We start from the raw sequence: 57,671 nt of genomic DNA on the forward strand, positions 1-57,671 counted from the left end.
ATCTTAAATATGTATAGGTCTGCAATTAATAGGGATATCATTACAGATCAGCTTCCGGATGAGTTGATTTACAGAGTTTTTTCTATGATGGTAATCTCTTTATATAGTTTGATCCGGATTGATAAAAAAGAAAAAGAAACATTGGAGGCCCTGGTTAAACTTAGAGGGAAATCTTAAACAGGACTCCTGTTTCTTGATTAAATAGTTTCTATCTTCTGATGGAAACGTCAATTATATTATATAATTCTTTAACATCATCTAATGATAAATTATTGAATCATAAACTACAAAAACTTGATAGTCTGATACAGGCAACATAATCATACCGGCGTCAAAACATTTCCAGAAGATTTTAGTTATATGATTATTCTACTATCTAAATCTAACTCGATTGGCTGCTGAACAACAACAAAATGTCGTTAAGGGATTTAACGTCGTCAAATTATTACTAATCTTCGGCCTGAGTTTGCTTTTGGCTGGTGAAGGCTATTTTGGTTATCGGCTGCACACACTTTCAAATCAGCAGGAAGAAATTAAAGAAGATTATTCTGATATCAATAATATTACTTTCGGGCTATTTTCAGTTGATCAGTGGCATGACAAGGTAGCGGGTATTATTAACCACCAGGTGCGCCATTTTACCATGACCCCAAAACAAAAGAAGCAACTTCAGGTGGAAGTTGAACAAATCATTCTTGCTTTGATCAATAAAGCAGAGGCAATGGTCAATAAACCACAAAAATCAATAGGTGGAAAATTGAAGAAACTGGCCATTAAAACGTTTGTAAATACCGATAAAATAAAAGCTCAGGTTCCTGAGTTTGCTAAAACTATAATTGCAAAGATAGATAACCCGAAAAGTAAGAAGCAGTTAAGTGCAATGGCTATGGGGAAATTCACAGCTATTGAGAAAACGGATAGTACTACAAAGGCAAATAACGAGGCGATTAGTAAAATGTACCGCAAGTATCATGTTTCTACCCGTGATGAATTTAATGATAGACTTACTGCATCACTGGACAGCATCAGGACAATTACCTATAATTATTCTTTTGGTATGCTGGGTTGCATCCTGATTGTGTTATCGCTGTGGTGGATATTCCGGAAAAAGGTAGAGTTTCATGCTATCCTTTTTGTCATGTCACTGATGTTTGCCTTTGTTCTCCTGGCAGTTGGTTTAACCGCATCAATGATCGAAGTTGACGCCCGTATCAAGTCACTCGATTGTGTATTGTTAGGAGAACATGTAATTTTCAAAAACCAGGTCTTATTCTTTCAAAGTAAAAGCATCCTTGATGTAGTAGAAGTTCTGGTGAAGCAACCTGCTATTGATTCCATACTTGTCGGCATTTTAATCCTTGTTTTCAGTATCCTGTTTCCGATCATGAAATTAAGCTCTACTGGTATTCATTTATTAAGCAAAAGGAAGCTGGCTGAGAATAAATTCATCAAATACTTTGCATTTCAATCGGGTAAATGGAGTATGGCAGACGTGATTGTTATTGCCATATTAATGACTTATATAGGCTTAAATGGTTTATTAGAGAGTCAATTGTCAAGTCTTAATATTCAAAGTGATTTTTTAACCATCCTGACAACAAATAATACGGCTTTGCAGCCAGGTTATATCATATTTATCAGCTTTGTGTTGTATGGTCTTATTTTGTCTACCATTCTGAAATTTATTACGCCGTATGACTCGCATTAAAAAAAATACAACGGTTAAAAAATTTGGCCTGCCCAATGTGATACTTATTATTGGATTAAGTATCCTGCTTTGTGGTGAGGCTTATTTCGGTTACCGCCTGCATACAGATTCAATGGAGCAGGAGCAGATTAAAGAGGATTACAGCATGTCGAATAATATCACATTCGGACTTTTTTCTGTTGATCAGTGGCGTGATAGGATGACAGAAGTTATCAATCACCAGGTGCATGATTTTACGATGACCAGTGAACAAAAAAAGGATTTGCAGGAACAAGTAGAGCAAGAGCTTCACGGTCTCATCACCAAGGCAGTTGCAGAGATCAATAAGCCGCAAAAAACTTTGGGTGGTAAACTGAAAAAACTCGCATTCAATAGCTTTGTGGATGCTGATGACCTGCAAAAACAAGTACCGTCTTTTGCAAAAACAATAATCGATAAAGTGAATAGCCCTGCAAGCCATAAAAGGCTAAAAAGTATTGCCACGAGTAAAGTTGAACAGCTTGCAAATGAAACTTATGATAGTACTGCTGTTGCCAATACTGCGGTTACAAAACACCTGTACAAAAAATATCACGTTTCTAATCCAACTGAATTTAATAAAGAGATTGATTCCCGGTTAGCTGCCATTCGTACTGTTACTTATAATTATGCTTATGCTATGCTGGGCTGCGTTTTGGTTGCTCTTGGCTTGTGGTGGCTGATGAGAAAACACGTACAGTTGCAGACTACACTTTTTGTGATGTCGCTATTATTTGCCTTTATCCTGTTAGCAGTAGGCGTAACTGCATCTATTATAGAAGTAGATGCACGAATCCAGACACTGGATTTTATGCTGCTGGGAGAGAAGGTTACATTTGAGAATCAAGTGTTGTTTTTCCAAAGTAAGAGTATATTGGACATCATAGAGGTGTTGGTGAAACAACCTAAGCCTGATGCCATTGTAGTAGGTGTGTTAATGCTTTTATTCATTATTATTCTTCCCGTTTTAAGAATAACTGCTAAGGGGATTCATCTGTTAAGTGGTAAAAAGCTGGCTGAAAATAAAGTAGTGAAATATTTGACTTTTGAGTCTGGTAAATGGGATATGGCCGATGTGATGGTCGTAGGTATTCTGATGACTTATATAGGCTTGAACGGAATTCTAAAAAGTCAGTTGTCTAATTTGAATATTCATAACAGTTTGTTAACTACTACAACTGTTAATGACACTTCTCTGCAACCCGGATATTTCATCTTTGTGGTTTACGTAGTCTTTGAAACTTTGTTGTCCTATATTCTTAAAAGAATAACAAATGATAATGTGACCGATCAGGAGAGTGATCCTCTGAGTTAAAACATTATCAATGGCAGGGTTCTTTTCTGCCATTGATAATGTTTTTATAATTATCCCTGATTATAAATCTCTTAAACCACCGTCTAATAGCAGCTCAGCGCCCAGCATAAATGCAGAGTCATCAGAAGCCAGGTAAAGTGCAGCGGCTGCTAATTCTTCAGCGCTACCGATACGTTTAACCGGAGTGAAATTACTAAACGATTCCTTCATCGCTTTTGCTTCCTCAGGATTAGTCGTAATTGTATTGAATACAGGCGTATCAACCGGGCCGGGAGTTAAGGCATTTACACGGATTTTACGTTCAAGCAGGTCAGCAGAGAAACTTCTTGCCAGTGAGCGTACAGCAGCTTTGGTTGCTGAGTAAGCTGCATGATTGGGAATACCTTTTCCGTTTACAGTTGAAGATACCAGTACAACTGAGGCTCCGTCTTTTAATACTGGAAGTGCTTTTTGAACAGAGAAGAATGCACCTTTGAAGTTAATGTCGCTTACTTTATCAAATTGCTCTTCAGTAAAGTCTGCCAATGGGCCAAGCACGTATACACCAGCATTAGCGATCAGTATATCTACTTTTCCAAATTTTTCTTCAACCGTCTGGTAGATCCTGGTCAGATCGTTTAAATTGGAAACGTCACCCTGGATACCCAGTCCGTTTGGACCAATTTCCACCAAGGCTTCGTTAATGGTCTGCTGATTACGGCCAGTGATAGCCACTTTAGCACCTTCTTCTGCAAAACGTTTAGCTATTCCTAATCCGATGCCGCTGCTACCCCCGGTAATAACGGCTACTTTATCTTTTAATTTTTGTGACATTTTTTGATATTTTTATATCACAAAGTTGCCGGGAACTCTCTGAAAAAAAGATGAACTATCTTATGAAATACAGGTGAACTAGTTCACTTTTTTTCTGACCTTATCGTTACGGATCCTGGATAAAAATTCCCTGGTCATGTTCAGGTATGATGCTAAAGCATATTGAGGGAGACGTTGCGCGACTTTAGGGAATTTTTCGACGAATTCATTATACCGCTGTTCTGCATTTTGTGTAAGATTGGCGGTGACACGGCGGGCATAGAAAGCAGCGGACTTTTCGGCCATTATACGGAATAACGTTTCCAGTTCATGACTGGATGTTTTCAACTGTTGTTCTGTGTCATAATCGATCTGTAACACAAAGCTATCTTCCAGGGCGACCACAAATTGCGTTGCTGGGGACTGATAGATATAGCTATTGTAATCTGAGATCCACCAATCTTCTATAGCAAACTGGATAGTGTGATCGTTCCCCTTTTCGTCAATTACGTAGGAACGAAATGCACCTTTTAATATATACATCCGATGTTTTGCAATAAAACCCGGCTGGATAACAAACTGTTTCTTACTTACCCTTATTAATTTAAAGGCAGCCAAAAGTCTTTCCAGGTTCTCAGGAGAAAGCTGAATTTTTTTAGATACATTTTCAATAAAGGGGGCGATGTCTTCCATTTTCGATTTTCTTGTGATTGCGATACAAATTACATCATATTGCTTTAAATAACCTTTGTTAACGGGTGAATTTTGACGACTAAATGAATAAGATGTTTAAAAAATAATTCCTTGATTTGCTTACAAGCTTCAGGGGTTTGCATACATGCACGAAATTTAGCTTACCGACCTTTGAATCATGGAAATAAAACAAATAGCATTGGGCAGCCAGGGTTTGGTTGTGCCGTTGATCGGGCTGGGCTGTATGGGCATGACTGGTTTTGAAGAGGCGCATATGTATGGTCCTGCGGATGAGCAGGAAGCCATTTCGACGATCCAACATTCACTTGAATTGGGTGGTAATTTCTTAGATACCGCCGATCTGTACGGACCGCTGAAGAATGAGCAGTTGATCGCTAAAGCGATCGGTGGTAAACGTGATCAGTATATTCTGGCGAGCAAGTTTGGCTGGGAGATCGATGATAACAATAAGGTAACCTGGGCCATCAATGGTAAGAAAGATTATGTGAAGAAATCTTTGGAGCGGTCGCTCAAAAATTTGAATACGGATTACATTGATCTGTATTACCTGCACCGCCTGGATAAAAATACACCGATCGAGGAAACGGTTGAGGCTATGGCTGAGCTGGTTCAAGAAGGTAAGATAGGTTATATCGGTTTGTCGGAAGTTTCTTCTGAAACAGTTAAGCGGGCGCATGCCGTGCACCCGATCACTGCCGTCCAAAGCGAGTATTCTTTATTCGAGCGGACCGTGGAAGAACGTGGGGTTTTGGCGACCTTAAAGGAATTGGGGATTGGTTTTGTAGCTTACTCACCGCTGGGCCGTGGATTTTTATCCGGACAGATCAAAAGCATCGATGACCTGCCTGAGAATGATTTCCGCAGGGCAATCCCGCGTTTCCAGGGTGTACAGTTCGACAAGAATATTGAATTGGTGAAAGCTATAGAAGTAATGGCAGAAGCCAAACACGTCACTTCTTCGCAACTGGCTTTGGCCTGGATCATGAGCAAAGGGATCCTGCCGATCCCGGGAACGAAGCGCCGGAAGTACCTGGAGCAAAACATTGCGGCAACAACTATTGTATTAACTCAGGCAGATCTATTACAATTGGAAAGTATCGTGCCTTTAGGTACTGATACCGGCGCGCCTTATGATGAGTTCAGTATGGGTTTAATTGATTAATTTTGTTTATGAACGCCATTAACACCATATCGGAATTTCACCGTTTGCTGTCCTTAACTGAACCTCGCCACCCGCTGGTGAGCGTAATCAATCTCGCGGAAAGTGTTTTTTTGAAAGATGAGATATGGAAAGGTTTCGTTAACCGTTTTTATTGTGTGGCGCTAAAACGCGAAGCCAAAGGCAAGATCAGGTACGGACAACAGCATTATGATTACGATAAAGGAGTATTGAGTTTTACCGCGCCTAACCAGGTACAACAACTGGAGCTGCAAAATATGGAATGCGGTTCCGGTTATCTTCTGATCTTTCACCCTGACTTCCTGTTACAGCATACGCTGGCGAACAGCATTCATCACTACGGTTTTTTCGATTACGCCGTTAATGAAGCGCTGCACCTGTCGGCTGGGGAAGAAGATGACCTGATCACGATCCTCCATAAAATTGATAAAGAGTGCCAGCATATCGATAAGTATACACAGGAGATCATTCTGACGCAGATCGAGAGCCTGCTAAAATACTCCAACCGCTTTTATGAGCGGCAGTTTTTGACACGCAAGAATAATAATTCAGCGCTGCTGACCAGGTTCGGGCAGTTGATTGATGACTACTTTAACGGCAACGTACAGGGTTTGCTCACTGTACAACATATTGCTGCGCAGATGAACCTGTCACCGAACTACCTGAGTGACCTGCTTCGGGTTCATACCGGGCAGAACACACAGCAGCATATTCATGAGAAACTGATCGCGAAAGCCAAAGAAAAACTTTCCACGACCAGTCTTTCGGTCAGTGAGATCGCCTATGCCCTTGGCTTTGAACACGCGCAATCCTTTAGCACACTTTTCAAAAAGAAGACGAACTTATCGCCATTGGAATTTCGTCAGGCTTTTAAATGATTGCCAGGGACAAACTTGGGTCCGGAAAATATTTATTTCAAAAACATCAAGTACCTATAATGAGAAAATATATAAGGGCTATTCTAATTTTCATCATTTTCTCTAGTCTATTTGGAGGAGCTTATGCTTTTACATCAAGAGATATAAATCCACTATTAAGAGACTATCTGTTTTTTGGAATACTTCCTGTATCAGGTATATCTGTACTTATATTGGGAGGCATGTTAATCTTTGATAATATCAAAGAAAGTTAGCGTAGAAGCAATGTAAAACGTATAAATAAATTATTATAAATAAAAAGGCTCCTGAGTTCATCTCAGGAGCAAAAAATGAGCATATTACTTTTTGTGCCTTACTGACAAAAGTAAATCAATTTTAAGGAGTTATTGTAGAATAAAAAAAAGTATATGGAAACTATAGAATCCCTAAAATGGCGTTATGCCGTTAAAAAATTCAATACGAATAGCGTCTCAACAGCAGACTTAAATCAAATTCTCGGCAGGATCAAAAAAAAATATTATTTTCATTTTTAAGTTGTTAAGCCGCAGTATCCTATTGCTGTTAATGCAGGTAGTGGACTTGTATACCAAGCTAAACACCCGATAAATCCATCGCAAATACTATCGTAAGCTTGATCAAAACATTTTCTAAAAGGTTTTTTGCCCTTATTTGAAATTTCTGGATTGTTTAAAAGAGGGTCATTGTTTTCACGCTCCACTACGGTAACTAATTTTCCTTTTTCGAATGTTTTTGTTGTTTCAAACCCCTCAGATGTTATTATTATTATTCCATTACCATCTGTATCTACTTGGTTTTCAACAATAGCCTGAAAATCGATAAAATTAGAAACAAACATTTTTTTGGCTTTTCTATCCTTAAATGGTATTGAGTACATATCCTTTTTCTCATAAGAGAATTTATATCCAGAATTCTCTATTTTCTCAGTTAGGGAAGAGTTTAACAATTTAAGATAATTTTCTTGCGTTTTGATGTTATTTTCAATACTCATTTTATAATGATTTTGGAGTATTTTAATAGCATCTTCGTCACTGATCTTGCTATTTACATTGGATTGTTTCATGTGATTTGTTTGAATCACACCACTTTCAGGAGAATTTTCATGTTTTCGACAAGAGCTAAGGCATGCTAATACAAGCATTGAACTTAAAAAGATAATTTTTTTCATAGATTTTAAATTTATAATTTGGTTAGATTTAAATATAGTATTAAAATACATTATTTCCTCATATTAGCTAAAAATTTTTATAATTACACTTAATTTAACCCTGGGTAGGTTCAATAGCTATAGTTGTTTTAGTTATATACCCTGTTATCTGTAGTTGTGAATGGTTTTAAATTCCTTGTATATGCCTCAAAATTTCAAGACCATATCTTTACCTAAGGGTTGCTGCTGATATGTTTGCTATGCTGGTTAAAATTGAGCTTGGTCTTGAAGTGTGGCCGGAATTTTTTTTCAGCACAGAGAGTCTGTACCGGTTCGATAATGCAATACCCGTAGCAATGGATGGTAAGGTACTGAAGATCGCAATAAAGCAAGAGGTAAGCATTCACATGAAAGGAAAAAGCTGGCATAGCTCAGGTACCGGAATACAGCGGTTTATGGATAAGAATAATCTGGCTTTGGCAAATGGCTGGGTGATCAACCGGAGAACTCCAGCGGATCTGTGCACCTCTGAAACAATCAACTTAATTAAAGCAATGATGAAACTATACGATATTAGTGTCCCTTAATTAACTTGGCCGGAGATATGGATACCATAGCATTGTCATTATCCCAGTAATAAAATATTCGCTGCTCATACTCGTTTTCGAATACATCAAAAAAACGGATTGAACATTCTTTTTCAACAGTAAGAGCCGGATCACCATTCTCATCATAATTAATTCTAATTGGTAGCATGGGAAGAAAAGAAATCAGTACTTCACCAGGATATGCGACATTAAAGCTATACTGAGTGGAAATAAATTCTTCACCAAATAAATAGCAGTTGAAGAAGTGACAATTACTATAATCCAGTCTGAAACTGTTCCCCATACATCTGCATTAAAAGCGACGAAATTAATTATTTCCATTAGCGTTTAGTATTTAACCAATATAGAGAAGTAAAATCTAAAATCAATATATTTGAATATGGGAATAACTACAATACAATATTTAGAAGCTGATATTATAAAAGTTAAGAAAGATATAACCGTAAATTTAAATCATCATCCGTCAAATAGGGAAGTTCTTGAAGTTTTAAAGCAGCTGTCAGAAGAACATAACTCACCGTTAAAAGTTATTGATATGAGAACTAAATATAATCCATTAGTAATAGAAGTCGATTTATCATGATGACATACGAAGAAATACCAAAATTAGGATCTATGAAGACAATGATTTCCGATGAGGATCGCCGAAAGTTTCAAAATCCCAGTCTTCCAATTTACACCGCATTAAAACCTTCCTCTTTACTCTGTCGTCAATTATATACTGTAGGAGTACTGAATGACATCCATCAGCATAAGTTTTCTGTTTATAAAAGTGGAGCTTTAGACTAGCCTGTATTGGTGTAAATGGTTGAAATAGTAGAAAATCAGTGTGGTGTAAATATAGACAATGTTTACTTGTGTTAGATAGTGGCTCAATTATTTTAAATAATGCCTTTAAAACAGAAAGGAGCGACATTTAGTCACTCCTAACTTTTAAACTCGTGGAGCCGAAGGGGTTCGAACCCTTGTCCAGTTGCGTGGCAAATTATGCCTTCTACATGCTTATTTTCCACTCTATTTTCGGGATCAGACGGGCCGGAAACCTACCTTGCCTTTCTCCTTAGGTATTTTATCTTACAACTGTACCATACCTTACAATTGCCAGCGTAATTATTTCGATGCCCCTGATTCCGGCCTAAAAACGCGGCAGCCAGAGGGACAAAAGCTATTTAATTCTAAATTAAGCAGCTAAGGCGTAGTTATTTTCGCCAATCAAAGTGTGAACGTTCACTTTAAAGTGCTCCCCGTACAACGCACTGCATGCTAACATACGTACCTCCGCCCTGTCAAATCCAAAACGGCCCCAATACTTACAAATATTTGTGGTTAACTACTCCTTTTCAAATATCCAGTACAAATTTACGAAATATTATGCCAATTTCTATATAAAAGAGTCATTTAGGCCATTATTCCGGAATCCGTTTAATAATCAGTAGCTTACATTATAGATTGTGACTATTAGCTATAGAGATAATTGATTGTGATTATTTCATCCAATATCATAAATTTATACTGCTCTGCAATTATCGGAGCGCAAGAACGTATTTGATATATAAACTTATAAACATATGGAAAACGAATCAAATGACATCAGTAAATGTCCGTTTCATAACGGCAGTATGAAGCATAACGTTGGGGGTGGAGGTACCCGAAATAACGATTGGTGGCCTAACCAGCTAAAGCTGAGTATTCTGCGTCAGCATTCTTCGTTATCAAATCCAATGGGTGAAGATTTTAATTACTCCGAAGCTTTCAAAAGCCTCGATCTTGCAGCAGTGAAAACAGACCTTCATGCGCTAATGACAGATTCGCAAGACTGGTGGCCGGCAGACTTCGGGCACTACGGTGGCTTATTTATTCGTATGGCATGGCACAGTGCAGGTACTTATCGTGTTGGCGACGGGCGCGGCGGTGCCGGTGCAGGCTTGCAACGTTTTGCACCCCTTAACAGCTGGCCTGATAATGTAAGTCTCGATAAAGCCCGCAGACTACTTTGGCCAATTAAACAAAAATATGGTAGCAAGATTTCATGGGCAGATCTGATGATCCTCACCGGTAATATAGCATTGGAATCAATGGGCTTTAAAACCTTTGGCTACGCAGGAGGCCGTGAAGACGTATGGGAAGCAGACGAATCCGTTTATTGGGGCTCTGAAACTACCTGGCTAGGTGGTGATCTGCGTTACGCACATGGTTCATCCGGAGTAGAAGAGGGGCATGGAGTACTGGTGTCTGACGATGATGCCGACGGTGATATCCACTCCCGCAACCTGGAAAAACCGCTTGCAGCAGTACAAATGGGATTGATCTATGTAAATCCTGAAGGCCCGGATGGTAACCCTGACCCGGTTGCTGCGGCTAAAGATATCCGTGATACATTTGGCAGGATGGCTATGAACGATGAAGAAACCGTCGCACTTATAGCTGGCGGCCATAGCTTCGGTAAAACCCATGGTGCGGCATCTGCTGATCATGTAGGCAAAGAACCCGAAGCTGTTGACACAGAAATGCAGGGCTTAGGCTGGAGCAACAGTTACGGTTCAGGTAAAGGCGCCGATACGATTACCAGCGGACTGGAAGTTACCTGGACTAAAACACCTACTCAGTGGAGCAATAACTTTTTTGAAAACCTGTTTGGCTTTGAATGGCAACTGTCTAAAAGTCCTGCCGGAGCGCACCAATGGGTTGCTAAAAATGCAGAAGCTATTATCCCCGATGCATTTGACGGCTCAAAAAAGCACCTGCCTACTATGCTGACTACAGATCTTGCCTTAAGGCTTGATCCGGCCTATGAAAAAATATCAAGACGCTTCTTTGAAAACCCAGATGAATTTGCAGATGCATTTTCACGTGCATGGTATAAATTAACACACCGTGATATGGGACCGATTGCACGTTATCTTGGCCCTGATGTGCCACAGGAAGAATTACTCTGGCAAGATCCTGTTCCAGCAGTTGACCACGTATTGATCAATGAAAGTGATATCGCAGCATTGAAAGTAAAAGTATTGCAATCAGGATTAAGTGTATCAGAACTTGTTTCTACGGCATGGGCATCGGCTTCCACTTTCCGTGGTTCTGATAAGCGCGGTGGTGCTAATGGAGGCCGTATCCGTCTGGCTCCACAAAAATACTGGCAAGTGAATAATCCGTCACAATTGCAAAAAGTATTAGACGTATTAGAAGGTATTCAAAAGGAATTCAATGGTGCACAGGGAGATGGTAAAAAAGTTTCACTGGCAGATTTGATCGTACTGGCCGGTTGTGCTGGTGTTGAAAAAGCAGCTTCAGGACATGGAATAACAGTTCCTTTTACACCTGGTCGTACAGATGCTTCACAAGAACAAACTGATGTGGAATCATTCGGCTACCTGGAACCTGCTGCTGACGGTTTCCGTAATTACCGGAAAACAAAAGTTCCTGTTTCTACTGAAGAACTGTTGATAGATAAAGCTCATTTGCTTACACTTACAGCACCTGAACTAACGGTGCTGGTAGGAGGTTTACGTGCTTTAAATGCCAATTTTGATGGATCAAATAATGGTGTTTTTACCTCACGTCCAGGACAGCTTACCAATGATTTCTTTGTCAATCTGCTCGATATGAGTACAGTTTGGAAAGCAGTATCAGGAGATAAGGAACTTTACGAAGGCAGCGATCGTACTACTGGTGAGACCAAATGGAAAGGTACCCGTGCAGACCTTGTTTTTGGTTCTAATTCGGAATTAAGGGCCGTTGCAGAAATATACGGAAGTGCGGATGCTCAGGAGAAATTTACAAAAGACTTTGTAGCCGCATGGATTAAAGTAATGAATCTGGACAGGTTCGATTTAAAGTAATCATCTGATATTCTAAAATAAAGGCACCAGATTACGGTGCCTTTATTTTATCGAAAAAATCTTATAAAAATTATGAATTAAAACACGTAATGACAACAAACAACAATATGATGCCGGATATTCGTTACTGCGAAGTTGATGGTATTATAATACATTACTATGAACAAGGCGAAGGGCTTGTAATCTTACTTTTACCAGGATGGCCTCAAACGGCTTATGCCTGGAGGAAGATGATTCCGCTGCTTTCAGTAAATTATCGTGTAATCGCATTGGAACTTCCAGGAATGGGAAATTCGAATCCCCTGCCCAAAGCAGATACCTTAACAGCAGCCAGGTATATCAGCAAATTCTGTCAGCAGTTGGAAATCAATAAATTTCACTTAGTCGGGCACGATGTAGGTGCCTGGGTAGCAGCAACATTCGCACTTGAATTTCAAGATCAGCTCAGCTCACTAACTATTATGGATGCAGGAATTCCCGGATTGATTCCTGATGAAATCTTCCAGCCGGAAAATGCCGCTAAAATATGGCAGTTTTATTTTCATGCAGTTACTGATATACCAGAGTTTTTGATCGAAGGAAAAGAAGAAGCTTACCTGGATTGGTATTTTACGACAAAATCTGGTGTTAAAGATGCGATCACAAAATCGGATCTGGCTTACTATGTGAAAGCTTACCAGGGCCGCGAAAGATTAGCTAATGGATTTGCCTACTACCGCGCATTTCCGATAAGTGCGGAGTTTAACCGTAATCACCCAACTGTACTGCAAATTCCTGTACTGGCTATAGGTGGCGCAAAAGCACAAGGGGAAAATGTTGGCAGAACCATGCAGAAAATCTCTGAAAAGAAAATTCGCTCCGTAGTCATGCCTGATACCGGACATTATATTCCGGAAGAACAACCGATCGCTGCCTCAGATCTGTTAATGACATTTATAAAAGAGATTTAATAAAAAATCAACAATACAATTAATGCCAGTTTATAAATTGGCATTAATTGTATCGATAACAAGTCCTTATCCAGCCTTTTCTACATATCCCTTCAAATTCTTGCCGATAATTTCATTCCATCCACCAGCAAAACTTTCCTTAGCAAAAGAAGGATTGTTTTGAGGAAATGTTTCTAATCCCTCATGCGTAAGTTTTAACCTGGTTTTCTCTCCTTCTGGAAACAGTTCAAAAGTAACCAGTGAATCACCCTCATAATCTTTATACCTCCAGCTATAGCTGAGTTTTTGATAAGGTATAACTTCCACTATTTTACAAATGTGAGTGTACATGATATTTTTATCACCCGCGTCAAATGTAAATTCAAAACCTTTTTCCGGACTAAACTCTTCCAGATCAAAATACCATTGCTTCATCTCATTTTTATCAGTAATGGCTTTCCAGACTTTTTCTACAGGTGCATTATAAGTCCTTTCAATTTCAAATGGTTGATTTTTCATACTATTGATTTTTAGATTTGGTTTTAATTTTAGCTGATTTAACAATAGGAGTGGAGGGACTTTGAGAAGTAATAGATTCTTCTACATCTTTCGCTAAGAATGTTTCCAGTGCGTCTAATTTTGATGTCCAGAATACTTTATACTGTTCAATCCATTCCGCAACTTCGTTCAATTTCTCTAACCTTGCCTCACATATCCTTTCCCTGCCTTGCTGTTTAATATTGATCAAACCACACTCCATTAGTATTTTTATATGCTTTGAAATTGCAGGGCGGCTAATTTCAAAGTTGCCAGCTACTGTATTCAGATTTAAAGATTGAGTTGCAATCATATTCAAAATCTCTCTGCGTGTAGGATCAGCAATCGCCTGAAAAACATCTCTTCTCATTTGGTCTGGCTAATTGTGTAGCCGTTCGGTTACAAATATAAATGAAACCTTTTGGTTACGGAAATTATTTAAAAGAAAATATATAGCTAGTAAATATATTAATATGTAAAAATGTCAAGATATCTCGGTATCAAACTATCAATGTATCATTATGTGGAAGGGTACTATCAATTAATAACTTATGGCAATATTTTAATGCTTATTTGATACTCAATCTCTATTTTTTTTCTTATGTTGCTACTACAACCAATGTATGAACCGACAAACTGACCTATCCGCAATCGAACAATCAACTGATGAAAACCGGGAGCCGTCCAGGATCTCCAAACAACGGCTTAAAGCTATTTTTGGAGGTTCAATAGGGAACCTGGTAGAATGGTACGACTGGTATGCCTACTCCGCATTTTCCATTTACTTTTCTTCCTCTTTTTTTCCCTCGGGTAATTTAACTGCCCAACTGATGAATACGACAGGGATTTTTGCGCTTGGCTTTTTGATGCGCCCAATCGGCGGATGGATGTTTGGCCGTATTGCTGATAAAGCAGGACGTAAACAAAGTATGACATTATCCGTGTTACTGATGTCTCTGGGGTCATTACTGATTGCATTAACACCAACTTACAAAACAATAGGATTGGTGGCCCCGTTACTGCTGCTGACCGCCAGATTATTACAAGGACTTAGCGTTGGGGGTGAATACGGAGTCTCTGCAACCTACTTAAGCGAAATGGCCTCTAAAAACCGCCGTGGATTTTATTCCAGCTTCCAGTATGTTACACTGATCGGAGGACAGCTGATTGCGTTAGGTATACAGATCATCCTTCAAAGAGTACTCACAGAAGATCAGTTAACTTCCTGGGGATGGCGCATCCCTTTCGTCGTTGGAGCTATACTTTCTGTTGTAGCCCTTTACCTTCGTAAAAATCTGCATGAAACAAAAGCTTTTGAAGCCCGCAAGAGTAAAAAAGATAGCGGAACGATCAGAGAATTACTCAAACACCCTAAAGCTATACTAACTGTGGTAGGAATGACACTGGGAGGAACCCTCGCATTTTATACCTACACCACCTATATGCAGAAATTCCTGGTCAATACCGTTCATCTTTCCAAAGGGGACGCCACACTTTTATCTTTCTTCTCCCTGCTCATCTTTGCCTTGTTACAACCGGTTTTCGGTACTCTTTCTGACCGTATTGGCCGTAAGCCACTTCTCATTGGCTTTGGCACACTGGGAACTATTTTTACCGTTCCTCTGCTCACCACATTGAGCAATACAACTTCACAATGGAGTGCTTTTTTCCTGTTACTGGCAGGTTTAATTATTGTGAGTGGATACACCAGTATTAATGCAATTGTAAAAGCAGAATTGTTTCCGGCACAAATCAGAGCATTGGGCGTTGGTTTACCTTATGGAATTACAGTAGCCATATTTGGAGGAACAGTTGAATATTTAGCCTTATGGTCCAAAAAAATAGGGCATGAACCCTATTTTTACTGGTATATCACCGCCTGTATATTTTTCTCTCTCGTGGTTTACGTGTTTATGAGAGATTCTAAAGAGACTTCAAAATTGAATGAAGATCCGGAAAACTAAAACAAACTAGAACTTGTAAGTTACCCCAGCTCCAAAAATCTGTTTGACCTGCAACGCTTTTTTATCTCTGTTTACCCCATTGTCAACATAAGGTATTTTAGTTTTATCATCATAGATCAACTGTACACCCGCATTTACGGTCACAAACTTGTTCACCTTCATGAAAAGATTTGCAGTATAATCCGTGTAAATGTTCCCTGGTTTATCCAGATAATCAGCATACAGCTTTAAAGTGTTTTCCAGACTAATATTCTCCACCAGGTTTACTTTATAATAAGCATCTAACGAAGCGCCAAACTGGAATTTGCTCTTTTTACCGGGATCAACACCAAAAGCGCCAGCATCAGAAAGTGTCTGGTCAGTGACCATAATAATACGCGCAGCAGCAGGCGAAATGTTAATCCTGAAATTATCTGAGCGCTTATAAGCAAAACCAGGCCCAAAGGTCAGGTAAGCCGGGGCAAAAATATTTGAAATCAAGGTTTGAGGCGTTGTCGAATAATTATAACCCTTTGCAAACTGCGTCTGGAAATTCGCATAGAAAGTATATAGCCAATATTGAGAAGCCTTGCGCCCCAATAAACTATTTAAAATAATCCTGTCATCATTTTTACGGGTACCAACATCTTGCTGTTTACTCAACCCATAGCCTAAAATAACTTTGTTATCCCAGCTCCAGACATCCTTTTTATAATTGAAATCATAATTGAACAGTATATTTCCTGCTATCGAGTTCACCCCGCCAGATGACCAGTTAGAAAAAGAACTTTGATTAATTAATAACGTGTTTTCCCCATGAATAGTCCACCTTTTTGTCGTGTCAACTTTTGGGGCAACCTGTGCATAGCCCATCAGGCTGATCACGGTCAATGCTAAGGAAAGGATAAGTATTTTCATAAGTGGATTTTATGTGTATAGATGTATTAAATATCACCATTTAATATTATTTATCCCAACCAACTCCTTTTCTGAACAAACTGCACAGCGAATTATCAAAGTTTCGTTAAAAAACGTTAAATTAACTGAAGCAAAGGCGCAGAACGATACAGTCAATCCAATTTTTGCTTATTTTTGTTATACTTTAAATTTAAGGTCATGAAAAGGAATTTAGTCATTATTTCAAGCCTGTTGTTCGGTGCTCTTTACGCTGGAACAGCAAGCGCGCAACAGTCAGGGTTAGCTCCGGATCAAAACCCGCGGTATAAAGAAAGCCAGGAAAAATATTTTAAGGTTGCAGACTCTCTGACGAGTAAACAGGGGACTACTGTTCAGAATACTTACAAAGCATATGACTGGTATGAAGCTAAACTGGAACGCCGTCGTCAGCGCCGTGAATGGAGACATGAAGAAAGAATGAATGGTTACTACGGTGACTTCTATCCTTCATTAAGCTTCGGCAGCAGCTATTATCCATATGGCGGTTATAACTATGGGGGCTATTACGGCGGACGTAGCAATTTCTGGTTCGGCTGGTAACAAAATCCAGAAAATACGATCTAACAATTATAAAAAAACAGAATAACACAGATGAAATTCAATAGATTATTAACGGTTACAGCGCTTGCCGCTTCAGGAATGATGATTGCATCATGCTCATCCAGACAAGTAACACGAGTGAGTACAGATCAAACTATAGACATTAGTGGATCATGGAATAACAGTGATTCCAGACTGGCAGCAGATGAACTGACTAAGAACATTCTGAATGCAAGCTGGATCGGCACGCATCTGGATGAACATCAAGGCAAAAAACCAGTAGTAATTGTTGGATTTGTTCAGAATAAAAGTCATGAGCATATTGATGCAGAAACTTTTGTAAAAGACATCGAAAGCTCTTTCATTCAAACACAAAGAGTACGTTTAGTACAAGGCGGTAAAAAACGTGAAGAATTACGTGCAGAAAAAGCGGATCAGCAAACGAACTCTTCTAACTCAACTATCAAAAAGTTTGGTTTAGAAAACGGTGCTGATTATATCCTTCAGGGATCGATTAACTCTATCGTAGATGCACACAAACGTCAGAAAGTAGTTTATTACCAGGTAAATCTTGAACTGACTAATATTCAGACTAATGAAGTGGTTTGGATCGGTGAGAAGAAAATAGCCAAATACGTTAAAAACTAATCCCGTAATTTCTCCTTGTCCTGAAGATCATTCCATGATGTTCAGGACAATTTATAACAAATATGACAACCATTCGTACGTATACTCTTCGGGCATCAGTTGTAGGATTGATGCTTTTTTTATTTGGTTGCGCAAGTTATAACGACCGTATTACCCCGTATTATAAAAACATTTCTACAGGGAATTACAAAGAGGCACAAATTGAACTCGACAAAAACAGCCTGATCCAAAAACCAAGAAATAAATTGCTTTTTTTAATGGAAAAGGGGAGAGTAAGCCACTTGCTTGGAGATTATGAAAACAGTAACCGGTACTTTAACGAAGCCGATCAAATGCTTGAAATAGGTTTGACTGGTACCCTGGATGCAACTGTCGGCGTATTGGTCAACCCAATGACACAACGTTATAAAGGAGAAGATTTCGAGAAATTCATGATCCATTACTATAAGGCACTTAACTATTTGTATCTGCATAACACAGATGAAGCAGTTGTAGAAGCCAGAAGGATCAGTTTGCAAGCACAGGAACAAGGAGATAAATTCAATAATAAAGACAAGCGTTACGCTCAGGATGCTTTTTCTTTAATGCTGCAAGGCATGATTTACGAGAGTAATAAAGACATCAATAATGCTTTTATCTCTTACCGGAATGCCGTTGAAATTTATCAGAAAAGCCCGGATAAGACCTATTACGGTACACAAATGCCTTTAGGACTACAACAAGATGTAATCAGAACAGCTTATTTGAACGGATTTACTTCAGAAGCTGTACAATTTGAAACCGCATTTGGCATTAAATATAAACCAGAGAAAGCACCAGAAGGCGGTGAACTGATCTTCTTTTGGGAGAATGGTTTAGCACCTGTTAAAAAACAAGAAGACTTATTCTTTACTTTAACCAGGGGTGATGGTGGTAATCTGTTTTTCAGCAATGCAGCGGGTGGTCTACTGATCCCATTTGTTTATAGTGGTGACCGTGATAAATTGAATATTAAGGCCGTAGAGAGTTTAAGAGCTTCCTTCCCTAAATATGTTGCACAACCTTCTTATTACGCTTCAGCAGTGCTTAAGAATACGCAGGGCGATGTAACGCTTGAAAAAGCAGAAGATATCAATGAACTCGCTTTCAGAACGCTTCAACAGCGTACACTGAATGAAATGAGTAAAGTACTTTCCAGATTAGCGGTTAAGAAAATAGCAGAATACGCTTTACGCGAAAGTGCAAAAAGAGAAGGCCAGAAAAACAATACCTTATTAGAAGGCCTTGGTTATGGTATGCAGCTTTATAGCTTACTTTCTGAGAAGGCAGATACCCGTAACTGGCAATCTCTGCCAGGTAGTATTTCTTATGCCCGTATCCCTTTAAAAACGGGCGAAAACGAAATTACGTTAACACTTAAAAACGCGCAGGGAGGAGATGAAACCAAAACCATTAAAATCAATGGCAATGGGGGAATTCAGTTCTATAATTATTCAACATTACGCTAAGTATTTGATCCACTGGTTGATTTGTGGATCAAATACTTATATTTGTAAGGTATGATGCATAGAACAACTTCAGCTTTGATGACGAAGGTATCCCGATGGATGCTCGTTGTTTTAATGCTGATCAGTGTATTTATCATCTCCGGCAGATCCGGACGCAGTCCAATAACTATCTCAAAAGTTACTACAAGTAAATTAGCAGGTCAACATACCCGTGCAATTCGCAGCAACGTAGTTTTTTACCGGAGCTTTATTCAAAAAATACGTACTGTAAATTTTCAGCGTATCTTTTTATCTTGTTCCAACAGCATGTTACTATTCCTCAAAGACAGGCTGATACAAATACAAATCAATACAAATCTCATTGTCTTGTTGCATATCCTTCCTATAGGATGTTTTTTGGTCAGAAGAGTTATTAATTATACTCCAGAACAAGCCGAACCTTTTCTTTATTCAGCTTAAACAATAACACCAGAAAATTTCATTCCTTTTTATTTATTGAATATGAAACGCATCAAGAAAGTATTGCGCTTTGCCAGTATGGTCATGCTGATTAGTTTAGCGTGTTTTGGATTGGGGATTAGCGGGCCTGCGCCAGTCCCTTCAGGCAGAGAAAAACATCCCTCAGAAAATGTAGAAACTAAAGACGAGAAAGACCAGGAACTAAAACCTTAATTCAATAACATATTTCTTAATTTTGATCTTATGACAGTCTTATATAAAATAGAGGGTCCAAACGAATCTGAATTCTCCGCAATAGGTGAATTATGGGAAGCTTCTGTTCGCGCTACCCATTATTTTTTAAATGAACAGGACATTATCTTCTTTAAATCATTGTTATTAAACGAGTACCTTAAGCTGGTTGAATTATTTTGCATCAGGGATACCAATGGTTCTATTCTTGGTTTTATGGGTATAGAAAGCGATAAACTGGAAATGCTGTTTGTTCATCCGCAGGCAATGGGAAAGGGGATAGGGAAAATGTTACTGGAACATGCCGTACAAACCCTTCACGTTACTAAAGTCGACGTCAATGAAGATAATCAGCAGGCAGTAGGGTTTTATCAGAAAATGGGATTCAAAACCATCAGTCGTTCTGCTTTAGATGGTATGGGGAAACCATTTCCTATACTGCACATGACACTATAAAAGAAAAGCCCTGTAAATTAAATTTACAGGGCTTCTTTTATATCAAAATTATTAGTTCGTTTTACCAGGATATTGTTTCAAAGCTAACGCTAAGCAATCCATTGCTTTGTTTAAATCATCGGTATTCAATACATAAGCCATTCTCACTTCATCTTTACCCGAGCCGGGGCTGGAGTAAAAACCAGTTGCAGGAGCCATCATGACCGTTTCGCCATTGTTGTCGAAACTTTCCAGCATCCATTGACAAAATACGTCTGCATCATCAATAGGGAATTTAGCTACTACATAAAAAGCGCCACCCGGATTAGGACAGAAAACGCCATCAATAGCATTCAATCTCGCTACTAAAGTATCTCTGCGTAAAGTATATTCCTTGTTTACTTCTTCAAAATAACTATCAGGTGTATCAACAGCAGCAGTTCCAGCAATTTGTTCTACCATTCCAGGGCTTAATCTTGCTTGCGCAAACTTCAATCCTGACTTGATTACTTCCTTGTTTTTAGTGATTAAGCAACCTAAACGTGCACCACAAGCACTGTATCTTTTCGAAACAGTATCCATAATCACTACATTTTCCTCTAAACCATCCAGGTGCATTGGAGAAATGAATTCTCTGCCATCATAGCAGAACTCACGGTAAGCCTCATCAGAGAATAAGAATAAATCATACTTTAAGCATAATTCTTTCAAAGCCTGAAGCTCTTCTCTTGAATACAGATACCCTGTTGGATTATTCGGGTTACAGATAATGATCGCTTTAGTTTTAGCAGTGATCAGCTTTTCAAATTCTGCGATCGCTGGTAAAGCAAAACCATTCTCAATATAAGATAGAATCGGTTTTACAACCACATTACTCATGCAGGCAAATCCATTATAATTTGCATAAAAAGGTTCAGGGATGATAATTTCGTCCCCTTCATTTACACAAGTCTGCATAGCGATCGTGATCGCCTCAGATCCGCCTACAGTAACTAAGATATCTTCAGGAGTGATATTGTACCCCAGTTTATTATAATATTCAGTAAGTTTTGTTCTGTAACTTAATGTTCCTTCAGAAGGCGTATAAGCCCAAACATCGAAATCAATATTTTTAATCGCATTCAGCATGCCTTCTGGTGTGGCAATGTCCGGCTGTCCGATATTTAAATGATAAACTTTTTTACCGTCCTTTTTTGCCTGATCTGCAAATGGGGTTAGTTTTCTAATAGGCGATGCGGGCATTTGTATCCCTTTTTCTGAAATATGTGGCATGGGTCAAAAATAAAAAACCTCGTTGATTTAACGAGGTTTTATTGATAATAATATTTTTCTTCGGATTATTTTCCTGCTACTGTTTCTCCTTTAATGTATAACACTTTAGTAGGTGTTTTTGCATTAGAGTTGATCGTAATGCTTTTGCTGAAAGGCAATGGTGAACCAGCAGGCGTATAAGTAACTTTAATCAGGCCAGACTCTCCTTTTTTAATAGGAGTTTGTGTGTAAGTTGGTACAGTACAACCGCAAGTAGTCTCTACTTTTGTCAAAATAAGAGGCTCATCACCAACATTTACAAACTTAAATTCTACAGAAACAGGGCTTGTCAAAGGAATTTTTCCAAAATCATGCGTCTCTTTTTCGAATTTAAATTCAGCTGGTTTGCTTTGTGCAAATGAAGTAACGGTAACACCTAAGACAAAGGTTAATAGTATAATTAGCTTTTTCATATTTAAATCTTTTGAACAAATTTAATGTTTTCATTAACATTTCAAAGTCAAAAGCTAATATATATATTACACTCGGGTAAGGGACGGAAAATAGAAAATACGTATCTTTGCCCAATAAACTTTTGTGCTTATGATGCTAAATAACAAACTTACGACGAACCCCATCGATGCCTCAGAATTAAGTTTTGACGACTTCAAGACCATAGTAATCGATGATTACAGGATTGCATTCGAGAGCAGACAGGCTAGTTTACTAGGCCGTAAAGAGGTTTTAACAGGTAAGGCTAAGTTTGGCATTTTTGGTGACGGAAAAGAACTTCCACAGATTGCAATGGCCAAAGCTTTTAAAAATGGCGATTGGCGTTCTGGTTATTACCGCGATCAGACTTTTGCTTTTGCTACTGGTATATGTACCATTAAAGAGTTTTTTGCTCAATTATATGCTAATCCAAGTGTAGAAGCAGACCCGGCATCTGCGGGCCGTCAAATGAACTGCCATTTTTCCACCCGTTCACTTAACGAAGACGGTTCATGGAAAAACTTAACAGAAATGAAGAATTCTTCTTCTGATATTGCGCCAACAGGCGGCCAGATGGCACGTTTGGTAGGTTTAGCATATGCTTCCAAATTATACAGACAGAATCCGGAATTAAATTACCTGAAAAACTTCTCCGTTAACGGAAATGAAGTTGGCTTTGGTACTATCGGAAATGCTTCTACTTCTGAAGGCGTATTTTTTGAGGCCATCAATGCAGCAGGGGTTTTACAGATTCCAATGGCGATGTCAGTTTGGGATGATGCTTACGGAATTTCTGTTCCTGCGAAATATCAGACTACTAAAGAAGATATCTCAGAGATTTTAAAAGGTTTTCAGCGTGATGAAAATAACGCAGGTTATGAAATATATAAAGTAAGAGGCTGGGATTATCCTGCCCTTTGTGAAACCTATCAGCAGGCTATTCAAATCTGCCGTGAAGAACACGTACCTGTTTTAATCCACGTAACAGAAGTTACGCAACCACAGGGGCACTCTACTTCAGGCTCTCATGAACGCTACAAAGACAAAGCAAGATTAGAGTGGGAAAAGGAATTTGACTGTATCCGTCAAATGCGTCTCTGGATGCTTGAATCTGCTATTGTAACCGAAGAAGAGCTGGCTGTATTAGAAGATACCGCTAAAAAACTGGTTCGTGAAGCACAGAAAGAAGCATGGAATGAATTCCTTGGGGATATCAAAACAGAAAAAGATCAGGTAATCAGTCTGATCAATAACCTTTCTGACTCAAACCAGGCCTTATCAAAAATTGCAGGTACATTGGGCGGAACACCAGATGCACAACGTAAAGAAGTTATTTCTTCTGCAAGAAAAGCACTTCGCTTAACCTTAAGTCAGCCTTCTGAAGCAAGAAACCAGTTATTAAGCTGGTATCAGAAAGAAAAAGAGAATAACGAAGAACGCTATAACTCCAAACTGTTTACTGACGGCAAGGAAAGTCCTTCTTTAGTGAATATAGTACCAGCCTCTTACCAGGACAATAGTAAAATGGTAGACGGCCGTGAATTACTGAATGCTTGTTTTGATGCTAACTTTGCCCGCGATCAGCGCTTAGTTGCATTTGGAGAAGACTTAGGGAACATTGGTGATGTGAATCAAGGCTTTGCAGGTTTACAGGCTAAATACGGTGAATTAAGAATTACCGATACAGGGATCAGAGAAATGACTATTGCAGGTCAGGGAATCGGGTTGGCTTTGCGTGGTTTAAGACCAATTGCAGAGATTCAATACCTGGATTACCTGTTATATGCATTGAATGTTTTGAGTGATGACCTTGCAAGTTTATCTTACCGTACCAAAGGCGGACAAAAAGCACCGGTCATTATCAGGACCCGCGGACACCGTTTAGAAGGGGTATGGCATTCAGGGTCGCCAATCGGTATGATTTTAGGTTCTTTACGCGGTTTACACCTCTGTGTGCCCCGTAATATGACTCAGGCTGCGGGAATGTACAATACATTGTTCAGGGCAGATGAACCGGCTTTAATGATTGAATGTCTGAATGGTTACCGCTTAAAAGAAATGTTGCCTGATAACGTAGGGGAATATACAGTGCCTTTAGGAAAAGCTGAAATTGTAAGAGAAGGAACAGATATTACTGTGGTATCTTACGGTTCAACGCTGAGGATTGTAGAAGAAGCAGCTGAGGAACTGGCAGCTTACGGGATCTCTGTAGAGATTATTGACCCTCAAACCTTGCTTCCTTTTGACACAGATCATTTATGCGCGTCTTCTTTACAGAAAACGAATAAATTATTAGTGGTAGACGAAGATGTTCCGGGTGGTGGAACAGCTTATATCCTGCAACAGATTTTAGAGAATCAGGGTGGATATTACCATTTAGATGCACAACCGCAAACTTTATCTGCGAAAGCTCACCGTCCTCCATATGGATCTGACGGAGATTATTTCACTAAACCATCAGTAGATGATGTAGTAGAAACAATTTACCAGATGATGCATGCACACAACGAAGCAAAATATCCTGCAATTTTCTAACTCAGGACTTCATATTTCATGACAAAGCCTGGTTCCGTTGAGGAACCAGGCTTTGTTGTTTATAGCCTTTTCTAAGGCTGAACAGCCTTTAAAACATTAATAGGGCCATAGCCTAGTTTTGAATCTTTATTTGGATATAACTTGGCAGATTCTACCATTCTTTGTAGTACCTGCTTATCATTCCATGATGGATGCGCGGACCAAACCAGTGCAGCGATACCAGCATTAATTGCTGTAGCTGCCGAAGAAGATCCTGAGAAACCATATTTACCTGGTGTATCATGATAAACTGCTACCGCGTTATTTACGCCTGCTGAAGTTGCCGTAGTGGTTGTAAAATAAACCTTATCACCTTCATGACACTCTTTACAACTCACCAGGCTTCCTGATGTACTGTAATCAGTACCTGTAACCGCAACTGTTTCGCTCATAGAAGCGGGAAATATAACTCCCACACTTTTAGGGATATCAATCACGAAGAAACCTAAATCAATTGGTTTAATAGAGGTTCCGGCAGCAGCAAAGATCAATTTGCCCTTACTTTTAGCATATTTCACTGCATCAGCTAAAACCGATACATTGAAGATCCAGCCATTGGACATCGAAATAACCTTTACATTATTATCATCAGCTAATTTGGTTAAGGCGCTGGCTACACCTTGTTGCTGTTTAGAACTCCATAAAGCCACAAAATCAGTTCCTCTGTAGCTGACCAGATTACAATTATAAGCAATCCCAACAGGCAGGTTTACTTTTTTAGGCGCAGCAATTAAAGAAGCCATACCCGTACCATGATCAGCACTCATATCGTCTTTGTTCGCATATACCCCATCATTTGAACTGGAATTTCCTTTAAATGTACCAAAAAGTGTAATCGTTCTTCCTGCACCAAACTCCTGAGAGCTGAATGCAGTTTGAGATTGATAAATCCCGTTATCAATTAGGCCAATAGTGATACCTTTTCCAGTACTTACTTTCCACGCATCAGGGATTTTCTGATCTCCATAACTTTTAGGGATTAAAGGTTCACCGCTGCCCTGAATAAACCAGCCCGGAAGTTCAGCAGGATCTCCGCCACCAGAGCTCAGACTTTCTGTGGCAATAGTTGATCTGCTTTTTAACAGGAACCTGTTATAATCAGCAGGTTCCACATAACGGATGGCCTTAGATTTGCGTAACTCCTGAAGCGTACTTAAATTCCCTATTTTAACCACCATATTGGTCAGTACAGGGCTTTCATATTGCAGAACGTTCTCTTTGGCCTCAGCGGTCTTTACCTGCTGTAAAATGCCGCTTTTGATGCCATCAATATTTACTCCCGCTTTCTTTGCTTCTGATACACTGATGTTTGCCATTTGCGCTTCAGTATTAAAACTCTCTGTAACCGTATTGGACGATTGTGGATTTCCATAACCCACAGACAGCAGGCTATCCCCGTGGATCACTGCGCTGTATAACAGTTCATCACTCTGTTCATTCCATTTAAAATCGCCGGTTTTCTGTAAACTGGACTGGATTACGGCATTAATTTCCTGTACGGAATAAAGTTTGTCTTTTGGGTGGAGCGCATCCTGACTGTTGTTGGTCAGGTTATCCTTACGACAGGATACCAAAACGACTAAAAATGTGGCGCATAAAATTGCCACGCTGTTTTTGTTTTTCATAGTAAATTGTTTTTATAGGTTAGATGGTATTCAATAGATGTATGTAAAGTAGAAATAATTAATCATTTAATTTAAATTAGGATAGTTTTAGTGAAAGATTTAACACAAAAAAAACGCCCTGTTATTTTTTAGATAACAGGGCGTCCGGATAAACAGGTTTTTAACTTATAACCTGCTCGATTTATTTCTTAATAACTGGTCGGCAAGCACTAAAGCTGCCATCGCCTCAACGATTACAACTGCTCTTGGCACAACACAAGGATCGTGTCTGCCTTTTCCTTTAATCTCTGCGGCCTCACCAGCAGCATTTACCGTTTGCTGGTTATGCATAATGGTTGCTACAGGTTTAAAAGCTACTGTAAAGTTGATTTCCATTCCGTTAGAAATTCCTCCTTGTATACCACCAGAGAAATTAGTTAATGTTTTTGGTGCATGTGCCCCGTCAGTCAGGAAGATATCATTGTGTGCTGATCCCCTCATCTCACTTCCTGAAAATCCTGAGCCATATTCAAAACCATGTACCGCATTGATGCTTAACATTGCTTTACCCAAATCGGCATGCAGCTTATCAAAAACCGGCTCTCCTAATCCCGGAGGGCAATTGTGAATGATACAGCTGATTTTTCCGCCAACCGTGTCACCATCTTTTCTGACGCTGTCAATAAACTCAATCATCTCATTGGCAGTTGCCGGATCTGCGCAGCGCACGATATTTTCTTCGCGCTGTGCCAGTAATTCAGCAATCGGCAATGCTGCTAAATTAGGTGCATTGATAGTACCTACAGCAGAGACATGCGCAAAAATACCAATTCCGTAATGTTGAAGTAATAGCTTGGCAATAGCACCTGCTGCTACACGGGCAGCTGTTTCCCTTGCAGAAGAACGTCCACCTCCGCGGTGATCACGGATACCATATTTGGCGTCATAAGTATAATCAGCATGCGAAGGACGATAAACAGTCTTATTGTGCTCATAGTCTTTGGAACGGTGGTCCTCATTCGGAATTAAAAGCGCAATGGGCGTACCGGTACTTTGTCCTTCGAAAATACCCGATAAAATTTTTACCGTATCGCTCTCTTTACGCTGTGTAGTTATCTTTGATTGTCCTGGACGGCGTTTATCCAATTCTGACTGAATAAATTCCAGATCAATAGGCAATCCAGCAGGACAGCCATCTACGATAACGCCAATAGCCTCGCCATGTGATTCTCCAAAAGTTGAAATCCTGAATAAGTGTCCGAAGGTATTACCTGCCATATTTTTAATTTTTTTTTAAACTATTCTATCAGGCTAATTCCTGAACTGTGAAACCTGCTTTTTCCAAATGTTTCCAGAAATCAGGATAGGACTTCTCTACCACCTGAAAATCTTCAATCTCTACTTCTTTAATCAGCAAACTTAACGGCGCAAATGCCATCGCCATCCGGTGATCATCATAAGTTGCGAAAGTTACCTTTTCCGGGAAGTTTAAGCCTTCACAGTTTAAGGTATACACCTCATTATCTTCATTTAAAGTAACGCCAATTTTGGCCAGTTCATTCTGTAAAGCCAGAATCCTGTTCGTTTCTTTAATTTTAAGCGTTTCCAGGCCAGTAAAAGCAAGGTTTAATCCCTTAGCAGCAGCACAAACAATGATAGTCTGCGCCAGATCGGGACAGTCTTTTAAGTTTAGGACCGCTGTAGTTTGTGGTTCGTTTTGAGTAGCCTTTAAAGCTATACCATCTGCCGTTCTTTGTGTATTTACACCAAGGCCAACCATGATTTCCTGGATTTTACTGTCTCCCTGCAAGCTTTCCTCTTTCAGGTTAGGCAGTTCAATAGCTGCCTGATCTGCCAGTGCAGCAATGCTGTACCAGTAAGATGCAGCGCTCCAGTCAGGTTCTACAGTTAGTGTTGCCGCCTGGTATTGTTGCGGGCCTATATAAATATTATCGCCCTTCCAGCTATGTGAAACCCCTGCTGAAGCTAATAAAGCCAGCGTCATTTCAACATAAGGTCTGGAAGTTAATCCACCCTCGATATTCAGCGAAAGGCCAGCAAGTAATTTTGGTGCAATAATCAGCAAGGCTGATAAATACTGACTGCTTACATTTCCTTTGATAGAAACCTCGGCACGCACATTATTTAAACCTCCGTTGATTGACAAAGGGGGGAAGCCCTCATTTTTAGCATAAGTGATATCCGCACCCAGACTTTTTAAAGCGTCTACTAAGATACCAATCGGGCGTTCCTGCATTCTGGCAGAGCCTGTAAGCAAAAATTGCTGCGGAATTGTAGACAAATAAGCCGTTAAAAAGCGCATTGCAGTGCCGGCGTGGCCAACATCTACCGTTCTTCTTCCTTCAGGTTCAGTTGTATTCAGCTCCGTCAAAATTCTGTTCAAAGTCACCGTATCAGCAGCATCAGAAAGGTTATTCACCTTAACTAAGCCTTTACTGATTGCAGCAATGATTAATGCCCTGTTGCTCTCACTTTTTGAACCCGTGAGGTTTATCGTAGCCTGGATATCTTTTTGTCCCTTAAAGGAAACAAGTGCATTCTTCTTCATTGGAGCATTTCGTGTTAATATTCTGTATTCAGAATTTTCGGTAGCTTTTCCTAATCTGCGACTAAGAAAAGCTTTTGAAAATTCAGCTGATTAATGTTTTGCAGCAGCGGCAGTAGCTTCAACGATTTCTTCTTCAGTTTTGCCTTCGTTCATGATTGCAGTTTGTTTTCTGATAGACTCACCGTGAACTAATTCTAAGAATTTCTCTGTAAAACCAAGGTCTAATTTAAGTGCTTTAGCAAAAGCAGTTCCTTTTTTAAGGATTTCATCCCAACGGTTAACTTGTAAGATGGTTACTTTGCTATCTCTTTTATACTGACCGATTTTTTCAACGATAGTCATACGCTCACTTAATTTCTGAAGTAAAACATCATCGATTTTATCGATTTGCTTACGTAATTCAGCTAATTTATCAGCAAAAGCTTCGTTGTTGGATTCTGGATCACGTAAACTTAATTTAGCGACCAGTTCTTCCAAAGCAGCAGGCGTAACTTGTTGTTTTGCATCAGTCCATGCTACAGAAGGGTCAATATGTGACTCAATCATTAATCCTTGCATATCGAGATCTAATGCTTTTTGAGAGATGTAAGGGATCAGTTCGCGATTTCCACAGATATGAGAAGGGTCATTGATAATTGGCAATTCAGGGCAAAGCGTTTTCAACTGAATCGCAAGTTCCCACATTGGTTCGTTACGGAAAGAGCTTTTCTCGTAAGAAGAGAAACCACGGTGAATTGCACCTAATTTAGTGATACCTGCATTGTTGATACGCTCTAAAGCACCAATCCATAAAGAGATATCAGGATTTACAGGGTTTTTAATTAATACAGGGATGTCAACACCTTTTAAAGCATCGGCAATTTCCTGTACTGTGAAAGGGTTAGCCGTTGATCTTGCGCCGATCCATAAGATATCTACGCCAGCTGCCAATGCTTCTTCCACATGTTTAGCGTTTGCTACTTCTACAGCTGTAGGTAATCCGGTTTCAGCTTTAGCTTTTTTCAACCATTCTAAACCGATACTTCCAATTCCTTCGAATTCTCCCGGACGGGTACGTGGTTTCCAGATACCAGCTCTTAATACAGACACTTTACCAGTTGCCGCTAATAAATGTGCAGTAGATAACAATTGATCTTCAGTTTCTGCACTACATGGTCCAGAGATGATAAGCGGCTCGTTTTTGACGTTGATCCAGCTCGATAATGGCTGAATGTTTAAGTTTAATTTCATGATGAGGGGGATTTAATGTGGTATGTGTTAAATATTTTAAATGCTGATTTGTGAGTTGTTAAACGATATCGTTCTTTAGATATTCGCCCATTATATTAAAGTTTACTGTGTATTTCAGTGCTTTACGGATAGCGACGTCATATTTTTCGCTGTCTGTCCATTCCATATCGACATAGAAATAATACTCACTCCTTTTACCTAAAACAGGCATAGACTGGATCTTGCTTAAATTCACACTTTGTTCTGCGAATATATTCAGCACTTTGGAAAGTGCCCCTACATGGTTACCAACCTGGAAACAGATGGAGGATTTATTAATTTCAGTCAAATCTTCAGTTTTATCGTTTTGAAGGATCAGGAAACGGGTGTAATTCTTTTTATTCGATTCAATTCTTCTTTCTATAATATTCAGGCCATAAAGTTCGGCAGCCAGTGTATTTGCAATCGCAACAGTATCAGTTAATTGCTCATCTCTGATTTTTTTGGCGCAAGCAGCTGTATCTACACTTTCCACTACTTTAAGGTGTGGAAATTCGTCAAAGAAATCAATGCACTGACGAATAGCAATAGGGTGAGAGGTTACGTATTTTACGTCTTCCAATTTCACTCCCGGCAGGGCCATTAAGTGCAGTTGTATCGGAAGGTAAACCTCTCCGGTCACTGCAAAATTATATTCTCTGATCAGCGTGTAGTTTGGTAAAAGGCTACCGGCGATAGAGTTTTCAATAGCCATCACTACATAGTCAACTTCCCGTGCTTCAAGCACTTCGCATGTTTGTTTAAAGGAATTGCATTCGACAGTTTTAATGTCATTACCAAAGAATTTGAAAGCAGCTTCTTCATGAAAGGAGGCTTTAATACCTTGTATTGCTACTCTTGTTACTTTTTTCATTTTTATAATCTCCTGCGTTAATTTTTGCTTTAAACAAAAAAAGTCCCGGCAGGATGCCGGGACTTTTCATATACAATTTATGTTGATTTTTTTGATTGCATATCAGTCCCGGCTCTTACTAAAATAGTAGAAGTAGCTAAACCAATATGTAGTGATGTTTCTCATTTTTTTCTTTGGTGGACTCTGAAAAAAGAATCCTTTATTTTTAATCTTTGTTTTTTCAAATGTAGCAACAAAATTTAATTTGTCAAATTTAATTTAAAAAAAATTATTAATGGTGTCCTAATGCTGTTGAATCGGCAATTTCTCCCGCTGCTCAGCCTCTTTTAACTCTTGTTGCATCACTTTTGCGATCTGCGTACTGCCATCATGGCTCCATCCCGGAGGATTAAATACGTAACCAAGTTTGTTTTTAAAGCCCGGTGCTCGTTTCACATCTGCTGTCATGGCTTTAAATTCATGAAAGACAATATTCACAGGCCCGGTATCTTCAGGCTGATGTGTTAAACCATAAACAACCTTATCTTCAGGAAGTTCTTCCTGAAAAGTTCCGAACATCCTGTCCCAGATAATCAGCACCATACCCATGTTTTTATCCAGATAGCGGATATTACTGGCATGATGTACCCTGTGGTGAGACGGGGTAACCAGGAAGTATTCCAGGATCGGATGTAATTTTCCGACCGCCTGTGTATGCACCATATTTCCATACAATTGCGTAACCAGGTAGGCAAAAAGGATGTCTATCGCCGAGAAACCCATAAATGCCAGCGGCAAATAAAAGAATACCCGGTATAGCGGCTCAAAAACTGTAGACCGGAATCCTGTGGTCAGGTTAAACAGGGGTGAGGAATGATGTGTCACATGCATCGCCCAGAAAAACCTGATATAATGACCTGAAGTATGTAATACCCAATACAACAGGTCTTGTGCAAGTACCAGCACTACCCAGTAAACGAAAATATTTTTGATTTCGAACAGGCGGAACTGATAACAGTAATTCAGTAAAAAGAACGTAGCAGTTTTAGTCGATATATTGATTAAAAAGGCCAGGCCCATCAGGTATACGTTTGTCCACGTATCTCTTTTAGCATATAACTTCCTGTCGTGCATGTAACTGATGTACATTTCCACAATGGAAATAACAATCAGCAGGCCGAACAAGAGGGAGAGCGTTATATTTCTAGGATCATTTAGCATAAGTTAAATTGTAATATTCCAAACTTTCGACGATGTCGCTTTCTGAAACTCTACAGTTGTAAGTACATTTTCCAATGCTTTGCAATAATGAAAACAGCACATTACCATGTTCATTTTTCTTATCGCTCTGCATTAATACAGAAAGTTGGGCGAACGATTTTTCTTTAATTTTATAAGCAGGGTATACTTTGGAAATATACTGACGTATTTCTTCCAGTTCTTCTGCGGTAAGGGTACTGTTTTTATGAGAAAGATAAGCTTCACATATCATTCCGATAGCAATTGCCTCTCCATGAGTTAATGGCTTTTTATCTTTGCTCAAAGAATAGCTCTCTACAGCATGACCGATGGTATGACCAAAGTTTAAGATCTTGCGTAAGCCCTTTTCCTGCGGATCAGCGGTTACGACCTCGTTTTTGATCTCTACCGAACGGTGTATAGCCGCGGTTGTTATGTTTTTATAGTCAGCAGCCTTTAACTGATGATAGTATTCCTGATCTACAATTAATCCGTGTTTAATCATTTCCGCGAATCCTGAAAGCAATTCCCTTTGTGGTAATGTCTTCAAAAATTCTGCTTCAATAAATACGGCTTGTGGTAAACTGAAAGTACCGACCATGTTTTTTACGTTATCGATGTCAATACCAGTTTTTCCACCAACAGAAGCGTCAACCTGCGAAAGCAATGTCGTAGGGATATTGATAAAATCTACCCCGCGTTTGTACGTAGAGGCTACAAAACCACCCATATCCGTAATCACACCACCACCAAGGTTAATAACCAGGCATTTTCGGTCTGCGCCAAAATCGAGTAAAGTTTTCCAGATACCGATACAAAAATCAATGTTTTTGTTCTCTTCTCCCGGATCAGTCTCGATCAGGTCAAATCCACTAAAATCATCCAGCATCTCTCTGAATACAGGCAAACAAAGTTCGGCTGTATTCCGGTCTGCGAAAACAAATATATTGCTGTACTTTCCGTTTTCGATGATTTCTGCTAAGGGTGCTAACCTGGTATCAAAATATATATTGTGACCAGCACTTTCCAGTTTATTCATTATACTATTTTAATTTGGTTACCCATAAAATCAACAACATCACCAATACGTACTTTTAAACGCTTCCGGTAATCCACATTGCCGTTATACTTCACCAGACCATCTTCTACTACTGTTTGCGCTTCGCCGCCACTTTGAACAAGTCCGGTAGCTTTTAGCAAAGAAATAAGGGGAATAAATTCGCCTTCTAATTTAAATTCTATCATTGTACTGCAAATTTACAATTATTTATAAAGGGTTTTGCAAATGATAGTCCCGGAATTTATATTTTTGCGTCCGTTTGACTAATACATCAATCCAAATGCAAGTATCCCCAGGGAAAAAACTAAATTTTGACAATACGGAGATAGCTTTTCGTAATAAATCGAAATCAGAACTAAACAGCGCTTACTGGTTATTCAAAATAATGAGTAGCAATTTTTTGACCCAGGTGGGCCCGCCTGTGACAAATTTATTTTTAAACATCGGCTTACCGATTCAGGGTATTATCAAATCTACCATCTTCAAGCAGTTTTGCGGAGGAGAGACCATTGCAGAGTGTGAGCGTACTATCGGTTTGCTGGCGGAGGGAAAAGTAGGTACAATCTTAGATTATTCTGTAGAGGGAGAAGAAGAGGAACACGTATTTGATTTTACCTGTGCAGAGATTATCAGAACGATCGACCGGGCTGCGGGAGACAAACGTGTACCAATTACTGTGTTTAAAGTGACAGGTATCGGTCGTTTCGCTTTACTGGAGAAATTAGATGCTAAAGCCGAGCTTTCAGCAGAAGAGAAAGCCGAATTTGAAAAAGTGAAACGTCGTTGTGAGCGAATTTGCAGGACAGCATTTGAAAAAAATGTGCCTGTCATGATTGATGCAGAAGAAACCTGGATTCAGGACACGATCGATGCATTAGCTTTAGATATGATGATCTTATTCAATAAAGAGAAACTGATCGTTTACAATACTTATCAGTTATATCGTCATGATAAACTTGCACATTTAAAAGCTGATCATCTGGTAGCTAATGAAGCAGGATTTATTTTAGGTGCTAAAATTGTTCGTGGTGCTTATATGGAAAAAGAACGTAAAAGAGCAGCCGAAAGAGGTTATCCTTCTCCGATTCAGCCAGATAAAGAAACTACAGACAGAGATTATAACGCAGCTATTACTTACTGCGCAGATCATGTTGAGCAGATTGGTGTGGTTTGTGGTACGCACAACGAGGATAGTTGTAAATTATTAGCAGAGTTGCTGGATACCAACCAAATTAGCCATAGTCACCCGCATGTTTATTTCGCCCAGTTATTGGGAATGAGTGATAACCTGAGTTTCAATTTATCTGATGCAGGATATAATGTAGCTAAATATGTTCCTTACGGGCCAGTTAAAGCCGTTATGCCGTATTTATTCAGACGTGCACAAGAAAATACCTCTGTTGCCGGACAAACCAGCAGAGAACTTGGTTTGATTGCGAGAGAAAAGCAAAGAAGAAACGGGTAATTTCCTTAAATCATCATTAAAAACCGTCTTGTATTAATTTATAAGGCGGTTTTGTTGTTAAAGGGTAGTAGTCTGAATAGGGTGTTAACAAGAATTCTTCAAACACTAAAAACCCCTGCTCACGTGAAGTAAACAGGGGTTTGGAATAATTGGTGTGTTTTGGGGGTATTTTTTTGCTTAATGCTTTTGTTGTTGCATAGCTTGACTAGCGTCAATGCCTAATCCGCTTGCAATCGCCATCCCTAAACCTATATCAGCTCTGAACCAATGGCAAAGTTGCAGGTTGATGATTTGATCTCTTCTGGGGCCGCTAATACCGCTCATCGCGCCAACAATATTGCTGATTAAATTTTTACGATCTGCATCACTCATTACTTTACGGTATAAATCACCCGGTTGTGTGTAATGATCATTATCACCAGGGCCTTCGTTTCTATCAAACCAATCTGCCACGTTAGATTCTAATTCCCAAGCTGGTTCTTTATAACTTTCATCAGGAATTACATCACCAAAGCTGTTTGGATAGTAATTAGGCTCTTCATTTCCGTTATCATCTACACGCATCTGTCCGTCACGGTGATAGTTATTGACCATGAAAGGGCATGCATTTACAGGGATCTGCTCATAATTTACGCCTAAACGATGACGGTGTGCATCTGCGTAAGATAATATACGGCCTTGCAGCATCTTATCAGGAGAGAAACCAATTCCGTCAACCAGGTTAGAAGGAGCAAAAGCTGCCTGTTCTACATGGGCGAAATAATTTCTTGGAACTTGATTCAATTCAATTTCACCTACTTCTATCAATGGAAATTCACCGTGCGGCCATACTTTAGAAAGATCGAATGGGTTCCATCTGAAGGTTTTTGCCTCTTCTTCTGTCATCACCTGGATTTTCATTGTCCATTTTGGGAATTCTTTGTTGTCAATTGCTTCTACTAAATCACGTTGCGAGTGATCCATATCCTGTGTACGCATCGCATCAGCTTCAGGGCCTGTAAAGTTTTTAATTCCCTGTTGTGTTTTAAAATGGAATTTAACCCATACACGTTCGTTATCTGCATTGATCATCGAATACGTATGGCTGCCAAATCCATCCATATGGCGATAAGAGAACGGTGTACCTCTGTCAGACATCAGGATCATGACCTGGTGAAGGCTTTCAGGGTTCAATGACCAGAAATCCCACATCATTGTCGGGCTTTTCAGGTTAGTTCTTGGTTCGCGTTTCTGGGTATGAATGAAGTCACTGAATTTTTTCGGGTCTTTGATAAAGAAGACAGGCGTATTATTGCCTACTAAATCCCAGTTACCATCTTCTGTGTAAAATTTAAGGGCAAAGCCGCGTGGATCTCTTTCAGAGTCAGCACTTCCTTTTTCGCCACCTACGGTAGAGAAGCGTAAAAACATTTTACAGGTATTGCCAATCTGATTGAAAATCTTTGCTTTTGTATACTTTGATATATCATGGGTGATCGTCAATGTACCATATGCACCTGTTCCTTTGGCATGTACCACTCTTTCGGGGATACGTTCCCGGTTAAAGTGGGCCATTTTTTCATGTAAGACAAAGTCTTGTAATAATAAAGGGCCTCTTCTGCCTACAGACTGACTATTTTCATGTTCAGCATAAGGTCTGCCGGATGCGGTAGTTAATTTGCGCGTTGGTTTGTTCGTTTCTTCCATGGTTATTTCGTTTTACCTGGCTAAAAGTAGCTAGTATTGTTACGGTATCCCAACACCTAATTTCTATACTGATATAGAGTTTATCTATTAAGGTTTATAAGTATTATCAATATCAGCTATTTAACTTTGAAGGGCTGTCTGCCCATCATTAAATCACCGAATAATAAAAAATCACTTGCCAGGCTAAATAATGGGTACTTAAAGGTGGCGGGTTTATTTTTCTCAAAAAAGAAGTGTCCTGCCCACGCAAAGCCGTAGCCGACAACTGGTATCAATGCGAAGAAGACAAAGGCGTGGAAAAGCATGGCTGTAATAAAGCAGAGGCCGATAAGCGCTGTTCCTATAAAGTGTAATACTCTGTTTGTGGTATTCTGATGTTCTTGCAGGTAAAATGGGTAAAACTCTTTTAATGTTTTGTATTTATGATCGGGCATTTGTTGATTATTGTTCATCTATATTAATATACCATTACTTTTTAAGAATGCACCAAGGTTTTCTGGTTTTTCTGTCATGAGTAAGGTTTGTAATCCTGCTTTCTTCGCACCTTCCAGATGACCGGGGGTATCGTCTATAAATAACGTCTCTGCGGGATTAAGATTGTTTTCCTGAATAACCTGTTCAAATATTTCTACGTGTGGTTTACGGAATTTCATCAGTTGAGAGTAATAGGCTTTCTCAAACAGGTGATCATTGTTGGGCACATTATGTTCTTTTTGGAGATAATCCATGATGTAGTCATAATGGATCTGGTTGGTATTGCTCAAAAGAAAAGTCCGGTAGTTTTTCTTTGCTTCCAGTAATACTTTGTGGGTTTCAGGGAGCACACCGATCAATAAACTGTTCCATGCGGCATCAATTTGCTGGTCTGTTAATGCTGAATTTTGTGCAATTTCTCTGATTCCGTCTCTAAATTGAGCAGGAGTGATGGCTCCGGTCTCTAATTCATTAAATATTTTATGATGACCTGAATGCCCGAAAAATGTTTCTATATTTGGTATACCTATTTGTGCCAGAGAGTTTTGTGTGATTCTAAAGTCAATTTCAAAGATGACATTTCCGTAATCGAAGATTATATTCTTAATTTTTTGCATAAAGTATTTTTAAAATTCGATACAAATATGTAACATTGCACTCGCAAAATCTAATAGATTTTACGCGGGCCATTAGCTCAGCTGGTTAGAGTAGAAGACTCATAATCTTTTGGTCGATGGTTCGAGCCCATCATGGCCCACTGCTTAAAAAGCCGTTTCTATGCAATAGAAACGGCTTTTTTGTTTCTAAACGTAGGTGTTTTTAGCCTTCAGCACTGGTTTTGGCTTCGTCCATAAGTCAGGTTCAACAAGGGTTTTTGTTTAACTGCACGCAAAAGTGTAACGTAACTTGTGTGCCAAGCAACCATTTTTATGGCAACTGTTAGTGCTAAAATTTATTCCCATCACTCTAGGATTGATGGAACGTTTAATGTTAAAATTTGTGTTTACCACAAAAAGGAAAGAAAATTCTTCGATACCACCCACTATCTCTCCCAGAAACAATTGACAGCAGATTTTACAATTAAAGACAAGTTTATTCTAAAAGTCATCGATGATGAACTTTTAGAATACAGGTCCACAATAAGTAATCTTGGGATTAAGTTAGATTCGCTCTCTTGCGAGGCTCTAAGAGATTATTTGAGTAAAAAAGGAAAAAATATTGATTTTATAGCATTCAGCCGAGAACATATAGCGGTGTTAAGATCCGAGAAACGAAATGGTTCTGCAAATAATTTTCGCACCGTTGTTAATAGCCTTTGCTGGATATACCAATTAAAATGACCCCTGAAGACCTGTGCAAATTGACCCCTCAGAGTTAACCTTAAAAAAGGTAAAAGTTGTTGTACAGATTGGCTCTTTAAATGTAAGCTAACACTACAGCACAGGTTCCATTTGCTGCATCTCTTTCCATCTATGGGGTAAAAGATCCTGGATTTCTGCTGCCGGATGATGGTTGATTTTTTTAAGTATGTCTACCATCCAGATCATTGGGTTTATCCCGTGTAATTTGCAGGTTCCCATGAAAGAATATAGCATTGCGCTTCTTTGTGCGCCATCATGTGATCCACTGAACATATAGTTTTTTCTGCCCAGGGCAATAGGTCTGATACTTGACTCAATTGGGTTGTTATCAATATTTAACAACCCATTATCCATGTATACCGCTAAGCGCTTATACCTTTTCATCGTGTAGGCGAATGCCTTATGGATCGCACTTTTCTCATTTAACTGCCCGGCATTTTCTTCCAGCTAACGGTCAAAGCCAGTCCAGATCGGTTTTGCAAGTTCCTGCCTAACTTCTTTACGTTCACTGGTGCTTTTATATTTGATTTCACGCTCGATGTCATAAAGACGGGTAAAGATATCCATTGCATAGGCTGCCCTTTTTGGATCATTCTTTTCTGCCTCCAGAAAATAACGCCTTGCATGTGCCATGCAGCACAGCAAAGTGATATCCTTTTTTGCAGCGAGCGTTTCATAGCAGGCGTACCCATCGGATTGGAGGTATCCTTTGAAATTGCATAACAGTGCCTGTGGCACTTCCTGATTACGCCCAGGCTGATATTCAAAGAATACCAGATTAGCTGGCGGAGCCTGCGCTGCCCAGAAATACCCCCGGTGAGTGGTTCCCTTTTTACTCTTATCCATCACTTTCATGGTGGTTTCATCAATCATCAGGTAATTGCTGTCCAGCACTTCCTGTTTGAGTTTTTCGTAAAGCGGATGTAGCAGTGTGCAGGTTTTTGCGATCCAGTCTAGTAAGGTAGAATGTGCCAGCTTGATGCCGGAACGATCAAAACGGGTCATTTGACGGTACACCGGCAAATGATCACAGTATTTTTCGATGATCAAAGTAGCCAGAAAAGAGGCATCAGCCATACAGTTTTTGATCACCTCATCAGGTAGCGGCGCAATAATGATCTTGCTGGTCAATCCCGGATCACCTGCAGGTGTAGGCAGCAGATATTTATAACGGATGATTTTTTTGGCCGTTAGCCGTGCAAGACTAAGAATAGGTCTTCCTTCGTTTTCCACTCGGAGATAGTCATGAATTGTGTAAAAGGTTGGTAGTTAGATAAACTAACCCCTTTCTTAACTAATGCTCCCAAATCATTTAGCTGCCATTGCGTAACTTCTCTGGCAGCTATTGCTTTGTCAATAGAGCAATAAAAAATTCCTTGTCCTGGAGTGTTTGCACGTCCAAACGATTTAATGTCATGATCATTTCTTATAGATAAATCAGATAAGTTTTGAAATTTTTCATCATTTAATTGTGAATTCTTTCTAGCTCTAAACAGTGATGTTCCCTTTTTTAAGGACAATCCTTCAAAAGGAATCGTACCAAATGTCTTGCTTATTAACGGAAACAGCGTTTTGGGATCTTGTTTACTTAAATCAAGACCTTTAAAGTATTTAACCGAGTTCAATATTTTATCTGGAGAATCAAAAGGATGAATTAGCTTGCTCAAATTAGGTTTTTAATCTTGTTAGATAAATAATATCCTCCTGTTCTTGGGGCACCTCTAAATTCAATTATTCCTACTTCCCTCGCTGTTCTAAGATATCTCTCGACAGTAGGCTTAGACTTACCTCTTTTTGTTGCTATATCAAGAGTATTCATTCCTTCCTTTTGAGAAATAAGCTTAGTTAGTCTTGCAACTTCTATAATAACACCATCAGTTACACCATCAATTACACCATCATCTACACCATCATTGACAAGTTTGCTAACCCCACGTATTACACCATCATTTAGACCATCATTTAGACCATCATTTAGACCATCATTTAGACCATCATCTAATCCAATTGGTGTATTACCTCTTTTACTTGCTAATGCTCTTGGCCCATAAAATGTAAGTGATACTCCATCCTCATTATCTTTCCATATGGGGCTTTTTAAGCCTTCTTTTTCACATTCTTCCAATACTTTTAATGTACCTCTCCCGAGTTTATCAATTAGACCTCTTAAAAAGACTATATGGGCAATGTCAGGGTTAACAGGATGTGACCTGTGACTTGTTTTAAGTAATCTTACAGTAAGGTCATCGGGAAGATGTCCACTGTTTGATATCACTACACTGTCGGGATAAATGCTAATAGAAACTCCACTTGACACACTGCTGTAATCTCTGTGCATTAGTGCATTAATTATCCCTTCTTGAAGTGCTTTTTCAGGAAATTTGAAATCTACACGTTTCCACTGATTTTTATCAAAAACACTCCTAATTCCTAAATTCCCAATGTATTTTTCCAGTTTCGATTGAATCAAAAATAGATTGCCTTCTAATAACTCATCCCTTAAAAGTTGATTATCAGTTTTTCCATCTACATACTCAGTTAATCGAACTCTAATTTGAGGAAAGAATCTAGCAGGCTGTTTGCCAAAAAGTACAACACATGCGTTGGTAAACGATCCATTCTGATATAAGCTATAATTTGCAAGAAAATCTAGAACGTCATCTCCTTGGAATGAGCTACGGTGGTTTTCTCTCGATTCCCTAATGGTTGATTGAATTAATTTCTGATCCAAATCATTTACAGTCACTCCAATAGTAATCTGACGCTCCCAGTGTAACTCTGAGTTTTGGCGTCCATGAATAAGTTTGGATATCTCTTTTGAAGTAGCCTTTTGAGTATTTAAACCTTTTCTGTAATAGATATTACCATCAAAAATGTAAGGCTGTTTAGAACCACCATAAACTTTAATCATAATAAGTTCTGATCGACCAAGAGATTCAACATTTATAGTGATTGGAGCTTCTGGAATAATTGAATTAAGAAGGTAGACCTTTAGGTCTTCTACAACTTTTAAAGCATTAGAAATACCTTTAATAGTTCCAGAATTATTCAATCCAATTATCACCCGCCCTCCTTTACCATTAAGGAAGCTGCAAATTACTTTAGCAATATTCTCTTTTTGAACAGACTCTTTAAAATCTAGTTGTTCGTGTTCCCCTTCAAGAATTATATTTTTGATAAGTTGTTCGTCTTTCATTCTGATCCTTTTAATTTTTCTAAATCAGCTCTAAACCTAGCTTCATTTCCAAATAGACTGTTTACAAAAGGTGCTCCATCTAATGGGTACTTATGAAATTCCTGAGCCCATAAACGTTGTTCCTTAGGTAATCCATCACCAATTGCAATGTTATACATATCTATAACAAGCAAATCATCCATTACAGGTGTTCTTTTTGTAAGTTTAAAGCCATTTCTATCGCCATTTTCTTCAAACATAAACTCTTTAAGAAGTTGCTTAGCAAATGCGACATCATGATGTGCTAAGAAGCCACGAGGCTTATTAAGCCTAACCGCTTCTTGAAATTCTTTATGGGTTATTCCTGACCCATACATTGGGAAAATAATACCAAAAAAGAAATCACATTCTGCAACAGCCACCAGGCATGATTCTTCTGGAGTTTTTCCAGGAACTGGATATACTGTGCCGATGTGCGAGCATATGACCTCATAACCGAAACCAATTAAAGTTGAACATAACTGCTCTAAATCCGATTTGAAATGGTAAACAGTCGAGCTTACCATGATTTTAATTTTTTCTTTCTTTCTTTTAGCCATGAAATGAAGTAGCGTTATGTCATCTCTCTCGCAATTCTTCCGTCTTTAACAATTTGTTCAATACAAAGATAAGATAAAAGAATACCTGTAAGTTAGTTGTAATCAGAAAGGAAAATAAATAATAGTAAATACTTTCAATGCTCAAACATATTGGAAGTAACTCATAAAATCAAACGATTGATTTAAAGCCGTTACGTTCTCCCTCATGGGTTTTGTGGTGCTTCACTTCGTGCCATCATATATCTATCTTAGATAAATAAAATGGTTAACCAATACTTCTAGTTTTATTTACATTTGAACATCTAAATAGATTATCAAAATGAAAAGAATATTATTCTCAATCTTGGTTAGTGTCTCTGTAATTAGCGTCAAAGCGCAATCTGTCACTTGACTACCCTTATTAGATATGTTAGTTATCCGTTGGATAAGGTCACTGATCAAATTATTTCCGGAAAAGGCTGGGAACTCACCCAATCAGGAAATCAAGATAGTACGGTGACTTTAATCTTTGAGGGTGATGGTGAAAAATCCACCATAGTGATAAAGAGGTTCAAAGACTATGAAAATGAGGTTTTCTTTATTTGCGGTAAAAGTTCTTATGATATTTTGAATAAATCTCTACTTGCTCTCAACCCAACCTTTATAAATTCAAAGGTTAACAAGCAAGGTAATCTAGTAAAAACTTATGGTTATGATGTGACTATTGCCCCTAAATCACTATTTTCTTTTCACGTTTATAACAAAGGCAGTTTGCTATTGATGGATATTTTGGAGCATCCAAAGCATTATAAACAGCAGGATGAAAATAGCGATCTTCGTTCTAATAATTATGACGAAGGAGATTCTGGATTTGGAGAAACACTACTAGCATTAAGAAAATTTACCAACCTAATTATGCCACAGGATGATGGTCAAAATTCCGGAAAAATTGCAGTGAGGATAAAGATTAGCAAAAGTGGGACTGTGATAGATGCAACCCCCGGTGTAAAAGGAACAACTTTATATGATAGAGAATTATGGCAAAAATGTAAAGATGCCATGGTGAATGCTCGATTAACACAGTCAGGATCTGCTCCCGATGTTCAGATAGGTATAGTTCTTTTCAACTTTAAAGGGAACTAAAAAAAACACAAATGCTGATAGGTTCAAATAAAATCTTTCTTTTAGTTCAATTTATCGTACTCGTCACTTATTTTGAACGGCTACGAACTGGTAGTTTGGACAGGTTGAGGCTAATTGTTAATCTTAGTTAAGAAGTAACTATTCTTTGCAACCCCCGACAGCCAATTAGGCGGCCACTTTGCTCCGGAATAGGGGGCTATTTCATGTTTCTCCGTAACTTTTAGTGAACATTTTTGGATTGCCAAGGTCAGTTTGGTAAAAGATGGTATATCTAAAGGCTATCTATCCAGTTCTGCAACCTATTAGCATTTATGATGGACTGATGCTCATGGATCAGCGGGAACCGGCAAACCACAAAATTGTGTACCACATTTATCCCAAATTTGTTTTTGAGTAGCCCTTCCCGCAATTGTTCCTTGATTAAGGCCCGTTCATAGGACTTTACCATTGCCCTGTTTTTTCTACCTATCGAAGTTACATCCTGATTGGTTCTGAACACATCAATGTAATTATTCTTACACTGGAAATTATAAAGTTCACCGTTTCTTTCAGTAACCACATCAAATTCCTTATAGTCGATTCTTTTGAAGTCAAGGATCTTGAACCCAGCAGATCCAAGCACCGTTCCTATTTTCCTTTCGAAAACAAAGCCACTGTGTATCTGGAAACGTTTTTTTCTCCTGAGCTGGCCATTGATCAACCTGTAGAAGAATCGTGTAAGTAGTGAAAGAGTTGTATGATAACTCCCATCCCAGAATCTGAAGGGGGCATAGTCATTGTGTAGTTCATTAAAGGTTTGATAACCTAGCAAAAGATCGAGGTTTTTATAACGATCGCTTAGGTCTTTAAACAAACTTTCGCCAATTTCAACCGCATAGCCGTCTTTGCAGAATGGCATCAGCTCAGCAAGCAATCCCCTGAGCTCCGGCACTGCCTTTACTTCATTGATCTTAAAGCCCCTATAGATATGTTCCATAAGGTCAAGGTCATTTCCAATTTCTTCGAAACTGAATATTGAATTTTCTGGTGCTTTTTTCTGGTAGGCAGGATCCAGCTCTTCCCTGCCATAGGCAATGTATTCTTCGACAGACATTGGATCAGGTTCCAAAGTACCCTGCTCAAGATTGATATGGTGATGGTTGGGCTGCATCATCCCATTTTTAGCTGTAACCTGATGATCGGTATAACATCTGTCAAGCAACAACTGAAAATGGGCAGTCGAAATGTTCTTGAGATTTTTTTCCACCAATGGCAATAAAGCACTCAGCAGGTTTGGACTGCTGATCTTTGTACTACCCTTGCTGTATTTAGCTACGATGATTTCCAATACCACCAAATAGGTCCTGATGCCCTGGAAATAATTATCTGCCTCATATACATCCCTCAACAAGGGATATTGGAACCCGACGCGAAAAGATTCTGATTCAGCGAACTCATTGTACCCTTGGATCATTCGAGCCAACTCACTGAACCTCGCAGAGAACTCAGCCCCATACTGCCGGCGAAAGAATTCAACCTGTAACAGAAGAGCAGGACTATTTGCGTAAAAGCTCAACCCATAAAACCGGCTTAGTTCAGCCGGCGAGAGATTGTACTTACAGTTGCAGAGTTCATCTGTCTGCATGATAAATTCTCTGAGTTGGGGAATCAGTGAACCTGCGTCAAAAGTCGAAATTGACGTGGTAAATTGTTCATACTGGGATTGCATCCCTTTAATAAAGAAACTTCTTAATTCGTCATTTTCCAGTATGCGGATGTGTTTTAATGTAAGTTTGGCAAACATTTTTTGTAATTGAAACAACAGTTGTAACTGCAAAGATAAACAACTTGATATATAACCCTTATACTGGGGTTCCCCTGAAAGTGGTTCTCCTTCATTTTTGGTGAAAACAATAAAAAGGAATCATAATATGATTAGATCCGTAGCCACAAAACGGCTGATTAGAGCGTCAAAAAATATTCTTTTATAATCGCATATGAACTGCTTCACCAAAAGTGACGAGAACCTGTTTCATCGGAATATGTGTCAATTTTGCGATTGTATTTATCAAATCTGAGGATCACTTTATAGTTCCGGACACTTCTGGATTTCTGGTAAGATCTAATGTGGATTATGGTCCTGCTTTTCAATTTAGCCTCCCTATTTCGGACGAGCTATTTATTCTCGGATGATCAGTGCAATGGGAGACTATCCAACATCGTTGGTAGAAATTAATGATAAGGAAAGTGAAGTAGTTTTTAGAATTAACTCAGATCTGGCAAACTATGCCTACAAAACCATCGCTTGTAAGAATGATTTTTTTTTTAAAAAATCATCCAGAGAATTGGTCAAATCGGACTTCTTGGTCAATATTTTTCCAATAGTACTTTAGGATCCCCAGAATCAGATCATGACTGAAATTCTTACTAATTACCGTTGCTTACTATTTTGAGAATGCGTTGCGGGCGTTGTTGTCTTATATGTTTTTCCGTTCTGTTCGATTTTAATCAGAATCTTTTTGAGATTTTCACTGATTTCTGTAAGCTTTTTCTCTGATACATCTGATTTATTACGATCTAAATAAAAGTTCACCATAACTATGATAAATCCACTTAGTCCGACTGATAAGACAAAATTCAGTGATTTTAATATATAAGGGCCAATCTTAGCCGGATGCCAAGTCCCTTCGATTACCATACTTTTAAAATGGTGCATATACCAGACGATTAATTTCTCCAAAATTGATGGAGATCCGTCTAAACTGGAATATTGCATGTGTGGAAGAACAGTTTTCGCGGGAAGCGATTCGATTATAAAGGAACTAGGTGTTATTTACAAGGATGAGCCAAGGTCAGTGAATTTAAATGCCCCGCCGGGAGCGTATGTACCTGTCTTAACAAGCGAAAAACCGGATGAGCTACAATATTATTTATGGAGCGTTTTAGCAAAATATAACGAGACAGGTAAGCCTGATCCTAAGGTAAGAACCTTCAATGCGAGATCAGATAAGTTATTTACCTCATCAATGTGGAGTAAGCTAATAGATAGGCAAACATGTGTATTTAACACAACTGGTTTCTACGAATGGCAAAAGCTTGAAAAGGATAACCCAAAAACGCCAAAACAAATTCATTTTATCAAGGAGCAAGGCAAAAATTTAACATTCATGGCCGGCATTTATGATGTATGGTTAAATCGATCTACTGGAGAGCTTGTTCCAAATTGTGCTATGATAACCCATGATGCTAATAAGTACATGCTAAATATTCATGATCGAATGCCCGCTTTTATTGAGTGGACGAAAGTCAAATATTGGTTGGATCTTTCTCTGCCTGCTACTGAAAAATTAAAACTCATTGACCCTGTGAATGACGATTTTTTGGAATCCTTTAAAATGAAATCAGTTGGGAATTTAGAAGAATTTCAAAAGATTAGCCTATTTTGTGATTAAAGATTAACCTCAAAATTCTGTATTATTTACGTGTGGTTGACTGGCGCATTGAAGAAAAAGAAGGTATATTTCGATAATTAATTATTAAAAGACTTTCTATGAAATACTACAAAGTAGTAAATGCACTCTCTTCCGAAATTACGATTGATACATCCGTTGTTAATTATAATCTAACACTTACAAATACTGCAAGATATAAGCCATTTTTAGATTTGGTGACAGATTTTTCTGCCTTGTATGATACACCTCTGGATTTCGTTTATTCGATAAACAATAATCTCTCGATTCATGGAAATTTGTATTTACAAAATCTTCCCAAAGCTACTAATCGCAGATTTGAATTGTATTCCCTAACACACAAAGAAGAACATCAAAACTTTTATATTTCGGAGGATGTCCTAATAGAGCTTGTAGAAAGTCTGGATTTCATAGGCATAAACTTATTTGATGAAGGGAATTATTTATGGGAAACCATCTTCGAAAAGGTGCGGGTTAACAAATTTCAGTCCAAAGTAAGTAGAGGAAAATCATTCTTTCTGTTTGATAATTTAGAAGATTGCCAGAATTATATTCAGAATCATAAAGGTGGTGGGGTTATAGCCAATGTTGAAATTATAAGTGGCGCCGTTCCGTTTAAAGGGGACATGAATCTTCTAGATTCAATGTCCAATCATCTAACGCTTAAAAAGGCTGAAAATATAGCCGAGAAGTATTGGGCAGGATCCCGATCAGCTAGTCCAGTATATGAATACCTTTTTCAAGGTGTTTGCAAAATGAGTCCAAGGTAAATTCCAGTTCTAAAGTTGAAGAAATTGAAGTTTAAATAAAAATCATAGATTTGGCTTTGTCGAACAGAAATGGCGATGTTAGCACAACATATTTGGAGTCAAGAAGGATCAAAATATGCTACGTAATAAAGAATTAATACGAGCTGTTCAGGCGTTTTTTTAGTTTTTAAAGTTTGGATTATGAAAGGAAAAATCCATAAAAGTGGGTGTGTTAAAATTTAATTTTACCACAGGTACCGTCGAAATGCAAAAATTCATTGAGCAGGGTGATCAGGAGTAATTAAATCCTACGAATCTCTTTTTATATTCACTTGATTCTCACCTCTTAAAATATCAAAATGGATGCCTGACTTCCCAGGAGCAATTTAACTCGATATTAAGTTTCCAATTTTAAATCTAAATTTCGTTAGCTTAAACCAGAAGTTTTAAGCTAACGAAATTTTGTATATGACCGTTAGCCTTACTTATGCTATGTGATTCGGCTAGAAATCAGAATTCGCAGCTTTATTAAAGATTTATGTAACTCATAATTAGATGATAAAGTGACGGTAAGGTATAGAACCACTTTAGCTCGAAACCAGATGGTCAGTTTGTAGCGGAATAGCTCGGCAGTTTAAATCCGGAATATGTGACACTTTTGTCGGGTTACCCACACATATAAAGTGATTAAAACCATTTTCTAATCCAATCAAAGCCATTTCTAACGTTGATTAATCATAAGGATAATTCTCTTTAATGCTTAATATGTCTTTAACAGAATTAGTAATAACAAGATTAATGGGAAATTCAGCGAATTGGTTGTGCCTGAAAGCATGATCCGCTGTACTGGCAAGATTTGCTGTGTTTGCATTGGTAAGGTATACGCCTGAAACACGGGTTGCTTTTTTATTCTTTAATGAACCAAAAAAGCCATTACCTGACAGCTCTAATTTTTCATCTCTGTTATTCGGATCTGTTGACCAGGTAGATGCCATCGAGCCATAAAGTGATTCTTGCAATTCTATAAGATCAAGACTGATTGATTGCTTATTTACACAAATAATATATGGGGCATTAAATTTTCCATAACGACCAGCTTTTCTTTCCAATGCCGTTTTTATATCAGAACTATCGTTACCAATTTGTGTAATGATAGGGAAGGAACCTATAGCACGCGATTGGACGCCTCGTTTATGTGCAACTTTTGGAAGCAATGTCAACCTGATTCTCACTTTATCATCTTCATACAATAAAACAGGTAAACTTCCAAACCCCAGTTTTTCCATTTGTTCTGTGTAGGCATCTGGATCGATCTCTCCAATCAACTTATTGAAATGGTTGATAATTAATTTATTACTTGGTTGACTCTGGTCTTTAAATATAATTTCCTTTAAGCTAAGGAGGAAATTAGTGGCATCAATTTTATTTAGGCCATCTAAAAGCTCATTTTCACGTCTTTTCTGTCCTTTTTCATTCTGAGAAAGCATTGTGATGTACTTTACTTCAATGTAAAAGTGCTCGTTGCCCTTTTCAGCTTTAAAGTCTGGTTTCTTATCTGTCTCAGGAATTTCCGGGTGAACCGTTAATTTATAACCAAGAGCAGTAAACAGTGTGAAGATGTATAATTCATAAAAGGTGTCGTCGAACGTAACTTTAAACCTTGATCTCATTTCTTCCTTCTCTTCTTCAGGATACTTCTCAAACCAACTTTCAACCAAATCACGTACAACACCAACATCTTTTCTTGCACTGTCGTTATAATAAGTATATGAATTTGAATTGTTTCTGGCTGGGCCTAATAAAGTCCGCTGTTTTTGATCAAAGAGAGTCATAATCTATTGTGTTTAATTAAATAAAAAGGTCGGTGTAAGCTAAATATGCTAAATAATTCTCATAAAGATATTCTTGCGCAGTAGTTTTAATGGAAAGTAATGAAAATTGAATATCTTGAAAAATTAAATGCACATCTCTTGCTGCATAAAAATGAGCACAAAATATAGAATCCGTTAAGTATGAATATATCTAAATTAAACCTCTTTACAAGGCAAACAGATGCGACAGCAGTCGAACAGGGATTCCATTATCAAAAATTAAAGACTCTCAAAAGCTGGCTTGCAAATAGAATACAGGAAAAAGATGAGGATATTTTCTGCGATTATGAAGAAGACATATTTCAGCGGGATATTTATGCCGGAACAGCAAAATTTAGACAGATAAAGTTATACTCTACAAACTTTACATTCTCTAAAGTAGAAGTGAAAAAGTGCATTGCGCATTTCTTTATGCTCTTTGTAAAGGGCAACTATTTATTTGATGAGGTGACATTTCTATTTGAAACGAATTCCAAAATTGGCCGTAAAATCAAAGGTAATGATGCCGACTTACTATTAGAGTGGTATCAAAATCAGGATAATATGAGTGAGGAATTACTGCAAAGATGCAGGCTTAAGGTTAAAGTTATTCTTGATGAATACATCAATGAAGTGTATGAAAAGCGTATGGATTCTATCTCTAAACCTGATTTACAGGCCGCAAAGGCGATTTACGATCAACTTTCTGATGAGACCTGGAATCGATTTGTCAAATCAATAAGATGGCAATTTGATGAAATCGATCAATCTCAGGCAATACCCGAAACTGTAGCGGAAATTGAATCACTTATTAAACAGCTTCCTTTGCCAATAGATAAGACAAAAACAAGTACCTATATTTCAGTTCTTCATTATGAAATAGCACAGAAAAGTTTAAATCCTGACGAAGAATCAAGTAAAATAAACAATCAACTTTTAGATATTTTATTATTAGGCACAGGAAATAAAGATCAGCAATGGTATGCTAATACCTTCGACAAATGGAAAGATGTAAAAAAGGTAGATCGGTTTAACATTGGCGTTTTCTTCGAGCTGATTAGTGCTGTTAGACATTGCAGATGGGAAATGGGAAAGACTGAGCATTTAGAAATTTGGTTGCCGATTTTGGTTCTGTACATAGAGCATCGTGATATAATTGTAAGCTGTAAGCGTAAAGCGATATACGAATTTTTGTTCCTTTTGTTGTCGCCAGACCTTGAAGAAGGAACTACCAAATATGATTTTGAGGGTCAAGAAGACTTAATCCTGTTTTACTTTGAAAATATTGATCATAGATTATCTATCAGTTCTATTGAGGAAGACATTACGTTAATGCAACTTCTCGAACTACAAGTTTTAAATGATACTGTTGAACTAACACTTGAGGATTTGAAAGGGTGGAAGAACAACATCCTAAACACTATAGATCAACAGCAACTGACTACAACAAGTATAGACGATAGATGCCAGCTTTTGGAACTTAAAGGTAGTTTCCATTACCACACAGAAAACCAAAGGCCTCTAAAGGATAGAATGCAACAAGGATTGGATCACTATAGGCAAATTATACCTCTTCTACCAGAATGCCAGTCTTATTCGATAACCACGCTTTCAGAAATTATGAATCAGATTCTTAAACAGTGTATAAAAGCCGGTAGAAGTGATGAAGAACTGGAAGAAATTGAAGCTTTTTTAAACGAAATTGAAGATCATGCTAAGAAGACAAGTAATCAAAGCACATCTGCGCAAACTTTAGCAGATCGGGCTGCTGCATATATTGAAAAACCTTCGGTAAAAGGTTTTGTAAAGGCCCTTGAAAGCCTGCACCGTGCGAAAGATATGCTTCAATTGAAAGATACCAAAGAAAATTACATTATTGTAATGCTTAGTATTTCAGAAGTTTATTTAGCTCTTGGGTTAAACATGGCTTCCAAACAGTATGCGTTAGCTGCGGTTTGGGCTTGTTTTCATTTTGGCGATGCAACGGCTCTTAATCGAATTAGTGATGGCTACGCATATGTATTTAGAGCTGATTATAACCAAGGAGCATGGATGAGCGCATTGGATGATTTCCGTCAATATATAAAAGTCAGAATTGAATTTAATTCTAACGCTATGAATATTGAGGATGACGTTATCTATAGGAATATTCTAATCGACTTAGCCGTAATTCTCGCTAGTTCGCCAGCTTTACATCCTGAATTAAGAGTTTTTATTGAAAATCAAAAAAAAGAGTTGGGTTGGATTTATACAGATGAGTTACCACCACTTTTGTTACCTCTTGAGAGCGCGCTCTCAGGTGACGACAAAATAAAAACGATTTTGAGAGGTAAGATAGCTGGCGTACCTCTAAGTGATCTTGGCAAGGAACGAGAGATTCTGTTCAAATCAATGGATATTGACTGGTTTATTAAATTCGAGAACACGGCACAGCTAAATGCAATTGGAGAAGAATTTTGTGCTACACTCCAAATATTTTTAAGCGAAATAAAAGCTTTTGGTAAAGATTTTAAATTTCATAATAAATCTATACAGGTTAAAATTTTTGAATCGGCTGATTATAGCGAAGGGATGCGATCAGACTCGGGTAACGCTGGTTGGTTCATTACTGGCATACCGGCTTTTGAAAGTTCTGATAAACAGAAAATGCGCTTCCATTACAGTTGGATTGGGGCAAATCTAACAACACTTTTGCTGAAAAACAGTCTACTAACCCGTGAGGAATTTAATATACTTGTTAAGTCCTTATATGAAAATAGGAAGTTAGCCGATAAAATCCAATCAATGAATATCTACCAAAAATTATATTTTAATTTATTGAAACCTGAAGACTTCAATAGTTCTCAAAGACAGCATTTTTCCAAACCAAACTTAGATTCTGATTATAACTTACTGATGAATACGCTTAAAGATTCTTGATTGGATTTCGATCTATTTTAATAGATTTTTTAGTCTGGAAGTATAATACCTGGAAATTCCTGTTTGATGGTTTTAATTATCCTGTCAAATTCTTTGGATTTAAGTTTCCCTATTCGTGTTCTACGTTAAAAATTTCACCTGTCTTTTGGTTCAATGTTGTCTTCTCATTTTAGTTGTGTAAGTGGTAGAGACGGAAAAGGATTTGCATTTGATTCACAATGCGTTTTTGGATTTCCATATATCTGAAAGAAATAGATACAATTGTCAAGGTATTAGGAAATAATGTTTAAGGAGATCAAATTATAGGAACTGCCTTTATCTTGAATACCAAAGGAAAGAGGCAGATTGTAACATGTAGGCACAACGTGGATAGCATAAGTGACTTGAGATTTGATAGAAGGTCAAATATTCACAGAGTTCGAAATTCATTATCATGCTGATTCTCGTATAGATTGTGTATTATTTGATTGTGATTGATTACCCAATGTAGTTTTTTATTACAAAAGGAAGCACATCTATTAGAAGAGGTCATAAAAATGGGCTTTCCCACGACTCCGCAATGTGGGGACGCCAACCTAATGGTACATAAAGGTGAGGTTAATGGGATCATCGTTGACTATCAAATTATGGGAAAAAGAGTGTTTTCTCTGCAAAAACATCTTCAGGAAATTCTGGAAGCCCCCTACTTAATGAATTTGGTGAAGTTATTATTATCGTCGATAATGAGTTATTTGACAAAGACGTTACATACACAAGGAAAAACCACCTTACTATGCCGCGGTACTGATTAAAATCATCAAGTAAATCCCGGGATATGGTTAGCCCTAAGCTGGTCATCAAAGGTTACAACTCTGTCATGGCAGTAATATAAATGTCATCCCTAAATCGAACATGCATAATATTTTTAGTTCTGAATACTTGTTTTAATCATTTGTACATATTACTTAAATATCAAATGCTTTTAGAAGATTATTACTCGTCAATAAGTCCATCGAGCCATCTTCGTCGCGTTTTCAAATTGGTCCCTGACCGCTTATAAATGAAAGGCTTGGTCTCAAACTCTGCATTTACCAATCTGAAGATATTTAGGTTATCTGCATCGATCTGCAAACTGGATTCACGAATATCCACAGACGTATCATACGCCGGTATGGGATTATAACCATAATAAGCTGCACTGATTGAATCTAATATTGCCGACTTCTCTTCCGGTTGGCCCAAATCGTGGACAATTACATGATACGACACATATTCTTTTTCATCTGCTGGCTCATAGATTCTGGAGGTTGTTTCAATCCGATAGCTTTCTGGCAGCTCGATTTGAGCAATCCTAGCAGCATGATGAAAAAGCACGACATTAGAACCCTTCTTCCCGGACTGTGTTGAATTATAGATGATACCATCAAAAGCAGGCTCTATAGCTTCTGCAAGAAACTCAGCTATAACTTGTGTCGTCAAATAATTACTGTTCTCGTGAATTGGCAGCACCGGTTGAGCACACTGCCAGGCAAGCCAGCGTAGGAACGTTACCTTTTCCCGTGTGGACAAATAATCAGGATCAAAGATACTGCCTTCAGCCCGGACAGAACGTAATGCTGTTAAATCTAGAAGCCGAAGGGGGTGAAGCAAATCAAACCTGCCAACAACTATCCAACTCCCAACGGGTGGTCGGACTTCGGCCATCGCAAGACCCGGACTGGTCGCTCCATAAAAAACGGCGATGCCTGAAGCATTCATTCTACCTGAACGGGCATTACATGAATTTGGGGTTCCGATCTGCTGATCGGGATGTTCAAGTGCTGAAAGCATATCCATTTCATTTTGGAATACCCGTGAACGATATAAATCCTTCAATTCCTCTTCTGGTCCAGCTATGCAAACTAAGGGCCTGCCCAGGCGCGCTCTGAATTTTTCAATCCCCTCGAATACTCTGGCTAAATAACTAAAAGCCTTTTTGCTGAAAAACCTAGACCGGGTTTTAATGATCTGTTCGAACTCCGCCCAGTCTTTTTGCCAATGATCATCTGAAATTTCTTTCAGTTCATATAGTGCATCTTGGCTATACTCTTGTTCGATGAAATCGGTATCCTTATCAAAATAACGCTGATTTAAGATTTCCTGTACATCTTGTGCCGCATCATATGGTACACCACCTATATCTTCTAACAGGAAAGGTAGATTTTCACCTTCTCGCTCCCAGTGATAGGTTGATTCTGGATCGGAAAACTGCGCCCGGTACTGTTCTTCTGACGGCTCGGCTGCCGTGCGATCAAAATGCAGTTCGAATGCATGTTCGACACGGTCGGCCATTTGTTCCAAGTTATATGACTTCCTTTTACCTTTGCAATATTTGCACTTGGCGGTAACGCCCGTGCGCCTGATCATACCACTAAGATAAATGTCGGTTACACATTTGTAACACAAATATTCTTGATCCGGATTGTACATTTCATATGGTTTTCCAAGTAGTCTATTAAATTAATTCCACGAAATAATATTTCCTGAGGAATTCATGCCGGAAAATTAGCCTAAATATTAGGTAAATGAAAATGCTTTACGCCAGAAGTTCCAAAGTGGATCTTGAAAAATAATATAAAGATCGCGATACAACACGGAAGCTAACATTTAGGTACAACTTATTATTAAGTGAATTACTTGTACAAACACTATATTTGTTTTAAGCAGAATAATTTATGATACCAAAAACTCCACCCACTGTTCAAAAGCTAATTGACGATTTTAATAAGTCATTCACATCGCTGGAATACAGCAATGGCAAATCTCTTACTCTTTTCGATGAGAAGAGTGGTGCTTATTATATCGCCTGTCATTTACAAACAAAAGATATTATTGGCAAAGCAGACTTTAATGCTACAATAGATGAAGCCGATGACGAAGAAGGTTTGTATAAGTTAAATAGAGATATAACTGAGAATCAGCCTGCATATGGAGTAATGTGTGCTGATGCAAAGGCTGGTAGGTCGTTTGAAGATATAGTGGTTGAATTCGACAAGTCATATTCACCTTCACTACCTTTAAAGATTTATGGAGGGCAGCACAGAATTAACGCGGTGCAATCCGCAAAGGATATTAAACCTGATACATACCACGGCTTTAGGGTGTATTTTGGACTTAGCAAAGAGCAAAAAGTTGAGATTGCGACAATTAGTAATACTTCAATAACGGTATCAAATGATCTCTTGGACCGCATGCGTGAGCAACTTTTAGGATCTGAGCTAAGAGATTTCTTTCAAAATGTCGGTTTGCTGGCCCAAAATCAAGATTTCTCTGACAAAAAAGATGCAATAGTTCCAACCGTTAGAGTAGGTCGTTCTTTTGTAGTTAATTACTGGAAGGGAAGAAAGGCTAAGAACACGGATTTCCATATACCTGTTGTTTGTAAAACTGGAGGTGTTGCAGATGAGTACTTTGCTGTGAGGCCTACAGTTAAATGGAACGATCCTGACTTTATTGAGGCAGGCAGGCAGTTAAACATATTGCATAATACTCAAAGACAAAAGATAAATGGTCGAAAAACAGATAATTTTGGACAGTTTGCAAGTAAAGCCATTTCTCTCACGGTTGTTGCTAGCTGGAGCTATGCAGCGGGCTTGTACACAAAAAATCAACCCCTCAAAGACATTCTGTACGGTATTACATCTAGCCTTGGCGTGAATGAGGACCCTTTGAATGCTAAAGCTTTATCTGAAGCAAGGTTAAAAGGTATAGATCCAGATACATACCGGGGTCTAGGTGCGAGAACAAATCCTGATGAAATGGGCCGCATGTTAGAGGTCTTTATAGTGCTAGTAGAAAGAGCTAACGTAAAGAAAATATCTTCTAAGTTAGCAAATGGAGCTATTCAAAGCTATGAAGCAAAGAAGCAGACACACAATGCTAACAAATCATTAGCTAAAATATAGATGTTTGAAGACTATATACAAGATGCATATTCGTTTTATAACTCCGCGTTATTAGCAACAGCCGATCGTGAAGCTAAAATGTATTATCGTGCTTCCGTTTTCTGTTCTGCTAGCTCATTAGAGGCATTCGTTAATTTCATTGGTGATACATTTTTACATAGCGGCAATTTAGATAAACTGGAGGTAGCTTATTTAAATGATAAGACGTTGGAAGTTATTCCTGCGTCCGGTGAAATAAAAGAACGAATTAAATTTAATTCAATTGATAATAAGCTTAAACTGATTATAAAAAAATTTGGGGTTACTATCAATGTAAGTTCGTCTACACAATGGAGTAATTTTATGCATTTTAAGGACCTCAGAGATAGCCTAATACATGCAAAGGATCTTTCTGATGAACGTACTGCAGCTCAATACAAGGAAGCAATAAAGAAAGGGTTGAATGCCAACATCGATATTATGAATTTAATTTCTAAAGCCGTTTTTAAAAGACCCCTGCGAACTAATCTTCTCGACTTGAAACTTTAGCTTTTTATGGTTAATTCATGAAATTTTGTGTAACTCGTATGTAACGTAAGCGTTTTGACAACTAAATAAAAATCATTAAATTAGTGCTTTGTTTGAACAGAAACGGTGATTTTTGCCATAGAACTTATAGGTGGTCTAAAAGACTCATAATCTTTTGGTCGATGGTTCGAGCCCATCATGGCCCACTGCTTAAAAAGCCGCTTTTCTATAAAGAAAAGCGGCTTTTTTCGTTTCTAAACGTAGATTTTTTAGCTTTCAGCACTGGCTTTGGATTCGTCCACAAGGCAAGTTCAACAGGGTTTTTTGTTTAACTGCACGTAAAGTGTAACGTAAATGCGTGCTAAATAACCGTTGTATGGTTACTATCAGCGCTAAAATTTTCCCCCATCATCTGAGAAAAGATGGAACGTTCAATGTCAAAATCTGTGTTTGTCAAAAGAAGGAATTTAAGTATTTTGATACTATTCATTTCGTCGCGCCGAAACAGTTGACGGAGGATTTTAAAATCAAAGAAAAATTTATTCTGAAAATTGTTGAGAGCGAACTTTTAGAATACATACCTACTATCAGTAGTATCGATGGTAAACTTAATTCGTTGTCCTTTCAAGCCTTAAAGGACTATCTTGAAAATAAAGGAAAGGCAATAGATTTTATATCGTTTAGTAAGGAATATATTAAATAACTAAGAGTTAATTTTTATATGAATATGTTCCTTGTTTTAAAGAACTATGATAAAAAAACAGCGATAGGAGTTATTGAAGTTTTTAAAATGAAAACATAGCTCCAAGCTTCAACTCGTAAAAATTATCATTTGCCCCGTTAAATTGAGTTTTGACCTCATTTCCATTTTGTAGGAAAGATGTATCTAACCCTTTATGCGATCTCATTTGCCCGAGTTTGCCACATAATAGAATACTGAAATTGGAATTCAACATGTAATTCAAACCTGCTCTTCCTTCGAATTCGTCTCCATTTGCGTGTTGTTTAAAGCTTATGGGGTGTTTAAATATTTCAATTAAATTCCAGTCAGCTTCGGAGTTATACTTATTTAACCCATAGGATATAGCCCCCAATAGGGACAATCTTTTAGTCAAGGCA

General features: G+C 38.4%; 54 protein-coding genes, 2 tRNA genes, 1 other RNA gene and 1 pseudogene (2 of these 58 cut by a window edge). 27 read left to right on the plus strand and 31 right to left on the minus strand.

Annotated features, from left to right (window positions below; all coding sequences use genetic code 11):
- From HDE70_RS01075 to HDE70_RS01085, 3 genes are all read left to right on the plus strand, one after another.
- On the plus strand, nt 1-177 hold the end of the coding sequence (locus HDE70_RS01075; protein WP_183887496.1) for an NACHT domain-containing protein. 1,452 nt of this gene lie to the left of the window's left edge; only the last 177 of its 1,629 coding nucleotides appear in the window; its start codon lies off the left edge, out of view; the stop codon is at nt 175-177.
- A gap of 214 nt (nt 178-391) precedes the next feature.
- Nucleotides 392-1,708, plus strand: a complete 1,317-nt coding sequence (locus HDE70_RS01080; protein WP_183887498.1) for a paraquat-inducible protein A — start codon at nt 392-394, stop codon at nt 1,706-1,708.
- Nucleotides 1,695-3,041, plus strand: coding sequence for a paraquat-inducible protein A (locus HDE70_RS01085; protein WP_183887500.1), 1,347 nt, complete (start codon nt 1,695-1,697; stop codon nt 3,039-3,041). Before HDE70_RS01080 ends, HDE70_RS01085 begins: the two co-directional genes overlap by 14 nt.
- A gap of 60 nt (nt 3,042-3,101) precedes the next feature.
- Here HDE70_RS01085 and HDE70_RS01090 read toward each other — a convergent pair whose 3' ends face one another.
- Both HDE70_RS01090 and HDE70_RS01095 read right to left on the minus strand, forming a co-directional pair.
- Nucleotides 3,102-3,854, minus strand: a complete 753-nt coding sequence (locus tag HDE70_RS01090) for a glucose 1-dehydrogenase (protein WP_183867889.1) — start codon at nt 3,852-3,854, stop codon at nt 3,102-3,104.
- 78 nt (nt 3,855-3,932) lie between these two features.
- Nucleotides 3,933-4,526 (minus strand): Crp/Fnr family transcriptional regulator, encoded by a 594-nt coding sequence (locus HDE70_RS01095; RefSeq protein WP_183887502.1) that lies wholly within the window; start codon nt 4,524-4,526, stop codon nt 3,933-3,935.
- A gap of 178 nt (nt 4,527-4,704) precedes the next feature.
- On the opposite strand from HDE70_RS01095, the gene HDE70_RS01100 reads away from it, so the two are divergent.
- Together HDE70_RS01100 and HDE70_RS01105 are read left to right on the plus strand one after the other, a co-directional pair.
- Complete coding sequence (locus tag HDE70_RS01100; protein ID WP_183887504.1) at nt 4,705-5,709, plus strand: aldo/keto reductase; 1,005 nt, start codon at nt 4,705-4,707, stop codon at nt 5,707-5,709.
- A gap of 8 nt (nt 5,710-5,717) precedes the next feature.
- Complete coding sequence (locus tag HDE70_RS01105; RefSeq protein WP_183887506.1) at nt 5,718-6,605, plus strand: helix-turn-helix domain-containing protein; 888 nt, start codon at nt 5,718-5,720, stop codon at nt 6,603-6,605.
- 529 nt (nt 6,606-7,134) lie between these two features.
- Here the strand turns inward: HDE70_RS01105 and HDE70_RS01110 are convergent.
- Complete coding sequence (locus HDE70_RS01110) at nt 7,135-7,791, minus strand: hypothetical protein (RefSeq protein ID WP_183887508.1); 657 nt, start codon at nt 7,789-7,791, stop codon at nt 7,135-7,137.
- A 239-nt stretch (nt 7,792-8,030) separates the two neighbouring features.
- On the opposite strand from HDE70_RS01110, the gene HDE70_RS01115 reads away from it, so the two are divergent.
- Nucleotides 8,031-8,357, plus strand: a complete 327-nt coding sequence (locus tag HDE70_RS01115) for a hypothetical protein (protein WP_183887510.1) — start codon at nt 8,031-8,033, stop codon at nt 8,355-8,357.
- A 183-nt stretch (nt 8,358-8,540) separates the two neighbouring features.
- Here the strand turns inward: HDE70_RS01115 and HDE70_RS01120 are convergent, their stop codons facing one another.
- A complete protein-coding gene (locus tag HDE70_RS01120; protein WP_183887512.1) occupies nt 8,541-8,699 on the minus strand; it encodes a hypothetical protein in 159 nt (52 codons plus the stop codon).
- A 58-nt stretch (nt 8,700-8,757) separates the two neighbouring features.
- Between HDE70_RS01120 and HDE70_RS01125 the strand changes: the two genes are divergently transcribed.
- Complete coding sequence (locus HDE70_RS01125) at nt 8,758-8,961, plus strand: hypothetical protein (protein WP_183887514.1); 204 nt, start codon at nt 8,758-8,760, stop codon at nt 8,959-8,961.
- A gap of 356 nt (nt 8,962-9,317) precedes the next feature.
- On the opposite strand, the gene ssrA is transcribed toward HDE70_RS01125, so the two are convergent.
- Nucleotides 9,318-9,683, minus strand: a transfer-messenger RNA (tmRNA) gene (gene ssrA, locus HDE70_RS01130).
- A 263-nt stretch (nt 9,684-9,946) separates the two neighbouring features.
- Here ssrA and katG point away from each other — a divergent pair.
- Both katG and HDE70_RS01140 read left to right on the plus strand, forming a co-directional pair.
- Entirely contained in the window at nt 9,947-12,217 is a 2,271-nt protein-coding gene (katG, locus tag HDE70_RS01135) for a catalase/peroxidase HPI (protein WP_183887516.1), read from the plus strand.
- A gap of 89 nt (nt 12,218-12,306) precedes the next feature.
- Nucleotides 12,307-13,167, plus strand: a complete 861-nt coding sequence (locus tag HDE70_RS01140; protein ID WP_221301989.1) for an alpha/beta fold hydrolase — start codon at nt 12,307-12,309, stop codon at nt 13,165-13,167.
- Nucleotides 13,168-13,233: 66 nt separating this feature from the next.
- On the opposite strand, the gene HDE70_RS01145 is transcribed toward HDE70_RS01140, so the two are convergent.
- Both HDE70_RS01145 and HDE70_RS01150 read right to left on the minus strand, forming a co-directional pair.
- On the minus strand, nt 13,234-13,665 hold the full coding sequence (locus tag HDE70_RS01145) for an SRPBCC family protein (RefSeq protein WP_183867879.1): 432 nt from the start codon (nt 13,663-13,665) through the stop codon (nt 13,234-13,236).
- A 1-nt stretch (nt 13,666) separates the two neighbouring features.
- Entirely contained in the window at nt 13,667-14,053 is a 387-nt protein-coding gene (locus HDE70_RS01150; protein WP_183887518.1) for an ArsR/SmtB family transcription factor, read from the minus strand.
- 253 nt (nt 14,054-14,306) lie between these two features.
- Between HDE70_RS01150 and HDE70_RS01155 the strand changes: the two genes are divergently transcribed.
- Nucleotides 14,307-15,647: an MFS transporter gene (locus tag HDE70_RS01155; protein WP_183887520.1), complete on the plus strand. Its 1,341-nt coding sequence runs from the start codon at nt 14,307-14,309 to the stop codon at nt 15,645-15,647.
- A 6-nt stretch (nt 15,648-15,653) separates the two neighbouring features.
- Here HDE70_RS01155 and HDE70_RS01160 read toward each other — a convergent pair whose 3' ends face one another.
- Complete coding sequence (locus HDE70_RS01160; protein ID WP_183887523.1) at nt 15,654-16,544, minus strand: DUF3078 domain-containing protein; 891 nt, start codon at nt 16,542-16,544, stop codon at nt 15,654-15,656.
- 198 nt (nt 16,545-16,742) lie between these two features.
- Here HDE70_RS01160 and HDE70_RS01165 point away from each other — a divergent pair, with 198 nt between their 5' ends.
- From HDE70_RS01165 to HDE70_RS01190, 6 genes are all read left to right on the plus strand, one after another.
- Nucleotides 16,743-17,123 (plus strand): hypothetical protein, encoded by a 381-nt coding sequence (locus tag HDE70_RS01165; protein ID WP_183867875.1) that lies wholly within the window; start codon nt 16,743-16,745, stop codon nt 17,121-17,123.
- 51 nt (nt 17,124-17,174) lie between these two features.
- Entirely contained in the window at nt 17,175-17,771 is a 597-nt protein-coding gene (locus tag HDE70_RS01170; RefSeq protein ID WP_183867874.1) for a penicillin-binding protein activator LpoB, read from the plus strand.
- Between the two features lie 62 nt (nt 17,772-17,833).
- Nucleotides 17,834-19,258: a COG3014 family protein gene (locus HDE70_RS01175; RefSeq protein WP_183887525.1), complete on the plus strand. Its 1,425-nt coding sequence runs from the start codon at nt 17,834-17,836 to the stop codon at nt 19,256-19,258.
- A 51-nt stretch (nt 19,259-19,309) separates the two neighbouring features.
- Entirely contained in the window at nt 19,310-19,717 is a 408-nt protein-coding gene (locus HDE70_RS01180) for a hypothetical protein (protein WP_183887527.1), read from the plus strand.
- Between the two features lie 42 nt (nt 19,718-19,759).
- Nucleotides 19,760-19,930 carry a hypothetical protein gene (locus tag HDE70_RS01185; RefSeq protein WP_183887529.1) on the plus strand — a complete coding sequence of 57 codons (171 nt, stop codon included), beginning with the start codon at nt 19,760-19,762 and terminating at the stop codon, nt 19,928-19,930.
- A gap of 30 nt (nt 19,931-19,960) precedes the next feature.
- On the plus strand, nt 19,961-20,404 hold the full coding sequence (locus HDE70_RS01190; protein WP_183887531.1) for a GNAT family N-acetyltransferase: 444 nt from the start codon (nt 19,961-19,963) through the stop codon (nt 20,402-20,404).
- Nucleotides 20,405-20,455: 51 nt separating this feature from the next.
- On the opposite strand, the gene HDE70_RS01195 is transcribed toward HDE70_RS01190, so the two are convergent.
- Nucleotides 20,456-21,655, minus strand: coding sequence for a pyridoxal phosphate-dependent aminotransferase (locus HDE70_RS01195; protein WP_183867869.1), 1,200 nt, complete (start codon nt 21,653-21,655; stop codon nt 20,456-20,458).
- A gap of 65 nt (nt 21,656-21,720) precedes the next feature.
- Nucleotides 21,721-22,107 (minus strand): DUF1573 domain-containing protein, encoded by a 387-nt coding sequence (locus HDE70_RS01200; RefSeq protein ID WP_183867868.1) that lies wholly within the window; start codon nt 22,105-22,107, stop codon nt 21,721-21,723.
- Nucleotides 22,108-22,237: 130 nt separating this feature from the next.
- Here HDE70_RS01200 and HDE70_RS01205 point away from each other — a divergent pair, with 130 nt between their 5' ends.
- Complete coding sequence (locus HDE70_RS01205; RefSeq protein WP_183867867.1) at nt 22,238-24,661, plus strand: thiamine pyrophosphate-dependent enzyme; 2,424 nt, start codon at nt 22,238-22,240, stop codon at nt 24,659-24,661.
- A gap of 71 nt (nt 24,662-24,732) precedes the next feature.
- Here HDE70_RS01205 and HDE70_RS01210 read toward each other — a convergent pair whose 3' ends face one another.
- From HDE70_RS01210 to HDE70_RS01245, 8 genes are all read right to left on the minus strand, one after another.
- Nucleotides 24,733-26,325, minus strand: a complete 1,593-nt coding sequence (locus HDE70_RS01210) for a S8/S53 family peptidase (protein ID WP_183887533.1) — start codon at nt 26,323-26,325, stop codon at nt 24,733-24,735.
- Nucleotides 26,326-26,490: 165 nt separating this feature from the next.
- Nucleotides 26,491-27,582, minus strand: coding sequence for a chorismate synthase (gene aroC / locus HDE70_RS01215; protein ID WP_183887535.1), 1,092 nt, complete (start codon nt 27,580-27,582; stop codon nt 26,491-26,493).
- 28 nt (nt 27,583-27,610) lie between these two features.
- Nucleotides 27,611-28,873, minus strand: a complete 1,263-nt coding sequence (gene aroA / locus HDE70_RS01220; protein WP_183867864.1) for a 3-phosphoshikimate 1-carboxyvinyltransferase — start codon at nt 28,871-28,873, stop codon at nt 27,611-27,613.
- Nucleotides 28,874-28,963: 90 nt separating this feature from the next.
- Complete coding sequence (locus HDE70_RS01225) at nt 28,964-30,103, minus strand: chorismate mutase (RefSeq protein WP_183867863.1); 1,140 nt, start codon at nt 30,101-30,103, stop codon at nt 28,964-28,966.
- A gap of 58 nt (nt 30,104-30,161) precedes the next feature.
- On the minus strand, nt 30,162-30,995 hold the full coding sequence (locus tag HDE70_RS01230; RefSeq protein WP_183867862.1) for a prephenate dehydratase: 834 nt from the start codon (nt 30,993-30,995) through the stop codon (nt 30,162-30,164).
- A gap of 282 nt (nt 30,996-31,277) precedes the next feature.
- Nucleotides 31,278-32,195: a sterol desaturase family protein gene (locus HDE70_RS01235; RefSeq protein ID WP_183887537.1), complete on the minus strand. Its 918-nt coding sequence runs from the start codon at nt 32,193-32,195 to the stop codon at nt 31,278-31,280.
- Nucleotides 32,185-33,252 carry a 3-dehydroquinate synthase gene (gene aroB / locus HDE70_RS01240; protein ID WP_183887539.1) on the minus strand — a complete coding sequence of 356 codons (1,068 nt, stop codon included), beginning with the start codon at nt 33,250-33,252 and terminating at the stop codon, nt 32,185-32,187. The genes HDE70_RS01235 and aroB overlap by 11 nt, the downstream gene beginning before the upstream one ends.
- A complete protein-coding gene (locus HDE70_RS01245) occupies nt 33,252-33,458 on the minus strand; it encodes an RNA-binding S4 domain-containing protein (RefSeq protein ID WP_068402357.1) in 207 nt (68 codons plus the stop codon). Before HDE70_RS01245 ends, aroB begins: the two co-directional genes overlap by 1 nt.
- Nucleotides 33,459-33,553: 95 nt before the next feature.
- On the opposite strand from HDE70_RS01245, the gene HDE70_RS01250 reads away from it, so the two are divergent.
- Complete coding sequence (locus HDE70_RS01250) at nt 33,554-34,738, plus strand: proline dehydrogenase family protein (protein WP_183887541.1); 1,185 nt, start codon at nt 33,554-33,556, stop codon at nt 34,736-34,738.
- Between the two features lie 177 nt (nt 34,739-34,915).
- On the opposite strand, the gene HDE70_RS01255 is transcribed toward HDE70_RS01250, so the two are convergent.
- From HDE70_RS01255 to HDE70_RS01265, 3 genes are all read right to left on the minus strand, one after another.
- Nucleotides 34,916-36,424 (minus strand): catalase, encoded by a 1,509-nt coding sequence (locus HDE70_RS01255; RefSeq protein WP_183867858.1) that lies wholly within the window; start codon nt 36,422-36,424, stop codon nt 34,916-34,918.
- 116 nt (nt 36,425-36,540) lie between these two features.
- Entirely contained in the window at nt 36,541-36,876 is a 336-nt protein-coding gene (locus HDE70_RS01260) for a DUF962 domain-containing protein (RefSeq protein WP_260159854.1), read from the minus strand.
- The gene (locus HDE70_RS01265) at nt 36,877-37,515 is read right to left on the minus strand and encodes an HAD family hydrolase (protein WP_183887543.1); all 639 of its coding nucleotides are present in this window, start codon (nt 37,513-37,515) and stop codon (nt 36,877-36,879) included.
- Between the two features lie 66 nt (nt 37,516-37,581).
- Here HDE70_RS01265 and HDE70_RS01270 point away from each other — a divergent pair.
- Nucleotides 37,582-37,655: transfer RNA gene (locus tag HDE70_RS01270), tRNA-Ile, on the plus strand.
- Between the two features lie 172 nt (nt 37,656-37,827).
- Nucleotides 37,828-38,238 (plus strand): hypothetical protein, encoded by a 411-nt coding sequence (locus HDE70_RS01275; RefSeq protein ID WP_183887545.1) that lies wholly within the window; start codon nt 37,828-37,830, stop codon nt 38,236-38,238.
- Between the two features lie 93 nt (nt 38,239-38,331).
- Here HDE70_RS01275 and HDE70_RS27205 read toward each other — a convergent pair whose 3' ends face one another.
- From HDE70_RS27205 to HDE70_RS01300, 5 genes and pseudogenes are all read right to left on the minus strand, one after another.
- Nucleotides 38,332-38,532, minus strand: coding sequence for a transposase domain-containing protein (locus HDE70_RS27205; RefSeq protein WP_317617409.1), 201 nt, complete (start codon nt 38,530-38,532; stop codon nt 38,332-38,334).
- A pseudogene (gene tnpC, locus HDE70_RS01285) lies at nt 38,515-39,492 on the minus strand (IS66 family transposase); the annotation flags it as partial. The pseudogene tnpC and the gene HDE70_RS27205, both read right to left, overlap by 18 nt.
- Nucleotides 39,450-39,926 carry a hypothetical protein gene (locus HDE70_RS01290; RefSeq protein ID WP_183887551.1) on the minus strand — a complete coding sequence of 159 codons (477 nt, stop codon included), beginning with the start codon at nt 39,924-39,926 and terminating at the stop codon, nt 39,450-39,452. The pseudogene tnpC and the gene HDE70_RS01290, both read right to left, overlap by 43 nt.
- Nucleotides 39,923-41,455, minus strand: coding sequence for an RNA-binding domain-containing protein (locus HDE70_RS01295; protein ID WP_183887553.1), 1,533 nt, complete (start codon nt 41,453-41,455; stop codon nt 39,923-39,925). Before HDE70_RS01295 ends, HDE70_RS01290 begins: the two co-directional genes overlap by 4 nt.
- Nucleotides 41,452-42,033 carry a DUF4062 domain-containing protein gene (locus HDE70_RS01300; protein ID WP_183887555.1) on the minus strand — a complete coding sequence of 194 codons (582 nt, stop codon included), beginning with the start codon at nt 42,031-42,033 and terminating at the stop codon, nt 41,452-41,454. Before HDE70_RS01300 ends, HDE70_RS01295 begins: the two co-directional genes overlap by 4 nt.
- A gap of 420 nt (nt 42,034-42,453) precedes the next feature.
- Here HDE70_RS01300 and HDE70_RS27210 point away from each other — a divergent pair, with 420 nt between their 5' ends.
- Complete coding sequence (locus HDE70_RS27210) at nt 42,454-43,155, plus strand: hypothetical protein (RefSeq protein WP_260159855.1); 702 nt, start codon at nt 42,454-42,456, stop codon at nt 43,153-43,155.
- A gap of 271 nt (nt 43,156-43,426) precedes the next feature.
- Here HDE70_RS27210 and HDE70_RS01310 read toward each other — a convergent pair whose 3' ends face one another.
- Nucleotides 43,427-44,938 carry a hypothetical protein gene (locus tag HDE70_RS01310; RefSeq protein ID WP_183887557.1) on the minus strand — a complete coding sequence of 504 codons (1,512 nt, stop codon included), beginning with the start codon at nt 44,936-44,938 and terminating at the stop codon, nt 43,427-43,429.
- A 627-nt stretch (nt 44,939-45,565) separates the two neighbouring features.
- Nucleotides 45,566-45,910 carry a hypothetical protein gene (locus HDE70_RS01315; RefSeq protein WP_183887559.1) on the minus strand — a complete coding sequence of 115 codons (345 nt, stop codon included), beginning with the start codon at nt 45,908-45,910 and terminating at the stop codon, nt 45,566-45,568.
- Here HDE70_RS01315 and HDE70_RS01320 point away from each other — a divergent pair.
- Both HDE70_RS01320 and HDE70_RS01325 read left to right on the plus strand, forming a co-directional pair.
- Entirely contained in the window at nt 45,909-46,586 is a 678-nt protein-coding gene (locus HDE70_RS01320) for an SOS response-associated peptidase family protein (protein ID WP_183887561.1), read from the plus strand. The genes HDE70_RS01315 and HDE70_RS01320 overlap by 2 nt on opposite strands.
- 98 nt (nt 46,587-46,684) lie before the next feature.
- Nucleotides 46,685-47,374, plus strand: a complete 690-nt coding sequence (locus tag HDE70_RS01325; RefSeq protein WP_183887563.1) for a hypothetical protein — start codon at nt 46,685-46,687, stop codon at nt 47,372-47,374.
- Nucleotides 47,375-48,084: 710 nt separating this feature from the next.
- Here HDE70_RS01325 and HDE70_RS01330 read toward each other — a convergent pair.
- The gene (locus HDE70_RS01330; RefSeq protein ID WP_183887565.1) at nt 48,085-49,185 is read right to left on the minus strand and encodes a hypothetical protein; all 1,101 of its coding nucleotides are present in this window, start codon (nt 49,183-49,185) and stop codon (nt 48,085-48,087) included.
- A gap of 180 nt (nt 49,186-49,365) precedes the next feature.
- On the opposite strand from HDE70_RS01330, the gene HDE70_RS01335 reads away from it, so the two are divergent.
- Nucleotides 49,366-52,122 (plus strand): hypothetical protein, encoded by a 2,757-nt coding sequence (locus HDE70_RS01335; protein ID WP_183887567.1) that lies wholly within the window; start codon nt 49,366-49,368, stop codon nt 52,120-52,122.
- Nucleotides 52,123-53,094: 972 nt separating this feature from the next.
- Here the strand turns inward: HDE70_RS01335 and HDE70_RS01340 are convergent.
- Nucleotides 53,095-54,432, minus strand: a complete 1,338-nt coding sequence (locus tag HDE70_RS01340) for an RES family NAD+ phosphorylase (RefSeq protein WP_183887569.1) — start codon at nt 54,430-54,432, stop codon at nt 53,095-53,097.
- Between the two features lie 383 nt (nt 54,433-54,815).
- Here HDE70_RS01340 and HDE70_RS01345 point away from each other — a divergent pair, with 383 nt between their 5' ends.
- The 3 genes from HDE70_RS01345 (at nt 54,816) to HDE70_RS01355 (ending at nt 56,758) form a co-directional block, all read left to right on the plus strand.
- On the plus strand, nt 54,816-56,045 hold the full coding sequence (locus tag HDE70_RS01345) for a hypothetical protein (RefSeq protein WP_183887571.1): 1,230 nt from the start codon (nt 54,816-54,818) through the stop codon (nt 56,043-56,045).
- Nucleotides 56,046-56,573 carry a hypothetical protein gene (locus HDE70_RS01350; RefSeq protein ID WP_183887573.1) on the plus strand — a complete coding sequence of 176 codons (528 nt, stop codon included), beginning with the start codon at nt 56,046-56,048 and terminating at the stop codon, nt 56,571-56,573.
- A gap of 114 nt (nt 56,574-56,687) precedes the next feature.
- Nucleotides 56,688-56,758 (plus strand) — tRNA-OTHER (locus HDE70_RS01355).
- 579 nt (nt 56,759-57,337) lie between these two features.
- Here HDE70_RS01355 and HDE70_RS01360 read toward each other — a convergent pair.
- A protein-coding gene (locus HDE70_RS01360) for a hypothetical protein (RefSeq protein ID WP_183887575.1) crosses the window boundary here: on the minus strand, nt 57,338-57,671 show its final stretch. The gene runs 515 nt beyond the window's last position; only the last 334 of its 849 coding nucleotides appear in the window; its start codon lies off the right edge, out of view; its stop codon occupies nt 57,338-57,340.

Origin of the sequence: Pedobacter cryoconitis (assembly GCF_014200595.1) — a bacterium.
Lineage (GTDB): Bacteria > Bacteroidota > Bacteroidia > Sphingobacteriales > Sphingobacteriaceae > Pedobacter > Pedobacter cryoconitis_C.

Bases quoted from the DNA above. Each gene is read 5' to 3' on its own strand.
- HDE70_RS01210 (WP_183887533.1), bottom strand. From the start codon at position 26,325: ATGAAAAACAAAAACAGCGTGGCAATTTTATGCGCCACATTTTTAGTC.
- HDE70_RS01205 (WP_183867867.1), top strand. From the start codon at position 22,238: ATGATGCTAAATAACAAACTTACGACGAACCCCATCGATGCCTCAGAA.
- HDE70_RS01175 (WP_183887525.1), top strand. From the start codon at position 17,834: ATGACAACCATTCGTACGTATACTCTTCGGGCATCAGTTGTAGGATTG.
- HDE70_RS01255 (WP_183867858.1), bottom strand. From the start codon at position 36,424: ATGGAAGAAACGAACAAACCAACGCGCAAATTAACTACCGCATCCGGC.
- HDE70_RS01085 (WP_183887500.1), top strand. From the start codon at position 1,695: ATGACTCGCATTAAAAAAAATACAACGGTTAAAAAATTTGGCCTGCCC.
- HDE70_RS01350 (WP_183887573.1), top strand. From the start codon at position 56,046: ATGTTTGAAGACTATATACAAGATGCATATTCGTTTTATAACTCCGCG.
- HDE70_RS27205 (WP_317617409.1), bottom strand. From the start codon at position 38,532: ATGTTCAGTGGATCACATGATGGCGCACAAAGAAGCGCAATGCTATAT.
- HDE70_RS01340 (WP_183887569.1), bottom strand. From the start codon at position 54,432: ATGGCCGACCGTGTCGAACATGCATTCGAACTGCATTTTGATCGCACG.
- HDE70_RS01235 (WP_183887537.1), bottom strand. From the start codon at position 32,195: ATGCTAAATGATCCTAGAAATATAACGCTCTCCCTCTTGTTCGGCCTG.
- HDE70_RS01310 (WP_183887557.1), bottom strand. From the start codon at position 44,938: ATGTTTGCCAAACTTACATTAAAACACATCCGCATACTGGAAAATGAC.
- HDE70_RS01110 (WP_183887508.1), bottom strand. From the start codon at position 7,791: ATGAAAAAAATTATCTTTTTAAGTTCAATGCTTGTATTAGCATGCCTT.
- HDE70_RS01150 (WP_183887518.1), bottom strand. From the start codon at position 14,053: ATGAGAAGAGATGTTTTTCAGGCGATTGCTGATCCTACACGCAGAGAG.
- HDE70_RS01185 (WP_183887529.1), top strand. From the start codon at position 19,760: ATGAAACGCATCAAGAAAGTATTGCGCTTTGCCAGTATGGTCATGCTG.
- HDE70_RS01100 (WP_183887504.1), top strand. From the start codon at position 4,705: ATGGAAATAAAACAAATAGCATTGGGCAGCCAGGGTTTGGTTGTGCCG.
- HDE70_RS01090 (WP_183867889.1), bottom strand. From the start codon at position 3,854: ATGTCACAAAAATTAAAAGATAAAGTAGCCGTTATTACCGGGGGTAGC.
- HDE70_RS01095 (WP_183887502.1), bottom strand. From the start codon at position 4,526: ATGGAAGACATCGCCCCCTTTATTGAAAATGTATCTAAAAAAATTCAG.
- HDE70_RS01165 (WP_183867875.1), top strand. From the start codon at position 16,743: ATGAAAAGGAATTTAGTCATTATTTCAAGCCTGTTGTTCGGTGCTCTT.
- HDE70_RS01330 (WP_183887565.1), bottom strand. From the start codon at position 49,185: ATGACTCTCTTTGATCAAAAACAGCGGACTTTATTAGGCCCAGCCAGA.
- HDE70_RS01200 (WP_183867868.1), bottom strand. From the start codon at position 22,107: ATGAAAAAGCTAATTATACTATTAACCTTTGTCTTAGGTGTTACCGTT.
- HDE70_RS01250 (WP_183887541.1), top strand. From the start codon at position 33,554: ATGCAAGTATCCCCAGGGAAAAAACTAAATTTTGACAATACGGAGATA.
- HDE70_RS01230 (WP_183867862.1), bottom strand. From the start codon at position 30,995: ATGAAAAAAGTAACAAGAGTAGCAATACAAGGTATTAAAGCCTCCTTT.
- HDE70_RS01345 (WP_183887571.1), top strand. From the start codon at position 54,816: ATGATACCAAAAACTCCACCCACTGTTCAAAAGCTAATTGACGATTTT.
- HDE70_RS01275 (WP_183887545.1), top strand. From the start codon at position 37,828: ATGGCAACTGTTAGTGCTAAAATTTATTCCCATCACTCTAGGATTGAT.
- aroA (WP_183867864.1), bottom strand. From the start codon at position 28,873: ATGAAGAAGAATGCACTTGTTTCCTTTAAGGGACAAAAAGATATCCAG.
- HDE70_RS01125 (WP_183887514.1), top strand. From the start codon at position 8,758: ATGGGAATAACTACAATACAATATTTAGAAGCTGATATTATAAAAGTT.
- HDE70_RS01160 (WP_183887523.1), bottom strand. From the start codon at position 16,544: ATGAAAATACTTATCCTTTCCTTAGCATTGACCGTGATCAGCCTGATG.
- HDE70_RS01105 (WP_183887506.1), top strand. From the start codon at position 5,718: ATGAACGCCATTAACACCATATCGGAATTTCACCGTTTGCTGTCCTTA.
- HDE70_RS01325 (WP_183887563.1), top strand. From the start codon at position 46,685: ATGAAATACTACAAAGTAGTAAATGCACTCTCTTCCGAAATTACGATT.
- aroB (WP_183887539.1), bottom strand. From the start codon at position 33,252: ATGAATAAACTGGAAAGTGCTGGTCACAATATATATTTTGATACCAGG.
- HDE70_RS01120 (WP_183887512.1), bottom strand. From the start codon at position 8,699: ATGGAAATAATTAATTTCGTCGCTTTTAATGCAGATGTATGGGGAACA.
- HDE70_RS01300 (WP_183887555.1), bottom strand. From the start codon at position 42,033: ATGGCTAAAAGAAAGAAAGAAAAAATTAAAATCATGGTAAGCTCGACT.
- HDE70_RS01190 (WP_183887531.1), top strand. From the start codon at position 19,961: ATGACAGTCTTATATAAAATAGAGGGTCCAAACGAATCTGAATTCTCC.
- HDE70_RS01320 (WP_183887561.1), top strand. From the start codon at position 45,909: ATGTGTGGAAGAACAGTTTTCGCGGGAAGCGATTCGATTATAAAGGAA.
- HDE70_RS01155 (WP_183887520.1), top strand. From the start codon at position 14,307: ATGAACCGACAAACTGACCTATCCGCAATCGAACAATCAACTGATGAA.
- HDE70_RS01315 (WP_183887559.1), bottom strand. From the start codon at position 45,910: ATGCAATATTCCAGTTTAGACGGATCTCCATCAATTTTGGAGAAATTA.
- HDE70_RS01225 (WP_183867863.1), bottom strand. From the start codon at position 30,103: ATGAAATTAAACTTAAACATTCAGCCATTATCGAGCTGGATCAACGTC.
- HDE70_RS01195 (WP_183867869.1), bottom strand. From the start codon at position 21,655: ATGCCACATATTTCAGAAAAAGGGATACAAATGCCCGCATCGCCTATT.
- HDE70_RS01265 (WP_183887543.1), bottom strand. From the start codon at position 37,515: ATGCAAAAAATTAAGAATATAATCTTCGATTACGGAAATGTCATCTTT.
- HDE70_RS01140 (WP_221301989.1), top strand. From the start codon at position 12,307: ATGACAACAAACAACAATATGATGCCGGATATTCGTTACTGCGAAGTT.
- aroC (WP_183887535.1), bottom strand. From the start codon at position 27,582: ATGGCAGGTAATACCTTCGGACACTTATTCAGGATTTCAACTTTTGGA.
- HDE70_RS01145 (WP_183867879.1), bottom strand. From the start codon at position 13,665: ATGAAAAATCAACCATTTGAAATTGAAAGGACTTATAATGCACCTGTA.
- HDE70_RS01260 (WP_260159854.1), bottom strand. From the start codon at position 36,876: ATGAACAATAATCAACAAATGCCCGATCATAAATACAAAACATTAAAA.
- HDE70_RS01245 (WP_068402357.1), bottom strand. From the start codon at position 33,458: ATGATAGAATTTAAATTAGAAGGCGAATTTATTCCCCTTATTTCTTTG.
- HDE70_RS01295 (WP_183887553.1), bottom strand. From the start codon at position 41,455: ATGAAAGACGAACAACTTATCAAAAATATAATTCTTGAAGGGGAACAC.
- HDE70_RS01115 (WP_183887510.1), top strand. From the start codon at position 8,031: ATGCTGGTTAAAATTGAGCTTGGTCTTGAAGTGTGGCCGGAATTTTTT.
- HDE70_RS01170 (WP_183867874.1), top strand. From the start codon at position 17,175: ATGAAATTCAATAGATTATTAACGGTTACAGCGCTTGCCGCTTCAGGA.
- HDE70_RS01335 (WP_183887567.1), top strand. From the start codon at position 49,366: ATGAATATATCTAAATTAAACCTCTTTACAAGGCAAACAGATGCGACA.
- katG (WP_183887516.1), top strand. From the start codon at position 9,947: ATGGAAAACGAATCAAATGACATCAGTAAATGTCCGTTTCATAACGGC.
- HDE70_RS01180 (WP_183887527.1), top strand. From the start codon at position 19,310: ATGATGCATAGAACAACTTCAGCTTTGATGACGAAGGTATCCCGATGG.